The following is a 55,617-nucleotide window of genomic DNA, read 5'->3' as shown; positions in this document are numbered from 1 at the left end:
GTCGCCCGGGGTGCCGTAGACCTGGAACTCCCAGAGCGAGTAACCGTATCCGGTGGCGCGGACGGTGCCGTAGACCCGGACATAGCGCCCGGAAGCGGTGACGTTCAGGGTCTGGTTGCCGCCGGGGCCCGTGGTGGTGGAGTACGCATCGGTCCAGGTCGACGCGTTGTCGGAGACCTGGATCGTGAACGACTTGGCGTAGGCCGTTTCCCAGTTGAGGGTCACCTGGCTGAGGGTGGCGGTGGCGCCGAGGTCGACCTGCAGCCACTGGGGGTCGGCGGCGGCGCTGGACCAGCGGGTTCCGGCGTTGCCGTCGACCGCGGCCGATGCGGGCGTGCCCCCGTTCTCGGTCGAGGACGCGGTCGCCGTCTTGCCCTGGGACAGCAAGGTGCCGGCCGCGTGCGCGGAGTGCGAGGGCAGGAAGAGAAGCAGCGAGGCGATCAGTGCCGTGATGATCGCCGCTGCCGTCGTTCTCCGGTTCCCCGGCGCCGCGGATCTCAGCGGCGGTGGGCCGGTGGGGGGAGCGAGCATGAGCAACTCTCCTGGTTCCGCGTTCGGGGGCAGGGGTCAGTGATCGTCCGGCCGTGCGGTGGCCGGACGACGAGAAGCTGAACAGCGAGGAACGGGCGCGCCTCCTCTTGGCCGAGAGAGCGCTCTCCCACACACACGGCGATGGTTCTCCTTGTGTTTCATACATGTCAAGAGTTGTGCACGCGGTGCATCGGGGACGGTATGAAGCTCCGCCAATAACGGTAAATGGCCCGGAACTTCTGACAGATGTTGAACCGATGGCGATGACCAGCGTGTATCGCGGAAAGTGTCCACCGGACCGGTCTCCGGTCCCGGCGCCGCACCTGGAACGGCCGAGCGGGCTGCGTGGCGGGCGCGCGGCGCGTCTTCAGGTCATGAACGCTGCTCACGATTCACGCCCAGATCGGTGGCGACCTGCTCGATCGTCGTACCGGCCGGGTGGGTCGTTCCCCATGACGCTTCTTCAGCGGACGCCTCGGTCGGGCGTCCGCGAAACCCCATGCCGGAGACATGACAGTTCACGGGGTCCACGCAGGTCCGGCCGAGGGCGTCAGCGGGTGAGGAAGAGGAAATGGTGTTCGCCGTTGGCCCAGGCATGGCGGAGGTGGGACCCTGCGTGGTGGCTGAGACGGCGTGCCGTGATGACGCCTACGCGGGCCCACGCGAACGCGCTGCTGCAGCGCCCGTCGCGGTCTTACAGGCGAACCCGCAGCCCGTGTTCGTGCAGGTCATCGGCTTCGGTCTCCAGGAGCAGTCTGCCGCCGGGAGTCAGTAGCCGGCGGACTCGACGGAGTAGGGCGGATGGGTCGTCCCCGATACCGATGTTGCCGTCGGCCACGATGACGGTGCTCCAGTGGCCTTTCGGCGGGAAGCGGGTCGAAGACCGAGGCGTGCAGGACAGTGGCGCCGGCTGACAGGGCCAGGGCGACCGCTGCTGGGGCGATGTCCAGGCCGAGGGCGTGGATGCCGCGTCGGCGCGTGGACGGGGCATCCACCCACCGCTGATCGGAGCGTCTACTCTGCAGCTCGACGATCTCGACCTTGAACTCCGGCGTGAACGAGCGGCGAGACGACGCTTCTTCCTCCCCACGCTCACCATGAGCCTCCCAGGGCTGAACCCCTGATACAGAGCTGAGTCATGGTCCTCGACCTTGGTCGGTGAGTTCAGGTGGGGTGTGGTGACAGGCGGGACAGCGCCAGAGGGCGGCGATGAGTGCGAGTTGAAGGCAGGCCACGACCTGGTACAGGCTCAGGGCGTGGCCTGGTCTTTTGGGTTGAGGTGCTGTTCCAGACAGAACAGGTGGGCGGCGGAGACCAGGGTCGCGTGGTGATGGAGTCCGCGATAGGTTCGGCCTTCGTAGTCGCCGAGGCCCAGTGCCTGCTCCATCTCGTGGTAGGCCGTCTCGATGTTCCAGCGGCTGGTCGCGTGTCTGACCAGGAGAGACAGCGGGGTGTCGGTGGGCAGGTCGGTGATCCAGGAGCGGAACACCGTGCCGCCGTGCTTGTGCCGCCACTGGATCAGCGGCGTGCGTTGGGGCAGGAGCCGGTCTGCGAGAGGTGGCCGCGCTCGATGATCCCGGCGATGTGCACGGGGATCGCGACGAACCAGCCTGAGCGGGCCGGGTGGCTGGCTGTCTTGGGGCGGTGGACGAACCGGCCGGCGCGGTAGCGGTTGGCCTGGGCCAGGTTGTCGACCGCGATGACGGGACGTCGCTTCGCCCGGGCGGTGACTGGGACTTCGGTGGCGGGCAGTACCACGGTGTCGCCCTGGACGGCGAGCAGCCAGCGTATGCCTCGCGTGGTGAGTCCGAGGCGGAAGGCGACGTTGGTGCCGTAGTCGCGGCGATGACCAGGGGCGGGGACTGGCCCCACGCGATGAGTTCGTCGAGCAGGTCCAAGGCGATCTGTTGCTTGGTGCGGTGCCCGATGTCGGCGGGGATCCCCGCCTTCGCGCACCGCTGCGGGTCCTGCGCCCAGCTCTCGGGCAGGAACAGGCGCCAGTGCAACGGCGTCGACCCGCGTGTGGAGGTCGCATGGACGGACACCGCGACCTGGCACAGGTGTTGTTTGCGTTCGCCGCAGTGCTGCACCATCACGCCCGCGGTGTCGTGGCCGTAGCGCACGAACGGGTGGTCGTCGATCAGCCACGCCGTCGGCGCGAGCAGGGTGACCGCTCGCGTCGCGACTCTTCGCATGACCTCGGTGTAGTCCCAGGTGGACTGGGCGACGAAGTGGCCCAGGTTCTGGGGCGGGATGCCCAGGCGGGTCGCCATCGGCTCGACCGATTTGCGTTTGCCGTCGAGCATCAGCCCACGTAAGTACTGCTCGCCGTACCCACGCTGGCCCTGGTAGGCCAGGTACTTGAAGATGTCTCCGCTGAACTCAGCGAGGTCCGCATCCAACGCGAACATGGCATGTAGGTCCATACCCAGACCATCGCCCCCACCCCCATGGTCAATCAGCCACACCGCCGAACAGGTCAATGATCATGACTCAGCTCTGTATCGGGGGAAGGTCAGTGCGGCGGCCGCATCGAGGTCCAGCAGGACGAAGCCCTCGCCTGCTGGGAACTCGCCATGGGTGTCGCTGCCCCCGGATATGGTGGTCTTGGTAGGAGCAGAGAAGGGGCGTGGGCGTGACGGCAAGAGAAGAAGGCTTCGATCGCCTGGTCGAACCGTTCCGAACGGAGCTGCTGGCGTACTGCTACCGGATGCTCGGCTCGGCTCACGACGCCGAGGACTTGGTCCAGGACACATACCTGAGGGCGTGGCGGGCGCGGGAGCAGTACGATGCTACTCGCAGCTCACTGCGCACCTGGCTCTACCGGATCGCGACGAACGCCTGCCTGACCGCTTTGGAGGCGCGCGGCCGCCGACCGCTGCCGTCGGGGCTGGTGGCCGCGTCGGACCCGCTCGGGCCGTTGGTCCAGGGAGAGAACGCCGCCTGGCTCCAGCCCTTGCCGGACTCGTTGCTGGACGCGGGCGATCCGGCTGGGGCCGTGATCGACCGCAGCAGCCTGCGCTTGGCGTTCGCCGCCGCCTTGCAGCACCTGTCGGCGCGTCAGCGCGGTGCGCTCATCCTGCGTGACGTGCTCCGCTTCTCCGCGTCCGAGGCGGCGGAAATCCTCGGCACCACCGCCGTATCGGTGAACAGTTCCCTGCAGCGGGCGCGTACCCGGGTGAAGGAAGTCGGGGTCCGGCAGGAACGTCTCAGCGAGCCGTCCGCAGCCGAGCAGCGCGCCTGGGTCGATCGCTACATGAAGGCGTTCGAGCACGCCGACGTCGAGGGTCTCAAGCGGCTGCTCACCGAGGACGTGCTCATGGAGATGCCGCCGGTGCTCAACTGGTTCGTCGGCCGCAGCAACTACGGCCTGTTCATGGAATGGGTCTTCGGGGAGCTCGGAACGGACTGGCGTCTGAAGGCGGTCGCGGCCAACGGCCAGCCCGGGTTCGCCGCCTACCAGCGCGTCGGTGGCGGGTACCAGCTGCACACGCTCCAGATCTTCACCGTCACTGCCGAGGGCATCAGCCGGAATTCGGTGTTCCAGGGTTCCGAGGTCTTCGCGTCTTTCGGTCTGGCGGCCGGACTCGACGAGCAGGGACTTGTCAGCGCCGGGGGTTGTGTTTAGCCAGGTGAGGGGGATGACAGTTCGAGTAGCAGCAGGGCACGTCGGGGATCTCTGGCATCACGGCAGGTCTCTGTCCGGCACGCCTCAAACTGAGGGAGCGGCGGCCATTGCATCGAATGCACGACACCGCTGACCGATCAGTTGGATCGCCGTAAATCCATTGACCGGCCTGGCAGGTGGATGCGTATAGTCCCGCCCGATGACTACCATTTCTGTTGAGAATCTCGCACGCGCGTGCGAAGCCGTCGGCGACCTGATCGCCGAGATCCGCCCCGAGCAGTGGAAGGAGCGGACGCCCTGCACGGAATGGGACGTGCGAGAGGTGGTCACGCACCTGGTCGGCATGGACCTGGTGTTCGCGGCCATGATCGAGGGCGGTCCGATGCCCGAGCGCGGAGTGGACCGCCTCGGGGACGACCCGGTCGGCGCCTACCGGTCCTCCAGTGCCGCGCTGCAGGCGGCCTTCTCAGGTCCGGGGGTGCTTGAGCGGAGCTTCCACGGACCCCTGGGGAGTGCCACGGGCGCCGAGCGCCTGCAGATCCGCCTGTACGATCTGCTCGCCCACGGATGGGACCTCGCCCAGGCAACCGGAATCCCCGTCCGCCTGCCCGCGGAGGTCGGTGAGCAGAGCCTGGCGTTCGCTCGGGTCCAACTCGCCACCCAGAACCGCACGGGACGGTTCGCCGAGCCGCAGCCCGTCGACGAGACCGCTCCGGCCATCGATCGCCTGGTTGCGTTTCTCGGCCGAACGGTCGCGCCCCAGCAGTAGGACCTCACGGGTACCCGTTGGTGACTGGTACCCGTGAGTGAAAGTGACCGTCACTGGCTCGACATCTCTTGACCGCGGGCGCGATGAGTTCCGACCTCACCGCCGGTATGTATTGACGAGTTCGCCGGAAGACCCCGGGCGAACCGATCACAAGGGAGAATCCGATGTCAGACAGTCGTGCGGAAGACGAGGCCGCAATCAAGGCCGTGCTGGTTGACTCCTACAAGGCGTGGGACGCCGGCGACGCCGACGGCATGGTCGCCAACTACACCGCGGACGCGACCGCCATCATGACCGGCTCGCTCCGCGACAGCCGTGACGTGATCCGCCAGAACATGGCCCTGAGCTTCGAGGGGCCACTCAAGGGCAGCTCGACCTACAACAAGCAGCTCAGCATCCGCTTCCTCGGCAAGGACGGCGCGATCGTCGTCAGCGAATCCGGCATCCTGTTCGCCGGCGAGGCCGAGGTTCCGGACCCGCGTAAGGTGAACGCGACCTGGGTCCTTGAGAAGCGGGACGGCCAGTGGCTGATCGCCGCCTATCACAACAGCCCGCTGCTGGTGCCTGGGAACTGAGCCGCGGCTGCGCGGCGCGAAGACATGGGGTGCCTTCGTAAGTCCATCGGTAGGGCTTGGCGGTCTCGTTGTGCCCGATGACATTTGCCTCTGGTTTCTCGATCAGGTCCTCATGGCTGGCGAAGTCGCCATGCCGTACGACTCGGCGGGTCAGGGCGGAGAAGAACAGTTCGACCTGGTTGAGCCAGGAGGCATGCGGAGGGGTCCAGCGGACGTGCCGACGCGGATGGGCGGCCAGCCACGCCTTGGTGTGCCTGGCGGAGTGGGAGGAGCCGTTGTCGAGTACGACGTGGATCTCCCTGCCAGGAACGATCGCCCGGTCGAGCTGGTCCAGGAAGGCGGTGAATGTCGCCGCGTCGTTGCGGGCGATCACCTCGGTGAGGACCTCGCCGGTGCGCACGTCGAGAGCGGCGACGAGGGAGGCGGTGCCGTGGCGCCGGTACTCGAACTCTTGCCGGGCGGGTCCACCAGGGCGTACAGGACGGCCGGGATAGCGACGTGAACGGGCGGCGATCGCGGTCTTCTCGTCGGTCGAGAGCACCACCGCCCCCTCGGGCGGATCGAGGTAGAGGGCACACATCCCGGCAGCTCGCTGCCAGAAGTCGGGGGTGTCCCGGCGGGTGAGCCGGCCACGGACCTTGTGCGGCTTCAGGTCCAGGCCAGTGTGGCCCAGCACAGCGCCGACGAGCATCCTCTCGGCGCGAAAACAGAGCGCCGCTGGTGCATCCGACCAGTACGCACATCGCAAACCACTGCCAGGATCGCCCAAAGACTCCCGAACCGCCCTCTCGGATCGGCGGCCAGGAAGAGCAGGTAGCGCCCTTGAGGCGGTCACGGCGCCCCCACTTCTCCCTCCGCTTCGACCTCCCACTCATCGCCGCCGTACTGCTGAGCGTTCCGGCTGGGCCTCCTCCCGATGGTTCTCCGCTCCGGTCAGCTGCCGCTGGTGGGGCCGGGGATCGGGTTGTCCGGCGCGAACTCGGCGGCGATCTGCGAGGCGATCGCCTCGGCCGTTCGTTGATTGGTCGGCCTGGAGGGATGTCGGGGCCCTCGGTAGGTCCGGCCGGAGTGGGTTGCGTAGGCTGGTGCGGTCTTCGTGGGGTGGGTGCAAGGTCCGCGTGGCCCCTCTGCGCCCAGCTGACGAAGTGTCAGAGAAGTCGGCAATCGGTCAGCATGAGTCCTGGAAAACCTTGTGAAAGCTGCCCGAAGATGCGACTCGTGACCAGGTATGGAAACCGCCCTTGACCTGCAAAAATGTGGGCAGGGAGCCAAGATCCGGGAGTGCCGCCGTGTTGCGTACCATGTTCAAATCCAAGATCCACCGTGCCCGGGTCACCGAGGCCGATCTGCACTACGTGGGCTCGGTCACGGTCGACGCCGACCTCATGGAGGCAGCCGATCTGCTGCCGGGTGAGCTGGTTCACATCGTCGACATCGACAACGGCGCCCGGCTGGAGACGTACGTCATCGAGGGCGAGCGGGGCTCCGGTGTGATCGGTATCAACGGCGCCGCGGCGCATCTGATCCACCCCGGTGACCTGGTCATCCTGATCAGCTACGCCCAGGTCGACGACGCCGAGGCGCGCGCTCTGAAGCCGCGGATCGTGCATGTCGGCGAGGGCAACAAGATCGTCGCGCTGGGCGCCGACCCGTCCGAGCCGGTCCCCGGCAGCGCGACCGTACGCGGCCCGTACGCCCGGAGCGCCACCGTGTAGCGAGCTGGACGGGACCGCCCCGGCACGCCCCCCGCGGTCCGGTCGCGGTCTGCGGTGTAAGCGGTGCCGGTCGGTCGGCGCCCCTACGTATCAGCTCTGTGACATACCCGCATTCCGGGGGAGGGCGGCGCCGACTCCGGATAGTCTGCCCGATCATGACCGAACGTCCGTTTGAGGCTCTGGGGTTGAGCGCCGATGCGGACCGGGCCTACCACCTGCTGGTGGCCACGCGCGGTGTGGCGGCGGCCGGACTGGCCCGGGACCTCGGCCTGCCGCCGGCCCGGGCCGAGGCGGTCTGCGCGGAACTCGGAGCGCGGGGGCTGGTCCGTTCCGGCGCGGACGGGCGCTGGTATCCGGTGCCGCCCCGGGCCGGGTTACTGCCCCTCCTGTCGCGGACGCAGGAACAGCTGCGGCAGGGACGGGAGTTACTGGACCGGCTGGCGGTGGAGTACCAGCGCGTCCACGAGGGGTATCGCGCCGAGGAGATCGTCCAGGTCGTGGAGGGCTACGGCGCGGCCGGTCTGTGGGCCGATCAGCTGAGGCGTTCCGCGCGGACCGAGGTCGCCTCGTTCGTCCGCGGTCCCTTCCCTGCGGACGGGGAGGGCCGCGACCCGCTGGAGGCGGGGCCGGAGCGACTCGGCGAGGGCGTCCGGCACCGCGTGGTGCGCGACCGGTCGGCGCTGGAGACGCCCGGCGCGTTGGACGGCGCGTGCGGGGAGCGGGCGGCCTGCGAGGAGGTCCGGGTGGCGAAGAGCCTGCCGATGCGGCTCTGCATCGCCGACCGGGAACTGGCGCTGCTGCCCCTGGGTCCCGAGTCCGAAGTGCCGGGCCCTGCCCTGATGCTGGTGCGGCCGAGCGGTCTGCTGGACGCCCTCGTCGCGCTCTTCGACGCGGTGTGGGCGTCCAGTACGCCGCTGCGGGAACGGGGTTCCGGCGGGCGCAGCGCCGTCCAGTTGCGGATTCTCGCGATGCTGGTGAACGGCGGCACCGACCAGGCGATGGCCCGCGCGCTGGGTGTCGCGGTCCGTACCGTGCAGCGCCATCTCGCGGTGATGGAGCGTGCGGCGGGGGTGGAGAACCGCGTCCAACTGGTCTGGCACGCGGCGCGGCACGGCTGGCTCGACGAGGCGGACGGCGTGGGGAACGGGATCACGGGCGGAATGCCGGTCGTGCCGGTCGGATACACGGACTGAACGGCACGGGCGGAATGCCGGTCGTGCCGGTCGGATACACGGACCGAACGACCGACGGGATCGCGGACGGAATGCCAGGTGGAGCCGCAGACGGAGCCGCAGACGGAGGCGGAGGCGGAGCGGCGGCGTCCGATTGACAGGAACGCGACGCCGAATGCCGGGTCCATGAATGTCAGGTATCCGACAACCTTGTCACGTTCCGCTGATACGCGTGAGGCGTAGGTATACGCAAGCGGTCCGTAGGACACGCCGTCGGCCGGGTGACCCGTGTACCGGTCGGCTCCGGTCGGATTCCAGGAGTCCTGCTTTGCGTATACCCATACAGCGGCGGCCCGGAAGACGCAGAGGCGCCGCATCGGTGATCGCCGCTGCCGCATCTGCCACCGTCGCCCTGCTCGGCCTCCAACTGCCCGCCGCCGCGACGGCGGCGGCCGCCCCCTCCGCCCGGCCCGATGTCACGGCCCAGTGCGGCGCGGCCAAACCCGGTCATTTCAGCTGCTTCGCGCTGCGCCGCACCGATATCCCCGGCACCGTCGGCGTGCACGCCGCGACCCCCAACGGCTTCGGCCCGGGGGACCTGCAGAGCGCGTACGCCCTGCCCGCGGACGGCGGAGCGGGCCAGACCGTGGCCATCGTCGACGCCTACGACAACCCCAGCGCGGAAGCCGATCTCGCGATCTACCGGGCGCAGTACGGACTCCCGGCCTGCACCACCGCCAACGGCTGCTTCAAGAAGGTCAGTCAGCGCGGCGGCACCGACTATCCCGCCCCGAACACCGGCTGGGCGGGTGAGATAGCGCTGGACGTCGACATGGTGTCCGCCGCCGCCCCCAACGCCCACATCCTGCTGGTCGAGGCCGACGATCCCAGCTTCCAGAACCTGGGCGCCGCGGTGGACCAGGCGGTCACGCTGGGCGCCAAGTACGTCTCCAACTCCTATGGCACCGGCTACAACTCGACGCCCGGCAGCGGCGAGGACCCGTCGGAAGCCACCACCATGGACCCGTACTACAACCACCCGGGCGTGGCCATCGTGGCCTCCTCGGGGGACAGCGACTACGGCGTCAGCTATCCGGCGGCCTCTCCGTATGTGACCGCCGTCGGCGGTACGGCGCTGGCCAGGGACACCGCCGGCGGGCGCGGCTGGTCGGAGTCGGTGTGGCACAACTCGTACGGCGGCCCCGGTTCCGGCTGCTCGGCTTATGAGCCCAAGCCGGCCTTCCAGACGGACACGCCCTGCGGCAAGCGCGCGGTGGCCGACGTCTCGGCGGTCTCCGACCCCCTGACCGGTGTCGCGGTCTACCAGACCTACGGAGGCTCCGGCTGGGCGGTGTACGGCGGCACCAGCGCCGCCTCGCCGATCATCGCGGGCGTGTACGCCGCCGCCGGCACCCCCGGCGCGGGAACGTACCCGAACGCCTACCCGTACGCCAAGGCCGGTTCGCTCAACGACGTCACCACGGGCAACAACGGCACCTGCACGCCGGCGTACCTGTGCACCGCCGGAACCGGCTACGACGGCCCGACCGGTCTCGGTACCCCCAACGGCCTCGACGCCTTCCGCAGCGGCCCGCACGGCGTGATCTCCGGCACGGTCACCGACCACGCCACCGGCGCGCCACTGGCCGGAGCGCAGGTCAAGGCCGGTGACCACAGCGCCGTCAGCGATGCGGCCGGCGCCTACAAGCTCGATGTCCCGCCCGGCAGTTACGACGTGACGGCGAGCGCCTACGGCTACGCCACGAAGACCGCAGCCGGCGTCGTCCTCACCGACGGCGGCACCGTCACCCAGGCGTTCGCGCTGGACGCCGTGCCCCGGCAGACCGTCTCCGGCAAGGTCACCGATGGCTCCGGCCACGGCTGGCCGCTCTACGCGAAGATCACCGCGGACGGTGTCCCGGGCGGCCCGGTGTTCACCGACCCGGCCACCGGCGCCTACCATCTGACGCTTCCTCAGGGTGTGTCCTACACCCTGCACATCAGCGCGGCCTACACCGGCTACAAGTCCGTGGACAAGGTCGTCGCGGTCGGCACGGCCGACCAGACCGTGAACGTCGCCGTCCCGGTGGACGCGATCGCCGCGCAGGCTCCCGGCTACGCCGTTCACCTGTCAGGACCGACGGAGCCGTTCGACTCCACCACCTCCGCGCCCGCGGGCTGGAGCGTGACCAACGCCGACGGTACGACCGGCGGCTGGGGCTTCGACGACGCCGGCAAGCGCACCAACAAGACCGGCGGCACCGGCGGCTTCGCCATGATCGACAGCGACCACATCGGCAGCGGCAAGCACCAGGACAGCCGGCTGCTCTCCCCGTCGTTCGACCTGACGGGGAAGACCAGCCCGGTGGTCGGCTTCGACACCGAGTACAAGGGATACTCGAACTCGGCCGCCGACGTGGATGTGAGCGCCGACGGCGGGACCACCTGGACCACCCTGTGGCACCAGACGACGACCTCGCTCCTCGGTCCCCAGCACATCGACCTGCCGCTGACCGCCTACACGGGCAAGAGCGACGTCAGGCTGCGCTTCCACTACTCCGGCACCTGGGCCTACTGGTGGGAGCTGGACAACGTCTTCGTCGGCCAGCGTTCCTACGACCCGGTCCCCGGCGGCCTCGTGGTGGGCAACGTGACGGACGCCAACACCCACACCGGGGTCAACGGGGCGACGGTCTCCAGCGTCGACGCCCCCGCGGAGAAGACCACGACCGCGGCGACCCCGGACGACCCGGGTGTCGGTGACGGCTTCTACTGGGTCTTCTCGCACCTGACGGGCAAGCACCCGTTCGCCGCCGCGGCCGCCGGTTACAGCAAGGCCACCGCCACCGCGAACGTGCCGCCGGACGGTACCGTCCAGACCGACATCGCCCTCAACGCGGGGCGGCTCCAGGTCACTCCCGGCGCCATCAGCAAGACGGCGCCCTGGGCCGGAAGCGCCACCCAGAAGGTGACGGTGAAGAACACCGGCACCGCTCCGGCCACCCTGGACGTCGGTGAGACCGCGGGCGACTTCGTCATCGCGAAGTCCGGCGGCGCCCCGCTGAACCTGATCAAGGGCAGCTACTCCCCGCTCTCCCTCAAGCCGGCCAAGGCGCCGCGGGTCACCCCCGCGGCACAGGGCGCGGCCGGCACCGCCTGGCAGTCGGTCGCCGACCTGCCGGTGCCGGTGGGCGACAACGCGGTCGGGGTGTACAACGGCACCGTCTACTCCGGCTTCGGCTTCACCGGGGCCGCCGACACCAGTGATCTTTACGCCTACTCCACGAGCTCCGGCACCTGGACGAAGCAGGCCTCGGCCGCCGACACCCGTGAGGCACCCGCCCGCGGCATCATCGGCGGCAAGTTCTACATCGCGGGCGGGTGGGGAGCGTCCGGTGCGCCCGACGCCAAGCTGGAGATCTACGACACCGCGTCCAACTCCTGGTCCACCGGGGCCGCGACTCCCAAGCCGTACGCCGGCTCGGGCAGCGCCGTGGTGAACAACAAGCTGTACGCCGTCGGCGGCTGCACCGCGACCGCCTGCGGCAAGACCGATGTGTCCGTCTACAACCCGTCGTCCGACAGCTGGTCCGCCGCGGCCGCCTATCCCGAGGCCATCGCCTGGGAGGCGTGCGGCGCCATCAGCGGCAAGCTGTACTGCTCCGGCGGCACCAGCGACGCGGGCACCGTCAAGCACGGCTACGTGTACGACCCCGCCACCGATGCCTGGTCGCCGATCGCGGACCAGCCCACCGACCAGTGGGGCACGTCGTACACCTCCGCCAACGGTCTGCTGCTGATCGCCGGCGGCGCCATCAACAGCGGGGCGGCCATCACCAACCAGGCGTGGGCCTACAACCCGGCCGGCAACACCTGGAGCGCACTGCCCAACGCCAACGCCTCCGTCTACCGCGGCGGCGGAGGACCCGGGTTCTACGCGGTCGGCGGTCTGGCGGGCCAGACGCCCGTCAAGACGGCCGAACTGCTCCCGGGCTACGACCAGTTGGACAGCGCGGACGTCAGCTGGCTGAGCGAGAGCGCGACCAAGCTCACCGTGCAGCCCGGCGCGACGGTCAGCTTCACCGTCACGCTGGACGCCTCGGTTCCGGAGGTCACCCAGCCCGGCACCTTCCATGCCTCGCTGTCCCTGACCACTGACACCCCCTACCGGCTGGACCCGATAGGCGTCACCTTCACCGTCAAGCCCCCGGCCACCTGGGGGAAGATCACCGGCACGGTGACCGGCAGCAATGGAAGCGGCGGCACCGCGCCGCTGGCGGGCGCGACCGTCCAGATCAACACCTGGGCGACGCATTACACCCTCAAGACGGGCACGGACGGCACCTACGCCCTGTGGCTCGACGTCCGCAACAACCCGCTCACCCTGATCATCGCCAAGGACGGCTACCAGCCGACCTCGACGACCGTGAAGATCAAGAAGGGAGCGGTCACCACCAGCAACTTCAATCTCCTGAAGGATTGACGAAAGGTGAGCTGAACCGCTGAGATCCGTGGAGGGGACCGGACGAACCGGTCCCCTCCACGCGGGTGGCGGCAGCGCCTCCCCAAGGGAAGGCCGCTTCATGAACACCGCCTGGTCCGGACTGATCGACGACGCCGCGCTGTTCCCGCCCGGCGATGTGCCGCTGCCGCGAGCGCTGCCCGCGCACCTCGGCTACCGGACGGCGTGGTTCGCGGACCTCGTCGGCCCCTTCGTCTTCCCCGCCCCGCGGCTCGGCGAGCTCGCGGCGGCCCTGGCCGCGGTCCCGGACGGCCACGCCCTCGACATCAGCCTGACCGTGCCCGTCGGCGCCCCGGCCCTGCCGCCCGCGCTGGACGCGCTGGCGAAGCTGCCCGCCGTCCGGCTGGCGGCCGTGGAGATCGCCCTCCCCGACGGCCCCTCGGTCGGCGACACGCTCACCGTCCTCGACCGGGAACTGCCCCCGGAGGTCACCGCCCATGTGGAGGTTCCGCGCGGCGCCTTCGGCGCCGAGGTGGCCGACGCCATCGCGGCAAGCCGCCACCACGCCAAACTGCGCACCGGCGGCACGGTCGCCACGGCGTTTCCCGGCGAGCGCGAACTGGCCGCGGCACTCATCATCTGCGCCCGGCGCGGACTCGCCTTCAAGTGCACCGCGGGATTGCACCACGCCCTGCGGCACACCGATCCGGTGACCGGATTCGAGCACCACGGCTTCCTCAACGTCCTGCTGGCCACCGAAGCGGCCCTGGACGGCGCGGAGCGCGACGCGGTGGCCGCGCTGCTGGCCGAGCGGTCGGCCGGACCGGTCCGGGACCGCGTCGCCGCGCTGGGCGCGGACGGTGTCGCGCGGGTGCGCTCCACCTTCACCTCCGTCGGCTCCTGCAGCGTCCATGAGCCAGTGGACGATCTGACCACCCTGGGCCTGCTCACCGCCCCGGACGACGGAACGCCGGGGAATCGGGGCTGACAGCCCGGCTACTCCGGCGCGGAGGACAGCAGGCGCCCGCCCTGGGGCGTGCGCAGATACAGCACCTCGCGGCCCGCGCGGGTGCTGCTGACCAGACCGGCCCGGCGCAGGACCCCCAGGTGGTACGAGACGGTCGCCGGGCTGAGGAACCGGGTGGAGGCCAGCGCGGTGGTGGTCGACGGCCGGTCGAGCGAGGCGAGCAGATCGGCCCGGGTCGGTCCCAGCAGCCGCGCCAGTTCCGCGCTGGGAGGCGCCTCGGGCGCCGTCGGCGGCCGCGCCGGATACACCAGCGCCGGGGGTCGGCGGGGGCCGTCGCGGACCGGGTCGACGGACACGCCGACCGCGTAGGCCACCAGCGACGGAATGAGCAGCACCATCGGCACGGTGAGGTTCACCTCGAAGCGGCTCTCCAATTGGAGGGTGCCGCCGTCCCAGCGGATCGACGGGTGCAGGGAGTCGAAGAGGCGGGCGGCGCCGTAGCGTGCCAGGGTCAGCGCGCGCCGGTCGACCTCCGCCTCCAGGACCGCCCGGGCCTGCGGCCAGTGCGGTGCGAAGGCGCTGTCCCAGTAGCGGCCCAGTTCCTCCGCGGCGCGCTGCGCCAGGTACCGGCCGCCGCGCTCCAGCGCCGTGCGCACCACGTCCGGCAGTTCGCGTCCCTCCAGCCCGCTCTCCGGGCGGCCCGCGCGCAGCGCCGCCAGCTCGGCGGCGACCCGCTCGGGCGGCGTGGCCCGCACCTGCTCCAGCTCGTCCGCGATTTCGGGGGAGGGGGTGCGCGGATAGGGTGTGAGGAAGTCCGGCAGATATCCGGCCCGGTCCACCGCGAGCGCCGTCAGCAGCGGCAGGTCCTCCCGGCGCAGCACTCGCCGGGCCCGGGACACCCACAGATCCGCGCTGAGCGGCCCCCGCAGTCCCCACGGCATCAAGGTGCCGGCCGCTTCGTGCAGCGGGGAGACGGCGAACCGCGACCTGGCCAGCCCCGCGGCGTCCACTGCCAGTCGGATCATGGTCTCCCCCGGGGGGCCCGGCCCCCTCACCCTTTGAACCTGATCGAATCCTGGCACAAAACCTCGCGGTGCGGCGGTCCCCGGTACCAGCCTGTGATGTGTGGGAGCGCGCCGCCGGACTTGACGGGGGAGTCCGCCGGCGCGCCCCCGTTCAGCCGGGCAGCCACAGCCGGGTAACCACAACGGGGAATGGGGACGTTCATGGTCGCAGTACGGGTCCGCAGACGGGCGCTGACGGGGATGGTGGCCCTGGCCGCCGCCGGTGTGCTGACGGCGGGGGCGGCTCCCGCTCCCGCCGCCGGCCCGGCGGGTGCGCGGGACGCCGCGTCCCCTCACGCCGGCCGACTCACCGGGGCGGCGCCCTGTCCGGGGCAGGAGAGCTTCACCTGCGCCACGCTCAAGGTCCCGCTGGACCACGCCGGACGCACACCCGGCACCCTCGCGCTCAGCGTGGCCATGACCGGTAACACCCATGCGCCCAAGGGCGATCTGGTCTTCCTCACCGGAGGCCCCGGCCAGCCGGGCGTGCCCTTCATGACCAAGCTCGCGGGCAAACTGGCACCCGTACTCGGCCAGTACCGGATGGTCATGATCGACCAGCGGGGCACCGGCGCGGGCGCGCTCCAGTGCCCGGAACTACAGGCGGAGATGGGATCGTCCGATCTGACGCCGCCCACCCCGAAGGCCGTCACCGACTGCGCCGCCGCCATCGGCCCCGACCGGCGCTTCTACAGCACCGCCGCCACCGTCGGCGACCTCGACCTGCTGCGGCAGGCCCTCGGTGCCCGCAGGATCAGCCTGGACGGCGTCTCATACGGCACGTTCGTCGCCGAACGGTACGCGCTGGCGCACCCGGACCGGGTGAACCGGCTGGTCCTGGACTCCGTGGTGCCGCAGCAGGGCGACGACCTGCCGGACCTGACCACGCTCACGGCCACCGCCCGGGTGCTGCGCGGCGCCTGCGCGGCCACCGGCTGCGCCACCGACCCGGCCCGGGACCTCGCCCAGGTGGTGCGCACCTACCGCAACGGCCCCGCCGTCCTGGACATGCTCACCACCTACGAGTTCGTCGACGCCGACTACCGGGGCATCCCCGAGGCGCTGCACCTGGCGGCGGCCGGCCGTCCGCAGACCCTGCAGGGGTACATCGACGGCACCCGCCAGGGGTCGGGCGCCACGGCGGAGCAGCTCAGTCAGGGGCTGCACGCCAGCGCGCTGTGCGCCGACTGGCGTTATCCGTGGGGCACGTCCGACACCCCGGTGGCGGGCCGGGCCGCGGCTCTCGAACGGGCACGCCGCCATCTCACCGCCGGTTCGACCTGGCCCTTCGACCCGGCCACCGCCACCGGTCAAGGCACCATGCTCACCTGCCTGGACTGGCCGCGGGAGCCGGTGCCGCCGGCTCCGTCCCGCCGCCAGAAGCTGCCGCGGGTGCCGGTGCTGCTGCTCGGCGGCGACCGGGACCTGTCCACCCCGCTGGAATGGCTCCGCCAGGAGGCGCGGATGGCCCCGCTCGGCCAGGTCGTCATCGTGCCCGGCGCGGCGCACTCCGTGCAGAGCCGCGCCACCAGTGACGCCGGCCGCCAGGCGGTGTACGCCTTCCTGCTGCGCGGCTGACCCGCCGAGGGCCAGGCCCTGAGCGCGAGGCCCCTGCCGGTCCCTCCCCGGGCGCCGGACAGGGGCCTCGCTGTGCGCGTGCGCCGTCAGATGCCGCCGTCGACGTTGAGCGTCTCCCCGGTGAGGTACGACGACAGATCGCTGAGCAGGAAGAGCACCGGTCCCGCGAGTTCCGGGACGGTTCCCAGTCTGCCGAGCGAGGTCTTCTGCGAGTACATCTTCCGCATCCCGTCGGCCCGTTCCTGCGGCATCGCCGCGAAGGCCTCGGTCTCGATGATGCCGGGCGCCACGACGTTGACGCGGATGCCGCGCGGGCCCAGCTCGACGGCCAGGGACCGGGACAGCCCGATCATCGCGGCCTTGGCGGCCGTGTAGTGCGCCCGCAGCGGGATGCCCGCCGCGGCCCCGCGCGCGCCGATGTTGACCACGGACGCGCCTTCGCCGAACAGCGGCAGCGCCTGCTGGATCACCCGGTACGCGGCCGTCACATGCGAGTTGAGGACCCGGGACCACTCCTCGGCGGGGAGTTCCCCGAACGGGACGTGGCTGATGACACCGGCGTTGTTGACGACGCCGTCGAGCCTGCCGAAGCGCTCCTTGGCCTCGCCGACCAGCCGGTCGACCTCCGCGATCTCCCCCACGTCGGCGCGCACCACGTGGTGGTCGCCCCCGGTTTCGGCCAGTGCCTTGACGAGGGACTCGACCGCTTCCCCCTCCTGCCGGTAGCAGGTGAGCACATCGGCTCCGGCCGCCGCGGCGGCCAGCACGATGCCGCGGCCGATGCCCCGGGTGCCGCCGGTGACGAGAACTTTCCTGCCTGTCAGCGCGATTCCCACGTTCCCTGTCCCTCCGCAGTGCCGACGGGGCTCACACGCAGCCGTCGACGTGGATGTTCTGTCCCGTGATGTACGTCGAGAGGTCGCTCACCAGGAACAGCACGGCCCCGGCGATCTCCTCGACGGTGCCGAGCCGGCCGAGCGCGGTGAAGGAGGAGAACATCTTCCGCTGGAACGCGGCGACCTGCGGCGGGAGATCGTCCATCGCCTCGGTCTCGATCCGGCCGGGCGACAGGGTGTTGACCCGGATGCCCCGGGAGCCCAGCTCGCGGGCGAGGGAGCGGCCCATTCCCACCAGGGCGGCCTTGACGGCCGTGTAGTGCACCCCGCCGTCGATGCCGATGAACGCCACCGTGGAGCCGATGTTGACGATCGAGGCGCCGGGGGCCAGCAGGCCGAGCGAGCGGTGGATGACGAGATGCGCCGCGGTGAGGTTGCCGTCCACCGTGGCGGCCCACTGGGCCGCGTCCAGATCGGCGTACGGGGTGGGGACGTAGGTGCCGGCGTTGTTCACCACCGCGTCCAGGCCGCCGACGCGGGCCTCGACCGTATCGGCCAGCTCGGCGATGTCCGCCTCCTTGGTGGCGTCGGCGCGCACCACCAGGTGCTTGCCGCCGGTGGCCGCCAGCTCCGCCTCCAGCGTGGTGACCGCCTCACCGGGCTGCCGGTAGCAGGTGATGACCTGCGCTCCGGCCCGTGCGGCGGCCAGCACGATGCCGCGTCCGATGCCGCGCGATCCGCCGGTGACGAGGATGCGTTTGCCCCGCAGGTCCCAGCTGCTCGCCGGTCGCCCGGCCGTGTTCTCGTCCACCGTGTTGTCGTTGTCCAGGGTCATCTCAGCTCCCGATGCTCTGCGAATGCCGGAAGAAGTCGTCCGGGTCGTACTGCCGCTTCACCTCGAGCAGCCGGGGATGGTTCTCGCCGTAGTACGAGGTGCCCCAGTCGCCGGGCGTCCGCGAACTGGGGAAGTTGATGTACGAGCCGCTGGACAGCGGGGCGAGGGCCGCCGCGGCTCCGTCCGCCCAGGCGGTGATGTCCGCGACGGTCTCCGGCGCCGGGACCGGCTCGCGCACCGCCATTTGATAGCCCGTCAGGAACTGGGCGTCGCGGTGCACATAGGCCGTCTCGGTCCTGCCGACCTCGTTGGCCGCGCCGCCCAGGGCGATGCACAGCAGATACCGTTCGTTGTCCCGCCGGGGGTCCCAGGCGTCGAGCAGCCGGGCGGCCTCGGCCCGGGTGACCGGCCGGTCGGTGAGGGCGTAGCTCTGCCGGGTGAAGGGGTGGCGGTGGCCGACCGCCAGCGGGTTGTGGCCCGTGCGGTGGCACTCGGCGACCGACTTGTCGTCGCACAGCCGCTCGTGCATGACCTCGCTGTACGGCAGCGGGTCACCCACCGTCCGTTTGACCGGCTGGACGCCCACCCGCTCGGTGAACTCGTCCAGCGCGGCCTCCAGTTCGGCCTTCGGGCCGTGGTAGGCGCCCCAGACGTTGATGATCGGCGCGTCATGGGGGCTGAACATCTGCGGTAGCACGACGAGTGAGGACCCCAGGTCGTTCGGGGCGCTCACGCACCACTCCTGCCACGCGGTCAGGACGTCCGCGGCCTGGTCGAAGCCCCACATCGTGTCGTAGCCGACGAGCAGCGGAGCCTCGATCGGGCGGACGTCGAAGTCCACCACGATCCCGAAGTTGCCGCCCCCACCGCCGCGCACCGCCCAGTACAGGTCCGGGTCGTGGGTCTCGGAGCACCGGACGATCCGGCCGTCGGACAGCAGGACGCGCGCCGAGACGACGCGGTCGCTGCCGACGCCGAACTTGCGGGTCTGCCAGCCGAGCCCGCCGCCGGACAGGAATCCGCCCGCGCTCACGGTGGGGAAGGTGCCGGTGATGAGCTGGGTGCCCGTCGGCTTGAGCGTGTCGAGCGCGTCCACGGACTGGGTGCCGGCGCCGATCCGTACCGAGCCGTTGCAGACCAGGGTGTGGTTGATCCGGGACAGGTCGACGACCAGGCCGGGACCGGTGGACCAGCCGTTGAAGCTGTGCCCGCCGCTGCGCGTGTGCACCGGGAGATCGTTCTCCTGGGCGAAGCGCACACAGGCGCGCAGGTCGTACGGCGATTCGCAGTAGGCGACGGCCTGCGGATCGATGACGTCGTACTCCTTGTTCTGCAACTGCCGCGCGAGGTCGTAGCCCGTGTCGGAGGGAAGGACGACATCGCCCCGCAACAGGGACCGCAGCCCTTCCCAGTCGGCGGAGCCGGAGCCGGTGGCGGCGCGGAGCAGACTCTGTTCGGTGGCCAAGGTTCGTTCCTCCCGGGAACTGTTCAGGGAGACGGCGGACCGCTCGGCGCCGCGCGCGCCGGTGCTCGCCCGGACTGCGGGCTGTGTGTCGATGTGGCTACTTGTCGATGCCGAACTTCGTCGCGACGACCTTCGAACCGCCGTGGCCGCGCAGCCGCTTGCCCTCCGGGTCGTAGAACGACGCCCCGCCGAGCCCCTCCCAGCGCGTGTCGGAGACGAACTGGCCCTCGACGTTGATGTGCGCCTCGCCGACGAGCTTGCCCGCCTCGTCGGTCGCCAGGATGTGGAAGTTGTACTCGAAGGTGTCCTCGCCGGTGGCCACCCAGTTGCCCAGGCCGATGTTCTTGGTGTTCGTCTGGGTCGAGGTGACACCGCCGTCGGCGGAGAAGGAGGCCAGCCCGAAGGTGGGCTCGCCGTCGTTGTCGAGCTCGGTGGTCCACGTTCCGACCAGTCGGCTGCCTGCATCCTGCCCGGGCCCGCTCGCTTCGGTCATCGCAGCACTCCTCCATCTGTTCGGCTGTGCCCGGTCGGGGCTCCGCTCCACCCCCGCGGGCGGTCGGACAGGACGCTGACAGGGGGGTCTTGAGGAGCGGTCGAACCGTCGTGCAGCCCCACCCCCATGGGCAATTGACCGTGATTCGAGCCACTGGCCCGATGCTCGGCTCGAGCGCCACTCGCGGGACGCGCTGCACGAACACGCCGTTGACCTGACCACGAAAGCGGGTTGTCCCGGATGAAGACGGATCTGCGCGACAAGGTAGTGCTGGTGACCGGGGCCTCCTCGGGGATCGGACGCGCGACGGCGCGGGCCTTCGGCGCGGAAGGCGCGCGGGTGGCGATCACCTATTACTCGAACCTGGCGGGCGCCGAGGAGACGGCGGCCCAGGTCACCGAGGCGGGCGGCACCCCGCTGGTGGTCCGCTACGACCTCAACGAGGCGCAGGTGATCCGCGAGGCCGTCGACCAAGTCGTCTCCGCATGGGGCGGCATCGACGTACTGGTCAACAACGCCGTCGTGTGGGGCGAGGCCATTCCGCGCCCCGGCCGGCCCATGCCCGTCTTCGAGGACGTACCCGCGAAGCAGTGGCAGGAGGTGCTGCGGACCTCGGTCGACGCCGTCTTCCACACGCTGCAGGCCGCGCTTCCCGCGATGCGCGGCCGCGAATGGGGCCGGGTGGTGATGCTCGGCGCGGGCCTGGCCGAGGCCGGGATGGCCGGCGGCGGAGCGTACGGCGCGGCGAAGTCCGGGCTGTACGGGCTGCTCCGCAGCCTGGCCTGGGACCTGGGGCCGGAGAACATCCTGGTGAACATGGTCGTTCCGGGCCAGACCCTCACCGAGACCGTCCTGCTCAACGCCCCCGGTCCGATGCTGGAGGCGAAGGCGAAGACCCTCGCCTCCCAGCACCTGTCCACGCCGGAGGACGTCGCGAACGCGATCGTGTTCCTCGGTTCGGCCGCCAACGGGAACATCAACGGCCAGGCCATCAGGGTCACCGGCGGATCCTGACCCGCCCCGGAACAGCCGTCTCGAAAGAGCTGAAACGGAACAGCCGAAACGGAACAGCCGCCTCGGAGCAGCCGTCTCCGGCACCCGCCTCAGGGCCTCGCACTTCGACACACCGGCCACCAGGCCCCACACACAGGAGGTAGACCATGGCGGAAGCCGATACCCGGCAGATCGAGCCGGAGGCCCCCGCTTACCCGATGCAGCGCACCTGCCCCTATCAGCCGCCGGCGGGCTACGAGCAACTACGGGAGCAGGGGCCGCTGGCCCGTGTGACGTTGTTCGACGGGCGCACGGCCTGGGTCGTGGCGGGGAACGATGAGGGCCGCGCCCTGCTGCCCGACCCCCGGCTGTCCGTCGATGTCCGCAATCCCGACTTCCCGCTCATGGCGCCGCGCATCGAGGCGCAGCGCGAGCGGGCGACACCGCTGATCGGCGTGGACGACCCCGAGCACGCCCGGCAGCGGCGGATGTCCATCCCCGGTTTCGGCATCCGGCGGGTCAACGCCCTGCGGCCCGAGATCGAGAAGATCGCGGACACATTGATCGACAGGATGACCGAGAAAGGCTCGTCCGCCGACCTGGTGACCGATTTCGCGCTGCCGCTGCCCTCGGCGGCCATCTGCCTGCTGCTGGGCATCCCGTTCGAGGACCACGACTACTTCGCGGAGCGCTCGCGGCACGTGCTGTCCTCGTCGGGGGAGGAGCAGGCCGCGCAGGCTCAGCAGGCGTTCGGCGAGATCCTGACGTATCTGTACGACCTGATCGGGGAGCGGGAGGCCGATCCGCGCGACGGGCTGCTGGACGAGCTGATCAGCCAGCGGCTGCTCGAAGGCGCGGTGGACCGCAACGAACTGGCGATGATCGCCACGGTGCTGCTGGTGTCGGGCCACGAGACGACCGCGAACATGATCGGCATCAGTGTGCTCACGCTGCTCGAACACCCGCAGCAGCTGGCCGCGTTGCGGGCGGACCCGGCGCTGATGCCGGGCGCGGTCGACGAACTGTTCCGCTTCACCTCCATCGGCGACACGCTTCCCCGGGTGGCGACGGAGGACATCGAGGTCGGCGGGCAGCTCATCAAGGCCGGTGACGGCGTCATCGTCTCGAACATGCTGATGAACCGCGACCCGTCGGCGTTCGAGAACGCCGATCAGCTGGACATCCGCCGGGCGGCCGGCCGGCATGTCGCGTTCGGCTTCGGTATCCACCAGTGCATCGGGCAGAACCTGGCCCGTGCCGAGATGGAGATCGCCTTGGAGAGGCTCTTCACCCGGCTGCCGAACCTGCGGCTGGCGATTCCGGCGAGCGAGGTTCAGGGCAAGCCCGCTTTCGTCCTGCAAGGGGTGGAAGAACTTCCGGTGACCTGGTGAGGGAGGCATGTCATGCGTGTCAGCGTCGACAGTGAGCGGTGTGTGGGGGCCGCGTTGTGCACCATGACGGCCCCCGCCGTGTTCGAGCAGGATGACGAGGGGGTCAGCGGGGTCATCCCCGGCAGCGAGGACAGAGCCGGGGACGCGCGCGTGCACGAGGCGGTACGGGTCTGCCCCGTACAGGCCATCTCGGTCACCGCGGAGTGATCGCGACCGCCGAGCCGCAGTGATCGGGTGGGGTCCGGATTACCGGGCCCCACCTGGTCGTTCGAGCGGGACTCGATCAGAACGATGGCCGGTGCTGGGTAACTGTTTGCTATGGAAATCCGCAGCCTGGACGGGGACGACCCGGACACCATCGCCGCTCTCCTCCCCGGTTTCCGGGAGACGATGAGCGTGGAACTTCCCGATGATCCACCGGTGACCGAGGCGCTCCTCGCGCGACTTCTGCAGCGCAGACACGGCGCCGACCGGCTGGTGCTGGCCGCCTTCGACGGCGAGCGGATCGCCGGCTCCCTCAAACTCGGCCTGGATCTGGCCGAACCCGCCGACACCGGGCACGGTTCCCTCTGGGTCTTCCCAGGATTCCGCCGGCGCGGCGCTGGCCGGCTGCTCATCGCCGCCGCCCAGCGCGAGCTCGCGGAGCGCGATCGGCCCCGGCTGCTGCTGGACGCGCCGCACACCCCCGCCTCCGAGGGCTTCGCGGGTGCGGTCGGCGCGCGGCGCACGGTCACCAATCTGCGCAACCGGCTGCGGCTGAACGAAGCGGTCCGGGCGCGGCTGGACGGATGCGCCGAGCAGAAGGTGGCCGGCTATCACCTGGCGTACTGGCTCGGCCGGTGCCCCGACGACCTCGTCGACTCCTATGCGCTGGCCTGGCGTGAACTGGACGTCCAGGTGAACGGCCAGGCCCGGATCCAGGCGGCGACCGCGGCCGATGTGCGCGCCCGCGAGGACGAGGCGGTCCGTACGGGTCACCGCCAGTACACCGCTGCGGCCGTCGAGGACGGAACGGGAGCGGTGGTCGCCTACAGCACGCTCTACGTCCGGGACAGCCCGATGGCCGACGCCGGTGAGGTCCTGGTTCTGCCGGAACACCGCCGACGGGGCCTCGGCACGTGGACGAAGGCGTACGCGACCGCCTGGGCGGCGCATGAGAACGAGCAGCTCTTCCTGGTCCAGGCGTGGAACGAGACGGAGAACGACGCGATCGTCGCGCTCAACGGGAAACTCGGCTTCGCGGCCGATGCCTCCTGGTCCACCTACGAACTGAACACCTGAGTCCACCCATACGGTTCACCTCATCAGGGGGCGGAAGAGTCATGACGACCGGATACATCGTCGGCGCCACGCCGACACGAGTGGAGAACGCCGACGTAGTGCGGCAGCTGTTCGAGGAGGTCCTGGCCTCGCAGTTGTTCGACGAGGCCGCGGAGCGGATCCGTCCCGACCATGTCGAGCACGATCCGCTGATCAAGTCCCTGCCCGGTGGGCTGGTGGGCTTCTGGCGGATGATCGCGGCCGAGTTCGAGGGCCTGGCCGTGGCCGTGGAGCACCTGGTGCCGGACAACGACCGCGTCATGCTCTTCGTGAGCTGGCGGGGCCGCACCCGGGACGGTGCGGAGACGGCGCTGCACACCGCCGAACTCTTCCGTCTGCAGGACGGCAAGATCGCCGAGCACTGGGACGTGGTGGACCGCGCGGCGCTCGTACCGCTCGGCATCGAGCCGGTGGAGGGCGTCCAGCCGGCCGGTCCCCGTCTGGTGGGTCCGCACAGCGACCTCGAGGTGGCCAACGCGGAGCTGGTGCTGGGCGCGTACCGCGAGGTGTTGCGAGCACTGGCTGGAGGTCGCCGAGGAGTACTACCACCTCAACTACGCGCACCACAACATGAGGACGGAGGCCGTCCCGGACGGCCTCGACGCCTTCAAGGCGTTCTTCGCGGACGACATCGCCGCGTTCCCCGACCTGACGACCACGGTCGAGCACATCGTGGCGGACGGCGACCGCGTCATGGTCTTCGTGCTGTGGCGCGGGACGCTGACCGGCGCGTGGAGCGGCGGCGGCCCCTCGGAGCAGGAGCTGGTGATGCGCACCTGCGACCAGTTCCGCATCGCGGGCGGCAAGGTGGCGGAACACTGGGAGGTCGTCGACTATCTGGCCCTCCAGCAGGCCGGGTTGCCGACCCCGTGACACGGCCCGAAAGGGCCGCGCGGTGACTTCGGGCCGCGCGCGGAACCCGGACCGCCCGTCACCGGCAGACGGGCGGTCATCGGGACGGGGGGCGCAGGTCGGCGACGGCGTCCACGTACTTGATCAGCAGGCGGGCGAAGTCGAGCCGTTCATGGTCGGCCCAGTCGCGGGTGATGTGCTCGAACGCCTCGCGCTGGTGCTGCCGGAACCGGACGAGCATCGCGTCGCCCTCGGGGGTGAGTCGCAGGATCGTGCGCCGGCCGTCCAGTTGGGAGGCGGCGCGGATCAGGTAGCCGGACTTGATGCAGTCGGAGACCATCCGGCTGGCCACCGAGGGGTCCACCGCCAGGCGTTCGGCGACGATCCCGACGGTGATCTCCTGGTCGGGGTCGTCGGCCGGCTCCTCCACCAGGGCGAGCACCAGCGTCCTGGTCATGTCCTTGCGGGAGACCGGGTTCTCGACATCCAGCAGCGCGGTGCGCCGCAGCCGGGAGAACGCCGGACCCACGGCGTCCAGCAGCGCGCCGGCCTGCGCTTTCCTCGTCCCGCTCTCGGAAGTCATGCCGCCACTTTAGGCGCTCATGATGGCTGCGGACAGCATGTGCCCGCCCGAAGGTACGTGTGTGCGGCCACGCATGTGAGAGGCCCCCGGCGGCACCGCGGTCCAGGCCCGGTCCAGGTGAATTCAAGTCCGGGGTGGGACGGTCGGACGCGCGCGACCCGTGTGCGGCGATGGCGCGCGGTGGCCCCGGGGGAAGACGCCGGTACCGCCTCGCCGGCGCTTATGTAATGTAGACAGACATGCATGTGCATGAGAGCATTTAATTGTAAGTTTTCTGGGCGGAGTCGCCGGTAGACGCCCGTGACTCGTCAAGACTTCCTAGTTGGGAGAACACCATGCGAATCGTCCGCCACTACGAACACGGAGCCCCGAAGGTGCTGCGTGTCGAAGAGGCCGATAAGCCGCAGCCCGGCCCGGGAGAGGTGCTCATCCGCGCCGAGGCCATCGGCGTCACCTTCGCCGAGGTGCAGCGCCGCCAGGGTGTGCCCATCGGCGGCCACGCCGAGCTGCCCGGAGCACCCGGCGGCGACGTCGCCGGCACCGTCGAGGCGCTCGGCGAGGGCGTCACCAACGTGAAGATCGGCGACCGGGTGGTCGGCGACGTCGACACCGGCGCCTACGCCGACTTCTGCACCACCCGGGCCGACTGGCTCATCAAGATCCCCGACAGCCTGGACGCCGCCGAGGCGACGGCCCTGCCGAGCCCCGCCCAGACCGCGTACCACGCGCTCAAGGAGGCCGGCCAGCTCAAGCCCGGTGAGACCGTCCTGATCGACGCCGCGGCCGGCGGCGTGGGACACCTCGCGGTGCAGATCGCCAAGGCGATGGGCGCCGGCAAGGTGATCGCCACCGCCAGCAGCCAGGCCAAGTTGGACTTCGTCCGCGGTCTCGGCGCCGACGTCACGATCAACTACACCGACGACGACTGGGACGAGCAGGTCAAGGCCGCCACCGACGGCAAGGGCGCCGACGTCGTCATGGAGACCGTCGGCGGCGACATCCTCCTCAAGAGCGTCCGCCTGACCGCCACGTTCGGCCGGCTGGTCTTCTACGGATCGGCCGCAGGAAACGTCCCGGAGATCAACATCCTGGCGCTCAGTCGGATGAAGACCATCGCGGGCTTCGCCCTGTACGCGCTGCTCTACTACAAGCCCGAAATCATCGCCGCGGGCCAGCGCGACCTGCTCGAGATGATCAGCGCCGGCAAGGTCAAGCCGGTCATCCACGAGCGCCTCCCGCTCGAAGAGGCCGTCCGGGCGCACGAACTGATGGAAGCCCGGTCGCAGCTGGGCAAGGTGGTTCTCATCCCGTAACTCTCGTCCCCGCGCCACTCTTGAAGCTCCCCGACCCGTGCCCCGCGACAGCCCACGGCCACCGCGGCGGCACCGGGCCGGGAGAGTCCGGAGACCTGCCCGCCCTCCCCCGGGGAGGGCCGGCCTCCGGGGTCACGCCCCATGAAAGGGCACACCCGTGAACGTCACCGAGAACGAGTCCGGCACCCCGCCGACCGGTACCGCTGCCGGTCCGTCCCCCCGCACCGGTCTCATCATGTTCGGCTGTCTGACCGCGGTCTTCCTGGGCCTTCTGGACGCCCAGATCATGGCCACCGCACTGCCCCGCGTCGCCGGGGACCTCGGTGGTCTCAACGTCTTCGCCTGGGTGGCGACGGCGTACATCATCGCCAGCAGTGTCACCACACCCCTGTACGGCAAGCTCGGCGACCTGTTCGGCCGCAAGGGCGTCTTCCTCGCCGCGATCGGCATCTTCCTCGTGGGCTCCGCCGCCTGCGGCTGGGCCCAGTCGATCGAGCAACTGCTCGCCTTCCGCGTGGTGCAGGGCATCGGCGCCGGCGGCCTGTTCGTCTCCGTGCTCTCCGTCATCGGCGAACTCTTCAGCCCGCGCGAAGGGGCCCGCTACTACGGCTACTTCTCCATCGCGTTCGCCGGGGCCGCCCTCGCCGGCCCGCCCATCGGAGGCGTACTGACCGACGCGCTCGGCTGGCGCTGGGTCTTCTACATCAACCTGCCGGTCGGAGCCCTTGCCTTCGCCCTGGTGGCCGTCTTCCTCCGGCTGCCGGTCCGCCCCCGCCGCCCGCAGATCGACTACACCGGCTTCCTGCTGCTCAGCGCGGCCATCGTCGCCCTCACCCTGCTCACCAGCTGGGCCGGAGCGCGCTACGGATGGGCCTCCGCGACGATCCTCGGCCTGGCCGCGGTGATCGTCGTCGCCGTCGCCCTCTTCCTCGCCGTCGAGAAGCGCGCCGCGGAACCGGTCATCCCGCTCCATCTGTTCAAGGACTCGACCTTCACCATCTCCGCGGTGGTCAGCGTCGTCGCGGGCTTCGTCTTCGTCGGCTCGGTGAACTTCCTGGCCCTGTTCCTGCAGGTGGTCACCGGAGCCAGCGCCACCATGTCCGGCGTGATCCTGCTGCCCATGATGCTCGGTCTCGTCGCCTCCTCGATGATCAGCGCGCGGGTCATCTCCCACACCGGCAACTACAAGTGGTATCCGGCGGCCAGCATGGGCATCGGCATCATCTCCGCGCTGCTGCTCGCCACCATGGACGCGGGCACCTCCCGCGTCGCCGCCGCCGGCTACATGCTGCTGCTCGGCATCGCCGCCGGCCTGAACATGTCGGTGCTCACCATGGCCGCCCAGAACACCGCCCCGCGCGACGACATCGGAGCCGTCTCGGCGACCGTCTCCTTCGGCCGGATGCTCGGCGCCTCGCTCGGGATCTCCGTCTTCGCGGCGATCTTCTACAGCCGGCTCACCGACGAGCTCGCCCGGCGCGTCCCGGCGGGCGCCCTCGCCGGCACCGACCGCAACTCCCTGTCGGACGCGGCGGTCCTCGGCAAGCTCGGCGCCCCGGTACGGCTGGCGGTGGAGCAGGCGTACGCAGCCTCCCTCACCCCGGTCTTCCTGACCGCGGCCCCGGTGCTCGCGCTGGGCCTGGTGCTCTCCGTACTGCTCAAGAACACCCCCCTGCGCAGCTGGGACCGCAACGCGGCCCCCGAACAGCAGAAGGAGGACGCGGACCAGCGCTGAGCCCCCGAAGCGGGACCCGGCCCCCTGCTTCCCGCGTGCCGCACCACCCGACGTCATGGGTGGTGCGGCACTCGCGCGTCGCCGGAGGCGGCGCTCCGCTACAGCCCGCTGCGAGCGGCGCTCGAAACCGAGCGGTGATGGTGGTGCCCAGACCGAGGCGCCCAGTGCCAGGAACCGCCGAAGAGGGGAACCGCGTCGTGGATCGGACGGAATCGTCGACCAGCGTGATCGAGTTGTTCACTCCGGAGTTCTTCCAGGAGCCGCACACCGCGCTCGCCGACCTCCGCGGGCAGGCGCCCGCCCAGCCCGTAGCCACGCCCAATGGGCTGCGGACCTGGCTGGTCACCCGCTACGAGGACGCCAGGGCGCTGCTCGCCGACCCCCGGCTCAGCAAGGACATGCGCAAGGGGCAGGAGCTCATCCCGCGCAACTTCATCGATGAGGAGAAGCGCCAGGAGTTCCTCAAGGAGGCCGGTTCACGACGGCAGTTCGCCCGCGAGCTGAGCGAGCACATGCTCGACAGTGATCAGCCCGACCACACCCGGCTGCGCCGGCTGGTGGGCCGGGCCTTCACCACCCGCCGCGTCGAGGCGCTGACCCCCCGGATCGTCGAACTCGTCGATGAACTCCTCGACGCCATCGCGCTCCAGGAACGCACCGACCTCATGGACGCGCTCGCCTTCCCCGTCCCGTTCACCGTGATCTGCTGGCTGCTGGGAGTGCCGCCGGACGACCGCGCGGAATTCCGCCGCTGGTCCAATCTGCTGGTCTCGGGCGTCGGCACCGACGAGGTACGCGACGCCAGCGTGGCGATGGTCGACTACCTGCGGGCGCTGATCACCGAGAAGCGGGCCAACCCGGCCGACGACATGCTCACCGACCTGGTCAACGCCGGCGAGGGCGACGACCGGCTCAACGAGAACGAGCTGATGGCCATGGCATTCCTGCTGCTGGTCGCCGGCCATGAGACCACCGTCAACCTCATCGGCAACGGCACGTTCGCCCTGCTGACGCATCCCGGCCAACTCGCGAAGCTGGCCGCCGACAGCTCCCTGTGGCCGAACGCCGTCGAGGAACTGCTGCGGTTCGAGGGGCCGGTCACCAACGCGACCTGGCGCTACACCACTGAGCCGGTGGACGTCGGCGGAGTCGTCATCCCCGAGGGCGAGTTCGTGACGATCTCGATCGGCGCGGCCGGCCGTGACCCGTCGCACTACGCCGAGCCCGACGAGCTCGACATCACCCGCCGCGCCACCGCGGGCCTCGCCTTCGGCCATGGAATCCACCACTGCCTGGGGGCCCCGCTGGCCCGGCTCGAAGGGCACATCGTCCTGAGCAGGCTGTTCGCCCGCTTCCCCGGGCTGAGCCTCGCGGTCACGCCGGAGGAACTGCGCTGGCGGTTCAGCCTGATGATGCGCGGTCTCGAGGAACTGCCCGTGCTGCCCGTGCCGCCCGGCTGACCGATGCGGCAGCGGACACAGCGGACACAGCGGACACAGCACCGCACCGCACCGCACCGCACCGCACCGCACCGCACCGCACCGCACCGCACCGCACCGCACCGCACCGCACACAACGCTTCACCCGACAGACAACGCCCCGACACAACGGAAAGAGGAAGCGACGTGGAGCGACCGAGCTGGGCACCGGCCGACGTGGACATCGAGACGCCGAGTATCGCGCGGGTCTACGACTACTGGGTCGGCGGCACCCACAACTTCGAGGTCGACCGCGCTGTCGCCCGGCAGGTGGAGGAGGCCAACCCCGCACTCCCCAAGACCTTCCGGGCCAACAGGGCGTTCCTCCGCAGGGCGGGCCGGGAACTGGCGGGACTCGGCATCCGGCAGTTCCTGGACGTCGGATCCGGCATCCCCGCCGAGCACAACGTGCACGACGCCGTCTTCGCCGCCGCGCCCGACAGCAAGGTGGTCTACACCGACATCGACCCTGTCGCCGTCGCCCACGGCCGGGCGATCCTGGCCGACGAACCGCGGGCCGCGATCTTCCAGGGCGACCTGTACAAGCCGAACGACATCTTCGAGGCGCCCGACACCGCGCGCCTCATCGACTTCGACCGGCCCGTGGGGCTGATCCTCGGCGCCGTACTGCACTTCGTACCGGAGGAGAACGACCCGCTCGCGCTCATCCGGCAGTTCACCGACCGCCTGGTGCCCGGCAGTTACCTCGTGCTCTCGCACGCGGGCGCCGACGAGGTGCCGCAGGCCGCGCCGAACGTCGCCAAGTCCTACGGCGGCGCCGTCAGCGAGGTCATCTGGCGCAGCACCGCGCAGTTCACCGCGCTCTTCGAGGGCTTCGAGCTCATCGAGCCCGGCGTCACCCCGGTGACCGTGTGGCGGCCGGACGCGGACGCCGACATCGACGGGCTGGGCGCGGGCGCCCCCATGCTGGCCGGCGCCGCCCTCAAGCGCGCGGTCTGACAGCGTCGGCCCCGGGACCCGTGGCCTGCTCCGGGTCCCGGGGCCCGACGTCCAACCCGCGGCGCGGCAGGGGAGCACCGGCGGCTTCCGCCGTCCGGACGCGCTCCTCAGTTCGCTGCGACGGTCTGCTGGTACAGAGCGCTGATCGCGCTGCCGAAGGCCGGGCTGTACGAGACGTCCGGAGTGTCGCCGCCCTCCTCGTAGCCGCCGATCACCCCGATGACGGTCCCGGTGCCGGAGTCCTCGTCCAGGCCGGTGACCCAGGGGCTGCCGCTCGTCCCTCCGCTGTAGTCGGTGCAGTCGATACGCAGCTGGTCGGCGCTGTACGCCGTGGCGTCGTTGAAGCAGGTGAGCGGGGCGTCGGCGGTGGAGGGATAGCCGGTGATCCGGACCGTGGCGCTGGACGCGGCGCCGGAAGTCCCGCTGGTGCCGAGGCGGTAGGCGCCCACCACGTCCTGGATCTCCTGGCCGTTCACCGGCTGCACCACGGCGAAGGCCACGTCCAGATCCTCGTCCGAGCTGCTCGTCCAGCCAGGGGCGACCGTCACACTCTCCAGCGGCCATACCCCGTACGGCGCGGTTCCGTCGTGATAGCCGGGCACGAAGACCGTGTTACTGGTGTCCCCGCTGAGGCAGTGCGCCGCGGTCACCACGACGTTCTTGCCGGCGCTCTCCACGACGCTCGCCGTGCAGTAGTGGCCGCCGGACAGCCCGCCGTCGAAGAGCGCGCCGACCTGCTTCGTACTCCCCGTCGCGTGCACGGTGCTGGAAACCCCGGGCAGTCCGGCGAACACGCCGGGCCCGCTCACCGCCTCGGACGCCGCGGACGTCGACTGGCCGGTCGCGATGACCGTGCCGGTACCCACGGCCGTGACGATCAGCCAGGCCAATATCAGAACGCCGGTCCTGCCCAGACCACGGGACAGGGCGCGGACGGATCCAGTGCGGACGGATCCAGTGCGGACGGGCTGCGGACGCTTCTTCATACGGCAGGCCCTCTCTCGTCGCTCCGGTCCTGCTGATCATCGCGGGCGAGTGTGAGAGTCCTGTGAGAGAGCTGTGTGAGCGTTCTGAGAAGAATCCGGCGCCGGATTCCGGCCGGCTCAGGGCCGGATCGGGTGCTGGATCAGAGGCCGGATCAGGGACGGGTTCCAGGGCGGGTCCGGGCGCTCAGACCGTGTCCCGCGGGCCGCCGAGCAGCAGCGACGGCGCGCTGTCCCGGCCGCCGGCCGGGTGCTCCGCCAGCTGCCGGGCCCAGCCGCTCAGACCCGCGATGTCAATGCCGTACGGCGGCGCGTCCCGGTACGGGTCGATGCCGTCGGCCCCTCTGCGCAGCAGGGTCGCGGCGCCCTGCGCATTGCCGCGCAGCGCGTGGGTGAGGCCCACGGCGAGCTGCGCGAGGCCGCGCCACAGGGCCCGCTGGGGCTCGGCGGCGGCCTTCCAGGCGTCTTCCAGTACCTCGTGGGCGTGGAAGGGCATCCCGGCGTCTAGCAGCCGCTGGGCCTCGGCCAGTGACTGCCCCGGGGAGCGCGGCACTCCCTCGGGCTGCCGTTCGACGCCCGGCGCTCCGTACGGCAGTGGCCGGCCGAGTCCGTCGCGCGGCCGTGCGTTGCGAGCCCGCCCGGCCTGATCGCGGTCACGGTCGTCGGGCAGGGCGCTGTCGTACGGGGTTGTCTCGTCCACGGTTCGATTGTTCACCAGTTCCCGGTCCGGTGGTGCGAGGGACGGGACCGGACACATGGGACCGATGTGGGTCCGGGGGCCTCAACCGGGCCGGGACTTTGCGAGGATCGCTGCCCATGAGGCCCCTCACAGTGCCCGCAACGCGATCCAGCCACGGCCGGCACCGTGGCCGGCACCGGGTCCGTCGTCGCCGGCCGGGCCGGACGAGCGCCATGGCCGGAGCGACGACGGTGCTCTCACTGGCCGTGGCCGCGAGCTGGTTCGGGATCGGTGCGATCGGGCCGATCGGTCCGGTCACCGGGCCGGGCCAGCGGGAACGGGCCGCGGCACCGCCTTCGATCGATGCCGTCACCCGGCCGCTGGCGGGAACGGAGGACGCGTCCGGCGGCGCACCGGGCGGCGCAGCGGACAGCGCTCAGGACAACGCGCCCGGCGGACAGGAGACCGACCGGATCCCCGGTCTCGGCCCGGCCACCCTGGCGGCGATCCCCGCCGCTTCCGGCCAGGTACTGATGGCCTCCGGCACGGCGAAGGACTCCTCCGACTCCACGGTCACCCTGTGGACCCGCGCCTCGGACGGCAGGTGGCGGCCGGGGACCGCATGGCCCGCGCACAACGCTCTGCGCGGCTGGACCGGCACCCACTCCTCGGGCGATCTGCACAGCCCCGTCGGGGTGTTCACCCTCAGCGACGCGGGAGGCTTCAAGCCCGATCCGGGCAGCGGACTGCCGTATCACCGCTCCCAGGGCTTCACCGCGGGCGGCATCGGATTCCGCGGCGAGGCGCTCGGCGGGTCCTTCGACTACGTCATCGCCATCGACTACAACCGGGTGCCGGGCACGTCGCCCCTGGACGGGCGACAGCCGCTGGGCGCCCGCCGCGGTGGCGGCATCTGGATCCACGTCGATCACGGCGGCCCGACGCACGGCTGCGTCAGCCTCTCCGCACGGCACATGGTCGACCTGCTGCGGGCGCTCGACCCGCGGGCCCACCCGGTGATCGCGATGGGAGACGGGGCCGCGCTGGCGCTGTGACGGCTGCCTGCCGCCGGCGAATCAACTGCTGAACGGGGCGCATACGGGGAAAGGGCGCAGGCACGCGAATGCCGCTCCGACGCGGCGCGGCGAGGACCGGGATCAGCGGGGGACCGGCGGTGGATCGAACTGCTCCAGGAAGTGCGGGTCGCGGAGACCGGCGTACAGATCCTGCTGGTCGCTGCCGGCCCTGTGGCTGCGTCACCGGGCGCGCGGAATATCTGAGGCGGAGCCGTCCGGGGCATGGCTAAGTTCGGGCCGGCCCTGAGGTCCCTTGGGCTCAGGGCGGCAAGCGGGGAGAATCCTGGCCGCGACCTGTGGGGGCGCGGCCAGGAACCTCAGAGCTTCGTTACCTTCGAGTACGGCTTGATGATCCGTACCTGGCGGGATCCGAAGTCGGCAAGCACGGCGACCTCGTCCTCGACACCGATGATTCGGCCGAGTCCGTAGACGTCATGCGTAACCCGGTCACCCACGACGAAGTTCTCGACGGGAGGGGCGACCGGAATCCGGAAGGGGCTGGCGGGCAGGTGGCGGCGGGTCACGGCTGATTTCGTCATTACCCCCAGTATGGCCCCTCGCAGGCCCCTACGGTCCTCTCAGCCCGTTTGCTTTCCTTCCGGCGGCCGTCGTGGAGTACCGCCCGGTAGGCGGCTCGTAGTGCCCCGCCGGGCCATCTGCTCAGTTCATCGCGGCAGCCGTCACCGAGCGTCGATCACCGGTGACGCCTCCCGGCGCCCCGTCGGGTCTGCCGATTCCCGGCCGGGCGACATCTGTCCACCACCGGAACGCTCCTGTACGGCGACTCGTTGGCTACCTTCGGTGCCGGGCCGTCACCCTTGGTTAGCGGCCGGAGAGCCCGGCCCCCGCACCCCCATGAACCCGGCTACGCCGAAAGCACCCGCGCCCGGCATTCGGACGGCGTGCCCCACGCCGTGCGCAGGGCCGTGGCCTTGCCGATCCACAGGGAGAGGTCGTACTCGGCGGTGTAGCCGATCGCGCCGTGCAGTTGGAGCGCGGTACGGGCCGCTGCGTAGGCGGACTCGCCGCAGGCCACCTTGGCGGCCGCGATGTTCCGGCTCGCGTCGGGCGCGCCGGCGGCCAGGGCCACCGCGGCGCCGTAGAGCAGCGGGCGGCCGAACTCCAGGCCGATGACGGCGTCGGCCAGTTGGTGCTTGACCGCCTGGAACGCACCGATGGCGGTGCCGAATTGGGTGCGCTGCTTGGCGTAGGCCACGGTCCTCTCCGCCAGCGCCAGCCCCACGCCCAGGGCTTGGGCGGCGGTCGCGAAGGCGGCCCAGTCGGCCGCCTCGCGCACGGCGGGGCCGTGCGCGACCGACTCGCCGCCGGTGGGGCGGGCGAGCCGGCGGGCGGGGTCGAGGGAGGTGCGGACCGGGCCGTGGCCGTCCGCGAGGACGAGGTCGTCGTCCACGACGTGGAACACCGCGTCGGCCGCGTCGGCGTCCAGGGCGTAGGGGCCGGACAGCGCCAGTGTCACCATGGCGCGTCCCGAGGCGATGCGGGGCAGCCATTCCTTGGCCGGACCGCGGTCGCCGAGGCGCTGCAGCAGGACGGACACGGCGACGGTCTCGGCGAGCGGACCCGGCACCGCGTGCCGGCCCAATTCCACGAAGGCGGCGGCGAGTTCGACGGGCAGCGGTCCGAGTCCTTCGTACTCCTCGGACACCGCCAGGGCGAAGACACCGGTCGCGGCGAGGCGCTCCCACAGAGCGCGGCCCGGGCCGTGGTCGCCGGCGGACCAGGCGCGGACGGCGGCGGGGGTGTCGGCCGCGGTCAGCAGCCGGTCCAGGGTGCGGGTGAACTCGGTCTGTTCCGCGTCGAGGAGGAACCGCATCAGCGGCGTCCCTTCGGGAGGCCGAGCAGCCGCTCGGCGATGATGTCGCGCTGGATCTCGTTGGTGCCCGCGTAGATCGGCCCGGCGAGGGAGAAGACATATCCCTCCGACCAGCCGCTGTCACCGCTGCCGTCCCCGTCGCAGAGTTCGCCGTCGGGGCCGAGCAGGTCGAGGGCGGTCTCGTGCAGACGGATGTCCAGTTCCGACCAGAAGACCTTGTTGAGGCTGGACTCGGCGCCGATGTCGCCGCCCTCGGCGAACCGGGAGGCGTTGCCGAAGGTGAAGAGCCGGTAGGCGCGGGCACCGATCACCGCGTCGGCGACCCGGTCGCGCAGCGCGGTGTCCGACGGGTCCGCCCGCTCCCGCCACAGGGTGGTCAGCCGGTCGGCGGCGGCCAGGAAGCGGCCGGGGCTGCGCAGGGTGAGGCCGCGCTCGTTGCCCGCGGTGCTCATCGCGACCCGCCAGCCCTGGCCGGGCGCGCCGATGACGTCCTCGTTGGGTACGAAGACGCCGTCCAGGAAGAGTTCGGCGAAGGCGGGCTTGCCGTCGAGCCGTCCGATGGGCCGCACCGTCACGCCCGGTGCGTTCAGCGCGAACATCAGATACGTCAGCCCGCGGTGCGGCCGGTCCGCCTCCGGGTCGCTGCGGAACAGGCCGAACGCGCGGTCGGCGAAGGCGGCGCGGGACGACCAGGTCTTCTGGCCGGTCAGGAGCCATCCGCCGTCGGTGCGGGTGGCGGTGGACCGCAGGGAGGCCAGGTCGCTTCCCGCTTCCGGCTCCGACCAGGCCTGCGCCCAGATGGTCTCACCGCTCGCCATGGCGGGCAGCACGCGGGCGCGCTGCCCGTCGGTGCCGTGCTCGAAGAGAGTGGGGGCCAGCAGGCTGATGCCGTTCTGGCTGACGCGGCCGGGGGCGTTCGCCGCGTAGTACTCCTCCTCGAACACCAGCCAGCGCAGGATCGAGGCGCCCCGGCCGCCGTACTCCTCCGGCCAGGACACCACCGACCACCGGCTGCCCGACAGAGTGCGCTCCCACTCGCGGTGGGCGGCGAAGCCCTCGGCGGTCTCCAGTGAGGGCAGCGGAGTCGCGGGGACGTGCGCGGCGAGCCAGCCGCGGGCCTCGGCCCGGAAGGCGTCCTCGCCGGGCGTGAAGTCGAGGTCCATGCGGTTCCATCCTTCCCTAACAAGTGTTTGGTAGAATAACCTACGGCCCGTCAGCCGTCGACCCGTCAGCAGCCGTGGAGGAGTTCCGCGTATGACCGCGAACCTGGGCACTCCGCCCCCCTATCCGCAGGGCCACGACCTCCTGGCCGGGCGCACCGCCGTCGTCACGGCCGCGGCAGGCGCGGGCATCGGCGGCGCCACCGCGCGCCGGCTGCTGGAGGAGGGCGCGAGCATCGTGATGGGCGACGCGCACTCCCGCCGCGTCAAGGAGTCCGCAGAGGAGCTGGCCGGGGAGTTCGGCGCGGACCGGGTGGCGGGCATCGTCTGCGACGTCACCCGCGAAGAGGACGTGACCGCCCTGTTCGACCTCGCCGTGACCCGCCACGGACGGCTCGACATCCTCGTCAACAACGCGGGCCTCGGCGGCACCGCCGCCCTCGTCGACATGACGGACGAGCAGTGGTCGAAGGTCCTCGACGTCACCCTCGGCGGCACCTTCCGCTGCACCCGCGCCGCCCTGCGCCGGATGAAGGAGTCCGGCAGCGGCGGTGTCATCGTCAACAACGCCTCCGTGGCCGGCTGGCGCGCCCAGGCCGGACAGGCGCACTACGCCGCCGCCAAGGCGGGCGTCATGGCGCTCACCCGCTGCGCCGCCGTCGAGGCCGCCGCGTACGGTGTCCGGGTCAACGCGGTCTCTCCCAGCCTGGCCATGCACCCCCACCTGGCGAAGGTCACCACCCCCGGACTGCTCGCCGAACTGACCGAGCGGGAGGCGTACGGGCGGTACGCCGAGCCGTGGGAGATCGCCAATGTCATCGTCTTCCTGGCCAGCGGCTACTCCTCGTACCTGACCGGGGAGACCGTGTCGGCCAGCAGCCAGCGCGCGTGAGGCGAGAATGAACGGGTGCCGAAAAACAGCAAGAAGACGACGATGAGCCCCGCCCCCGAGCGCCGCGGCGAACTCCTGGCGACCGCGGCCGAGGTGTTCGCCGCACAGGGCTACAACGCCACCACCGTCCGGCGGATCGCGGACGAGGCGGGCATGCTCGCGGGCAGCCTCTACTACCATTTCGATTCCAAGGAATCGATGGTCGACGAGATCCTCTCGACCTTCCTCAATGAGCTGTGGGCCGGGTACGACGAGGTGCTGGCCGCCGGCCTCGGCCCCCGGGAGACCATCGAGGCCCTGGTCACGCAGTCCTTCAAGGAGATCGACCGGCACCGGGCGGCGGTGGCGATCTACCAGAAGGAAGCCAGGCATCTGGCCGCCCAGCCCCGTTTCGGCTACCTCGCCGACTCCCAGGTGAAGTTCGAACGCGCCTGGCTGGGCACGCTGGAACGCGGGGTGGCGGCCGGAGTCTTCCGCGCCGACCTCGACGTCCGGCTCACCTACCGATTCGTCCGCGACACCGTGTGGGTCGCGGCCTCCTGGTACCGGCCGGGCGGGCAGCACAGCCCGGAGGAGATCGCCCGGCAGTACCTGTCGATGGTCCTGGACGGCGTCGCCGTCCGGAGCTGACATGGATAAAGAGACCTTTCCGAAGGACACCGAGGAGCAGTCATGGCCGAGGCCTACATCGTCGAAGCGGTCCGCACACCGATCGGCCGGCGCAAGGGCGGACTGTCCGCCGTGCACCCCGCCGATCTCGGCGCGCATGTCCTCCAGGCGCTCATGGAGCGCTCCGGGGCCGACCCGGCGGCCGTCGAGGACGTGGTCTTCGGCTGCCTGGACACCGTCGGCCCGCAGGCCGGCGACATAGCCAGGACGTCCTGGCTGGCGGCCGGACTCCCCGAGGAGGTGCCCGGGGTGACCGTGGACCGGCAGTGCGGCTCCTCCCAGCAGGCCGTGCACTTCGCGGCCCAGGCGGTGCTGTCGGGCACCAGCGACCTGGTGGTGGCGGGCGGCACGCAGAACATGTCGATGATCCCCATCGCCTTCGCCAGCAGGCAGGCCGCCGACCCCCTCGGCCTGACCGAGGGCCCGTTCGCCGGCTCACTGGGCTGGCGGGCCCGCTACGGCGACCAGCCCGTCAACCAGTTCCACGGCGCCGAACTGATCGCTGACAAGTGGGGCATCACCCGTGAGGCGATGGAGGAACTGGCGCTCCGCTCCCACCAGAGGGCCCTGCGCGCCATCGACGAGGGACGGTTCGACCGTGAGCTCGTCGCGTACGGCGCGGTGACCACCGACGAGGGGCCGCGCCGGGACACCAGCCTGGAGAAGATGGCGGGGCTCGAACCGGTGGTCGAGGGCGGCCGGATCACCGCCGCCGTCTCGTCGCAGGTCTCCGACGGCGCCTCGGCGATGCTGATCGCCTCCGAGCGCGCGGTCGCCGAGCACGGCCTGACGCCCCGGGCCCGGATCCACCACCTGTCCTGCCGCGGTGAGGACCCGATCCGGATGCTGTCCGCGCCGATCCCGGCGACGGCGTACGCACTGAAGAAGACCGGCCTGTCGATGGACGACATCGACCTCGTCGAGATCAACGAGGCGTTCGCCCCGGTCGTGCTCGCCTGGCTCAAGGAGACCGGAACCGACCCGGACAAGGTCAACGTCAACGGCGGTGCCATCGCGCTCGGACACCCGCTCGGCGCCACCGGCACCAAGCTGATGACCACGCTGCTGCACGAGCTGGAGCGGACCGGCGGCCGGTACGGCCTGCAGACCATGTGCGAGGGCGGCGGACAGGCCAACGTCACCATCATCGAAAGGCTGTGACGCCGCGCGACCGGCTCGCGCGACCGGCTCGCGCGACCGGCTCGCGCGACCGGCTCGCGCGGACGCAATTCGTTCGACGCCTCCGGTACCCGGTGACAGGCTTCCCGGTATGACTCCGACGCGTGACGTGCGTCTGCTGCCCAAGGCCCATCTGCACGTCCATCTGGAAAGCGCCGTGCGGTGGCCGACCCTGGGGGAGACCGGCACCGCGAACGGCGTGGAGATCCCCGCGCGTCTGCTGGACGGCGGTCACGCCTTCACGGGCTTCGCGGACTTCTTCGCGCAGAACGCCCTGGTCAGATCGTGCCTGCGCCGGCCGGAGGACTTCCGGCGGATCGCCTACGAGTTCTGCGAGGACGAGGCGGCCAACGGCACCCGGTACGCGGAGGTCTCCTTCACCGCGGCGGCCCACGGAGAGCGGCTCGGCGATCTCGACATGCCCCTGGTGAGCGTGCTGGAGGGGCTCGCGGCGGGACGGGAAGCGTTCGGGACCGAGTGCCGGGTCCTGCTCGACCACTCCCGCCGCCGGTCGGTGGAGCGCGCCTGGCGCACCCTCGAACTCGCCGAGCGCTACGCCCGGGACGGGGTGGTGGGAATCGGTGTGGCGGGAGACGAGGCCCATCCCGTCGAACCGTTCGCCGAGGTCTTCGCGGCAGCCCGGAAGGCCGGGCTGCATACCGTGCACCACGCGGGAGAGGCCTGCGGGGCGGACAGCATCCGCGCGGCCCTGGACATCGGGGGAGCCGAGCGGATCGGACACGGCATCCGGATCCTGGACGACGACGAACTCGTCGCCGACGTGCGGGAGCGGCGGATCCCGCTGGAGGTGTGCCCGTCGTCGAACGTCGCTCTCGGCTTCGCCGCCTCCTTGCGCGTGCACCCGCTGGAGCGGCTCCGCGCGGCCGGTCTGGTCGTCACGCTCAGCACCGACATCCCGTCGATGATCAACGTGTCACTGGCGCGCGAGTACGCCCTCGTCCGTGACGCCTTCGGCTACGACGACGCGGTGCTGGCGGACTTCGCCCGTGCGGGCGTGGACGCCTCCTTCGCACCGGCCGGGACCAAGGCGCGGTTGCACACGGAGATCGACGGCTGGATCGCCTCCGGCAGCTGACCCGTCAGGGACATCGCCGCGAGGACCGCCGCCGCCTTCCCGCTGCCGTCAGCGCACCCGCTCGCGGGGCAGCGCCCCGAGCGCCGCCCACGCCTCCGCCATGACGCGGTCGATGAGTTCGGCGCAGGACGGCAGGTCCTCGATCAGGCCGGCGACCTGGCCTGAGGCCATCACCCCGAGGTCGGTGCGGCCTTCGACCATCGAGGCCTTGAGCATCATCGGGGTGTTGGCGGCGAGCAGCACCTGACTCCAGGTCAGCTCCTTCCCGTGCTTCATGGCCAGCCCGTCGCGGACCATCGCCCGCCAGCTGAGCCCGGAGCCCTCCTTGAAGGCCGCCGCGTGCCGCAGGGCGCGCAGCAGTGCGGCGGGCCTGCCCGAGCGCTCCAGAGCGTCGACCAGTTCCGAGCGCAGCATCCGGTGCGGCAGGCCGTCCACCTTCGTGGTGACGGTGACGTCCTTGACCGACGCCGCCAGATAGCGGGCCTTGACCGCGTCGGGGACGGTGCTGTCGGAGGTCAGCAGGAAGCGGGTGCCCATCGCGATGCCCGCGGCCCCGTACGCCAGGGCGGCGACGAGGCCGCGGCCATCGAAGAAGCCGCCGGCCGCGATGACGGGGATGCCGACGGCGTCCACGACCTGCGGGAGCAGCACGGTGGTGGCGACGTTTCCGGTGTGGCCGCCGCCCTCGCCGCCCTGCACGAGGACGGCGTCCGCACCCCAGGCCGCGACCTTCTCGGCATGGCGGCGGGCGCCGATGGACGGGATGACGATCACCCCGGCGTCCTTGAGGCGGGCGATCAGGTCCCGGGACGGCGCGAGGGCGAAGGACGCGACCCGTACGCCCTCCTCGATGAGGATGCCGACGCGTTCGAGGGCGTCGCCCGCGTCCGCCCGCAGATTCACGCCGAACGGCGCGTCCGTACGCGACCCGACCTCGCGCACGGCGGCGCGCAGCTGCTCCGGGGTCATGGTGGCGGAGGCGAGGATGCCCAGCGCCCCGGCGTTCGCGGTGGCCGACACGAGCCGGGGGCCGGCCACCCAGCCCATGCCGGTCTGCACGATCGGGTACCGCACCCCGACCAGCTCGGTCAGCGGGGTCCCGAACGGTGCCGGGCCCTTCTGCTGCGGCGGTTCCGGCATTCCGGGCGCCTCCGGTGCCGCGTCCGGTGGCCCGCTCATGCCCGTACCTCGCGGTCACGCAGACTCTTGGGGTCGATCACCTCGCGGATCAGCCGCAGTTCCGCGTCCGTCGGCTCGCGGGTGAACGGGACCCGGTCGGGGATCACGAGCGGGAACCCGGTGACCTCCTGCACCTGCCCGGCGGTCACCCCCGGGTGCAGGGAGCGGATCCGCATCGACCGGTCGGGGGTGTCGAAGTCGAAGACGGCGAGCTCGGAGATGACCCGGCGGATCTCGTGGAACCGGGTCGCGGTCTTCCCGGCGGCCGCCGCACGGTCGTAGCCGACCCCGCTGACCATGTCGACCCGCGCGACGAAGACCCGCGCCGAATGCCTGGGCACCCAGTAACTGGTCGGATTGTTGAGCGTGTTGACGGGGGCGCCCCTGACCCCCAGCAGCTGGCGCTTGGGCCGTTCCCAGTCGCCGATGCAGGAGATGTTCTGATTGCCGAACCGGTCCACCTGGCCGGCGCCCATCATCACGTGCCGTTTGCCGCCGGTCACCATCGCCAGATGCTGGCGGTAGGGCAGCCAGCCCTCGATCAGCCCCGCCTTCTCCCCGATCGCCGGGACATCACCGATCAGCAGCGCCTCGCCGTCGGTGAGCAGCAGGTCGGGCGAGAAGGTGAGCTTCGCGAGCCGGGCGCCGATCGCGGGCACGGTGCCCATCGGGCTGGCGAGGATCTCGCCGTCCCCGCGCCACGCCTCGGCGCACGCGACCACGCAGTACTCGGCCCGGGTCACGTCCCGCCCGTCCCGCCCGTCCCGCCCGTCCTGCGCGTCCTTCGTGCCCGGCACGTCGTGCGCGTTCATGAGCCCTCCCTCGCGAACGCCCCCACGGCGGCCTGGTAGGTGTCCTCGTCGCCGGACAGGAAGCGCGCGGTGAACTCCCGCCATGCCGCCGGGTCGGCGGCGGCCTTGGCGTACGCGCCCTGGAACGCCTCGTCGCGGTCGTAGTCCGGGACGCAGGAGGTGAAGTGCGCGCCGTTCGGCGTCTCGACGACTCCGGCCACCGAATGGCGCTTGACCAGCAGCGTCTGCGGCGCGCCCGCCTCGAGCAGCTCCGCGCTGCCGACGATGCGCTCGCAGCTGATGTACGCGGCGTCGGCGGCCTCGCAGAACAGGTCGTCGAAGTACGGGTCGGGGCCCAGATACTGGCCGTTGCCGTGCGCATCGGCCCGGTTGAGGTGCACGAACGCGGCGTCGAGCCTGAGCGCGGGCACGGCCACCAGCTCCTCGCCGTCCTCGTACGGGGAGACGACCGTCCGCAGTGCGGGGTTGACCCGCATCAGGTCAGAACCGAGCCCGGCCCTGATCGGCATGAAGGGCAGCCGGTGCACGGCGGCGGTCAGACCCCACATGAACATCGCCTCGTCCAGCTCCGTCATCTCGAAGGCGGCGCTCTCGCGGGCGGCCCGGAAATGCGGTTCCAGCGGGATCGAGTCGAGGGTGGTGAAGGCGGCGACCAGTCTGCGGATCTTCCCTGCGGCGGCCAGCAGCCCGACATCCGGGCCGCCGTAGGAGACGACGGTCAGGTCGGTGATCTCCGAGCGCAGCAGGGCCCGGACCAGTGCCATCGGCTTGCGGCGCGATCCCCAGCCGCCGATGCCGAGCGTCATCCCGCTCTCCAGCCGCCCGATGATCTGCTCGGCGGTCATGGTCTTGTCCGTACTCACCGTTCCTCCTTCACCGGCTGTGTGGCAGACGCCGATTTCGTCGATACGAACGCGTCCCGGTGCCGGTCGGCGAGCCCGCTGAGGTTGGCCTCGAAGGTGAAGCCCTGCTCGAAGCGGTAGCTGCGGCGGACGTCCACCGGGTCGATGCCGTTGATCGCGGCCTTGGCCAGCCGCAGCAACACGCCGTCCTTGGCGGCCATTTCGGCGGCCAGCGCGAGCGCGGCGTCCAGCAGCTTCTCGCGCGGCACGACCTCCCACACCGAGCCGTGGTGGTGCAGCTCCTGGGCGGTGGCGGTGCGGGAGGTGAAGTACAGGGTGCGCATGAGGTGCTGGGGGACGAGCCGGGCCAGATGGGTGGCCGCTCCGAGTGCCCCGCGGTCCAGTTCCGGCAGTCCGAACGTCGCGTCGTCGCTGGCCACGATGGCGTCGGCGTTGCCGACCAGGCCGATGCCGCCGCCGAGGCAGAAGCCGTGCACGGCGGCGATGACCGGTACTTCGCAGTCGTAGACCGCGCCGAACGCCTCGGCGCAGCCGTGGTTGGCGCCGATCAGCGCCTGGTGTCCCGGCGTGCGCTGCATCTCCTTGATGTCGACGCCCGCGTTGAAGCCGCGGCCCGCGGCGGTCAGCACGACGCAGCGGACGCCCGGATCGGCGCCGGCCGTCCGCAGCGCGTGGGCCAGGTCGAACCACCCTTGTACGGGAAGGGCGTTGACGGGCGGGAAGTCGACGGTGATGACGGCGATTCCGTCTTGCGGGGCCGAGGTGGAGACACCCATGATGAGGATCAGCTACCTTTCCACCAAACATTTGTTAGGTAAGAAGGTAGCAGCGGATCGTGCGCTGCGGGAGGTGCCAATTGACGGTCACCGTCGATCTGTCCGGACGCGTCGCCGTCGTCACCGGCGGCACGAGAGGCGTCGGCGCGGGGATCGCCCGCGCCTTCCTGGAGGCGGGCTCCGAGGTGGTGGTCTGTGCGCGCCGCCCCCCGGACGAGCCGGTCACGGCGGGCGGCCGCACCGCGCGCTTCCTCCCCCTCGACCTGCGGGACCCCGCAGCCGTCGACGCGTTCTTCGCACGGGTCGGGGACGACTGCGGCCGGCTCGACACCCTGGTCAACAACGCCGGGGGGACGCCCTTCCGGCTGCTCGCCGACGGCGGCGCCGCCCGCCATGCCAGGGTCGTCGAACTCAATCTCACCACCCCGCTGACCGCGTCACTGGCCGCCTACGAGGTGATGCGCCACCAGGAGACCGGCGGATCGATCCTCATGATCGGCAGCGTCAGCGGCGGCCGCCCCTCGCCCGGCACCGCCGCCTACGGCGCCGCCAAGGCGGGCCTGGACAGCCTCGCGCGCTCCATGGCCGTGGAATGGGCATCCGCCGTGCGCGTCAACACCCTGGTCCTCGGCATGGTCCGCACCGAACTGTCCCATCTGCACTACGGCGACGAGGCCGGTATCGCGGCCGTCGGCCGGACGGTGCCCGCCGGCCGGCTCGCCGAGCCCGCCGAGGTCGGCGACGCCTGCGTCTTCCTCGCCTCGGACCGCGCCGCGTACATCACCGGCGCGAGCCTGCATGTGCACGGCGGCGGCGAGCGCCCCGCCTTCCTCGACGCCGCCACCGTCAACCATCAACACGTCGACCAGGAGAAGTGACATGACCGGAACCGGAACCGGAATCTGCGCGGGCCGCGTCGCGGTCGTCACCGGTGCGGGCCGTGGTCTCGGCCGCGCCCATGCGCTCGCCTTCGCCGCCGAGGGCGCGAAAGTCGTCGTCAACGACCTCGGCGTCGGCCTCGACGGCGCCGGGGGCTCGGCGGGACCGGCGCAGCAAGTGGTGGACGAGATCCGCGCGCTGGGCGGGGAAGCGGTCGCCAACGGCGACGACATCGCCACCGCGGCCGGGGCCGCCGCGCTGGTCGCCACCGCGCTCGACGCCTTCGGCCGGCTCGACACCCTCGTCAACAACGCCGGCTTCCTGCGTGACCGGATGCTCGTCAACCTCGACGAGGACGACTGGGACGCCGTGATGCGCGTCCATCTCAAGGGCCACTTCCTGCCGCTCAAGCACGCCGCCGCGCACTGGCGCGCCGAGGCCAAGGCCGGGCGCACCCCCGACGCCCGGGTGGTCAACACCAGTTCGGGAGCCGGGCTGTTGGGCAGCGTCGGGCAGGGCAACTACTCCGCGGCCAAGGCCGGAATCATCGGTCTGACCCTCGTGGCGTCCGCCGAGATGGCCCGGTACGGCGTACGGGTCAACGCCATCGCGCCCGCCGCGCGCACCCGGATGACCGAGCGGACCTTCGCCGAGACCATGGCCGCCCCCGGCGACGACGCCTTCGACGCCATGGCCCCGGACAACGTCTCCCCACTGGTCGTCTGGCTCGGCTCCGCGACCTCCGCCGCCGTCACCGGCCGCGTCTTCGAGACGGAGGCGGGCCGCATCACCGTGATGGAGGGCTGGCGCCCGGGACCGACCGCCGACAAGGGCGCCCGCTGGACCCCGGCGGAAGCGGGCGAGACCGCCCTCGCGCTGCTGGCCGACGCCGAACTCCCGCAGCCGGTCTACGGGGCGTGACCGCGCGGCCCTCCCGGCCGGGACATCCGGCGCCGGTCCGCGACATCGGGGGGCCGCTGATCCATGCCGTCAGGGGACCCGGCATAGTAGAGGCGCCCCGGATGGGGGCATGACAAAAGACGTACAAAAAGCACGTACATGGGGGAACAAACTCAATGCCATTCATACGACGGTCCGCCCGAGCCGCAGCGGCGGTGGCCGCGCTCCTCGCGCTCACCGCCACCGCGTGTGGTCCGGACGGCAGCGACGCGGCAGCGCAGCCGTCCGCCGCACCCAGCACGTCCGCCAAGGGCGACGCCAAGCTTCCGGCCGGTCTGCCCACCAGCATCAAGGACCTGGAGAAGTGGAAGCAGGGCGACTGGAAGAACTGGGACAAGTGGGCCCGTGAGGCGGCCGACTTCGCCAACCCGGTCATCAAGGACCTGTGGAAGCCGGCCCGGATGTCCGACGCGAAGGAGAACCAGAACACCGTTCAGTCGAACTTCGGCTCGGACCAGGGCACCACCGACGCCGCGCCGCGCCCGGTGGCGGCCCAGGAGGTCGCCCACCCGTACCACCAGCACGCGGCGCCGGTCGGCAAGGTCTTCTTCGACAGTCCCGAGGGCCCCATGGTCTGCTCCGGCACCGTCGTCGACGACCCGGCGCACCCGGGCAAGTCGAACCTGGTGTGGACCGCGGGCCACTGCGTCCACAACGGCGCCAAGGGCGGCTGGTTCCGCAACATCGTCTTCGTCCCGTCGTACAACGACAACGGACTTCCCGCCTCGCAGGTCAACAACTCCCCGCAGCGCAACGTCACCCCGTACGGCGCCTGGTGGGCCGACTGGGCCCAGACCTCCTCGCAGTGGATGGCCACCGGGACCCACACCGGGGGCGGCGGCTCGCCGTACGACTTCGCGGTGCTGCACGTGCAGCCGGAGAACGGCGGGGGCAAGTCCCTGCAGGAGACCGTCGGCGCCTCCCTGCCGGTGTGGTTCGGCGCTCCGTCGCCGACGCTGTTCAGCGGCATCGGCGCTTGGGGCTACCCGGCCGCGCCGCCGTACGACGGTGCCCGGATGCTCGACTGCATCGGCAAGCCCGCCCGGCTGTCGATGGGCGCCTCGATGCCGACCGAGTACCGGGTCGGCTGCACGATGACCGGTGGTTCCTCGGGCGGCGGCTGGTTCGCCACCATGCCGAACGGCAAGACCGCCCTGGTGTCCGACACCTCGATCGGCCCGCCCGACCACACCTGGCTGGCCGGCCCGCACCTGGGCCCCGAGGCGCAGGGCGTCTACAACGCGATCAGTAGCAAGTTCAGGTAACACGAGTTGGTCGTTGAACGCCGGACGGGCTGCATGCAGCCCGTCCGGCGTTTTTCATGACCGCGCGGCCCAAGGACGCGTAACCCGGTGAACCCTGCCGGTCACGGCGTCAGCTCAGGTCGATGCCCGGGTAGAGCGGGAAGCCGGCCAGCAGGTCGGCGGAGCGCTGGGCGACCTGCTCCGCGACCGAGGCGTCGAGCAAGTGGTGGGCCTTGGAGACAGCGCCGCTCGGGCTCGTGCCGGGGCGGGTGTTGGCCAGCACGGTGTCCATGAGACCGGCGATCTCGTCCATCTCCGTCACCCCGAGTCCGCGGGTGGTGAGCGCCGGGGTGCCGATGCGGATGCCGGAGGTGTACCAGGCGCCGTTCGGGTCGTGCGGGACGGAGTTGCGGTTGGTGACGATGCCGGCGTCCAGGAGCGCGGCCTCGGCCTGGCGGCCGGTGAGGCCGTACCCGGAGACGTCGGCGAGGACCAGGTGGTTGTCGGTGCCGCCGGTCACCAGGGAGACACCGCGCCGCAACAGGCCCTCGGCCAGCGCGCCGGCGTTGTCGACGATGCGCTGGGCGTAATCGCGGAAGTCGGGCCTGCGGGCCTCGGCGAGGGCCACCGCCTTGGCGGCCATCACGTGCGGCAGGGGTCCGCCGAGTACCATGGGGCAGCCGCGGTCGACGTGTTCGGCCAGTTCGGCGTCGCACAGCACCATGCCGCCGCGCGGCCCGCGCAGCGACTTGTGGGTGGTGGTCGTGACGATGTTGGCGTGCGGCACCGGGTCGAAGTCGCCGGTGAGGACCTTGCCCGCGACCAGGCCCGCGAAGTGCGCCATGTCGACCATGAGGGTCGCGCCGACCTCATCGGCGATCTCCCGCATGATGCGGAAGTTGACCAGCCGCGGATAGGCGGAGTAGCCCGCGACCAGGATGAGCGGGCGGAACTCGCGGGCGGTCTCGCGCAGCGCGGCGTAGTCCAGCAGACCGGTCTTCGGGTCGGTGCCGTAGCTGCGCTGGTCGAACATCTTGCCCGAGATGTTGGGCCGGAAGCCGTGGGTGAGGTGACCGCCCGCGTCGAGTGCCATGCCGAGCATCCGCTGGTCCCCGAGCTCGCGGCGCAGCGCCGCCCACTCCTGCTCGCTGAGGTCGTTGACATGGCGGACCTGGGCACGCTCGAGCGCCGGGCTCTCCACCCGCTGGGCGAGGATGGACCAGAAAGCCACCAGGTTGGCGTCGATGCCGGAGTGCGGCTGTACGTAGGCGTGCGTCGCGCCGAACAGCTCGCGGGCGTGCTCGGCGGCGAGCGCCTCGACGGTGTCGACATTGCGGCAGCCGGCGTAGAAGCGGCGGCCGATGGTGCCCTCGGCGTATTTGTCGCTGAACCAGTTGCCCATGGCCAGAAGGACGGCCGGGGAGGCGTAGTTCTCGCTGGCGATGAGCTTGAGGGACTCGCGCTGGTCCTTGAGCTCGGCGCCGATGGCGTCCGCGACCCGCGGCTCGACGGCGCGGATGACGTCCAGCGCGCTGCGGAAGGCGGTGGATTCGGTACTGAACGACGGTTCTGCGGCCATGGCGGGCCTCCTGGACGAGAAAGGGGACGGCCCAGGCGCGCGGCATCACATCGTCGGAAGACGGAGCCGCTCCCCGATGGTCGATCCCATCCAAGCGCCAGTCACGGCTCACGTCGACCCTAGCAGCGCGACCGCCGCCCCGCTCCCTACCGCAGGGCAGGTCGTTAGTCCGGCCGGTTGCCGAGATAGCCGCGCAGCACCCGTTTGCACTCGGCGATCAGGGCCGGATCGCCGTCCGGGTCGGTGCGGAAGGCCAGCCGCAGGACGGCGTCGGCGCATTCCAGGGCGACGCGGCCGGCCAGCCGGGAGGCGGCGGGGTCGAGGAGCCCGCCGGTCAGGGCCCACAGCCGGTCGGCGACGGCCGTGTTGTTGTCGATCTCGGTGTCGAGCAGATGCATGGCGGCGGGCTCCTCGCGGCCGACCGCGCCGAAGTCGACGACGCCGAACCCCGGCACGGCCCGCCGCATCGCGACGAACTCCTCGACGGCCAGGTCCACCAGGGCGGCGATGTCGCGCGGGGACTCGGCCGCCATCCGCCGGGTCAGCCGGTCGGTGTACCGCTCCAGATTGCGGGCGGCGAGCGCACCGAGCAGGCCGTCCTTGCCGGGGAAGAACTGGTACAGGGTGCCGATCGGCACTCCGGCCCGGCGGGCCACCTCCTTGGTGGTGAGCGCGGTGTACCCCACCTCGTCCAGCAGGACGGCGCACGCGCCCAGGATGCGCTCGACGCGTTCGGCGCTGCGCCGCTGCACGGGGCTGCGGCGGACGGTGGAGGCGGCGGTGGCGGCCCGGGTCTGTTCCTGCTGTTCTTGCGTGGGCTGTTCCTGCATGCGCCCACTCTGCCGGATCCGCCCTGCGGTTGGCGAGCCGCTATGGTGAGCCATGCTCATGTTCAATCTCTCTGTCCCGCCAAGGAGTGAGCCCGTGCCGGACCCGTCGACACCGCAGCGCCCGCAGCTTCCCGACTCCTTCCTCTGGGGCGTGTCCACCGCCGCCTACCAGATCGAGGGAGCCGTCACCGAGGACGGCAGAGGGCCCTCCGTCTGGGACACCTTCACCGCGCGACCCGGCACGGTCCGCGACGGGCACACCGGGGCGGAGGCCTGCGACCACTACCATCGCTATCCGCAGGACATCGCCCTGATGAAGGGCCTCGGACTGGACGCGTACCGCTTCTCCGTCGCCTGGCCGCGCGTCCAGCCGCTCGGCAGGGGTCCGGCGAACGCGGCGGGACTGGACTTCTACGACCGTCTCGTCGACGCGCTGCTCGCCGCCGGCATCGCGCCCACCCCCACCCTCTTCCACTGGGACCTGCCGCAGGCCCTGGAGGACGAGGGCGGCTGGCTCAACCGCGCCACCGCCGAGCGCTTCGCCGAGTACGCCGGCCTGGTGGCCGACCGGCTCGGCGACCGGGTACGGCGCTGGATCACCCTCAACGAGCCCTTCGTGCACATGGTGTTCGGCTACGCCCTGGGCATCCACGCGCCCGGCCGGGCCCTGATGCTGGACGCCCTCCCGGCTGCCCACCACCAACTGCTGGGCCACGGGCTGGCGGTCGCCGCGCTGCGCGAGCGCGGCGCCGCCGAGGTGCTCATCGCCAACAACTGCACCCCGGTGCGCGTGGCGGGCGGTTCCGGCGCGGACCGGGCCGCCGCCACGGCGTACGACGCGCTGCACAACGGGCTCTTCAACGACCCGCTGTTCCTGGGCCGCTACCCGGACCTCTCGGCCTATGGAGTCGGTCCCGGCCTGGGCGGCGCGGTCCGGGACGGCGACCTGGACGTCATCGCCGCCCCGCTCGACGGCCTCGGCGTCAACTACTACAACCCCACCTGGATCCAGGCGCCCGGCGAGGACCCCGCCCTGCCCTTCGCGGAGGCCCGCGTGGAGGGCTACGAGCGCACCGCCTTCGACTGGCCGGTGGTACCGGACGGCCTCACCGAGCTGCTCACCGGGCTGAAGGAGCGCTACGGCGCCGCGCTGCCGCCGGTGTACATCACCGAGAACGGCTGCTCCCAGCCCGATGACGTGGTGGACGGCCGGGTCGCGGACCCCGCGCGGATCGCGTACCTGGACGGGCACATCACGGCGGTGGCCGAGGCGGTGGCGCGGGGCGTGGACGTCCGCGGGTACTTCACCTGGACGCTGACCGACAACTTCGAGTGGGCCGAGGGCTATCACCAGCGGTTCGGGCTGGTGCACGTGGACCACGGGACGCAGGTCCGCACTCCCAAGGACTCCTACGGCTGGTACCGGGACCTGATCGCCGCCCACCGGACCGCACCGGCGCACCGGACCACCGGGTGAGAACCCTTGGCGGGGCCCGGTGGCGTGGCGCTACACTCGCGCTAACATGAGCAGAACTCATGTTCGTGTGAACTGAGGAGAGCTCATGCGCGCCGTGACCGAAGGCCCACCGGCCGCGCTCGACGAGCCGGCCGCCCGGGTCCGGGCCGGCTGGACCGCCGCTCTCAGCCTGGCCAACCTCGCGGTGTTCATGGCGTTCTTCACCCCGATCCAGATCCTGCTGCCCCTGCAGCTGGAGCACCTCGACGAAGCCCACAAGGCGGCTGACCTCGCCTGGGTCACCGGGGCCGGCGCCCTGGTCGCCGTCGTCGTCAACCCGCTGGCCGGCGCGCTGTCGGACCGTACGGCCGGGCGCTTCGGGCGCCGCCGCCCCTGGATCGTCGGTGGCGCACTCGCGGGCGCCGCCGGCCTGGTGATCACCTCGGCGCAGCACACGCTGCCCGGCATCGTCGTCGGCTGGTGCCTGGCGCAGAGCGGTCTGAACGCGATGCTCGCCGGGGTCACGGCGCCGGTGGCCGACCAGGTGCCGGTCGGACAGCGGGCCTCGGTCTCCGGCTGGACGGGGATCATGCAGTCCCTGGGCCTGGTGCTGGGCGCGCTGCTGGTGACCATGGCCGTATCCGGCGTCGGCCCCGGGTATCTGCTCACGGCGCTGCTGACCATCGCCCTGGCCCTGCCGTACGCGCTCTGTTTCCGGGAACCGGTCCTGCCGAGCGCGCTGCGCCCCGCCTTCCGCAGGCGCGCGCCGCTGACCGGACTGTGGACCGCGCTGTGGGCCGGCCCGCGCTCCCACCCGGACTTCGGCTGGGCCTGGCTCACCCGCTTCCTGATCAACCTCGGCAACGCGCTCGGCACGCTCTATCTGCTCTTCTATCTCACCGACGAGGTGCACCGCCCGGACCCGGACACCGGAGTGCTCGTCCTGACCGTCATCTACACCGTCTCCGCGACCCTGACCGCGATCCCCGCGGGCATCGCCTCCGACCGGGTCGGCAAGCGCAAGGTGTTCGTGGTGGCGTGCAGCGTGATCATGGCCGTGGCCGCACTGCTGCTGGCCGCCGCCCACACCTGGACGGCCGTGATGATCGCCGCCGCCGTACTCGGCGCCGGATTCGGCATCTACCTCGCCGTCGACCAGGCCCTGATCACCCAGGTGCTGCCGAGCGCCGCGGACCGGGCCAGGGACCTCGGCGTCATCAACATCGCCAACTCGGGCCCGCAGGTGCTGGCCCCCGCGCTGGCCGCGCCGATCGTCGCCCACCTCGGCGGCTATCCGGGCCTGTACGTGGCCACCGCCCTGGTGACGCTGCTCGGCGGTGTGCTGGTGCTGCGTATTGTCGGGGTGGACTGAGGATCACCGGAAACCCCACGGAGCACCATGTACCTCCCCGTGCAGACGCACGTCGTCAACGGCACCGGCGTCATCGCCCTGGACCGGCCCGAGGCGCTCAACGCGCTCGATCTCACCATGGTCCGGGCCATGACCGCGGCCCTGGAAGCGTGGTGTGACGACGACGGCGTCCGGTCGGTCGTCGTACGCAGCACCTCGCCGAAGGCGTTCTGCGCGGGCGGCGACATCCGGACGATCCGGGAGGCGAGCCTGCGCGGCGACCACGACGCCGTCCGGGAGTACTTCGCCGCGGAGTACGGGCTCAACGCGCTGATCGCGGCCTATCCGAAGCCGTACACCGCGCTCATCGACGGCTTCGCCCTCGGCGGGGGCCTCGGGATCTCCGTGCACGGCACGGCGCGCGTGGTGACGGAACGGGCGGCGCTGGCGATGCCCGAGACCGCCATCGGCTTCTTCCCCGACATCGGGGCGAGCCACTTCCTGCCCCGGCTGCCGGGGTCCGTCGGCTGGTACCTGGGCCTGACGGGTACCCGGATCTCGGGCGCGGCGGCGGTCGGCTGCTCGCTCGCCACCCACTATGTGCACGCCGGCGAACTTCCCGCGCTGGAGGAGGCGCTGACCGGCGCGGACAGCGACCCGGCCGCGGTACTCGACCGGTTCGCGGCGGCCGCGCCCGCCTCCGAACTCACCGCGCACCTCGACACCGTCGAACGCTGCTTCTCCGCCCCGGACCTGGCGGAGGTCCTCGATCGACTGGCGGCCGAAGGCGGTGACTGGGCCGGCGAGACGCTCGCGCTGCTGCGGCGGATGTCTCCGACCAGCCTGTATGTGACCTTCGAACTGCTGCGGCGCGGCGCCGGATCGGACCTCGGCGCGTGCCTGGAACGGGAATTCCTGCTGGCCTGCCGGACGGCCCGGGCCCCTGACTTCGCCGAGGGCGTGCGGGCCGCGCTGGTCGACAAGGACCGCAGCCCCCGCTGGTCGCCCGACCCGCTCACGGCCGCGGACCGCGCCGGTCTGCTGGCCTGGTTCGACGCATAGGGCCTGTCCGGGGCCGCTCCCCGGATCCCAGGTCCGGGGAGCGGCGTCCGGGTCAGCGATATCGCTGATCGGGTCGGCGGTGCTTCATGCCGGCGGTGCCGCGGTCAGGGGCGCAGAGCGGCCGGCTTGGGCAGGGTGCACCCCGGCAGGTTCAGGTCGATCTTGTTGCCCGCGGCGACGCACTGGGTGATCAGATACGTCTCCTCGGCGTAGTTGATGCCCTGGTGCACGGTGACGTTGCCGTTCTGGTCGACCTCGCACGGGTTGTTGATGGTGCAGCGCTCGCCGTTCTCGTTGCCCGTGTTGTTGATGGCGACCACCTTGCCGCCGGCGACGTCGACCACCGGAGACCCCGAGGTGCCGCCGATGGTGTTGCACGACGAGGTGTAGCGGACCGAGTCCTTCCAGATCCAGCTGTCCTCGTGCAGGCGGTACACGAAGGCGTCGATGTTGCAGCTGTAGATCCGCTTCCAGTAGCCGGACACCACCTTGATCGCGTTCCCGGCGACGGGGTGGGTCGCGGACAGTTCCAGCGGCTTGATGCCGTAGTTTGACTGGATCCGCGCGTAGGTCGTGTTCAGCTGGTAGAGCGAGATGTCGGTGTCGGTCATGGTCGCGTATGCGATCTTGGTGGCCCGCAGGGTGGCGACCCTGCTCCCGGCCGAATTGAGCAGGCCGAACGAACGGCTGGACGCCACGTTGACGATCGACTCGCCCGGATTCAGGAAGCCGCCGGACAGGCAGTGACCGTTCGACATGACGATCGCGGGGTCGGTCGCCGCCGAGGTCGGCATCTTGATGAGCGATCCCGAACAGTTGCTGAGTGACACAGTGCCGGCGAAGTCGACCGTGACGGCCGGCGTCGCGCTGTGTGCGGTCGCCGCATCCCGGCTTGTGGCCGATGCGGAGGCCGCGCCGGCGCCTGTGAGTGCCGCGCCGCTGAGCAGCACGCCGATCAAGGCACCGATGAGAGGTCTTTTCATGTGGGGGGTCCTCTCCAGACCGAAGTTCTTTCGGTGTTGTCATGCGCATTGTCGGGACTGGGTGCTGGGCGGGGCAATAGGGCCTCGCGTCACGGCCGTTCGCCGCGCGCCGGGTACGTCATGATCGGTTCATGGACAGGACGCTGCGGGATGTCGCGGAGGTGGGGCCGTTCTTCGCCGTCCGCACCGGAGGCGGCGGGGACGGCGGGCCTCGCGCTCACGGATACCGGCCGCTCGCCGAGCTGTACGCCCCGGGCCCGGTACGCGAGCGGGCGGCGGACGTCGCCGCGCGGCTGGGCACGCCGGAACTCCGGGTGGGAGCCTCCCTCGCCTTTCAGGGGCTGGCCGCGCGGCTGTGGTCCGTGGCTCTCGGCGCGGCGGTACTGGCGGGCCGGGTCCCCGACCTGGACGCGAACCGGTTGTGGTGGAACCCCGCGTGCGGTGCCCCGCACGATCTGTGGCTGCCGCGCCCGGCGGCCCTACCGGCTTCGGACGACGTCGCGGGGCAGGTGTCCGGGACGGTCCTGGCCGGCCATCTGGTGCCACTGCACCGCGCGACCCGGGAAGCCTGCCCGGTCTCGGGCGGACTGCTGTGGGGGAACGCCGGTTCCGCACTGGCCGGTTCCGTGCGGGTGCTGCACACCTGGTGCGTCGCGTGGGGCCGCCCGCAGGAGGCGCGAACCGCCCTGGACCTCACCGTTCGGCTCTTCAGCGATCCCCTGCTGAGCGGCACCGGAACCCTGGACACCCGGGACACCGGCTTCGTCCGGCGCAGCTGCTGTCTCTACTACCGGATCCCGGGCGGCGGTCTGTGCGGTGACTGCGTGCTGCGGAGCAACCCGGGGCGTACCGAAAGCGGTTAGCGCGACCCGCGCTGCCCAAGAGGGAGCCGACGCGCGGCGCGGTCTATCGTGACAGCTCGGTGAAGGTGGAGTATCGCTCACGGAACCGGGCGTACTGACGACGGACACCTTTGAACTGACGACGGAACGCCGGACACCCTGAGCAGAGGCGGACGCCATGCCGAACGGGGCACAGACCCTGATCCGCACCCTCGTCGAGCGTGGAGTCGAGGTGTGCTTCGCCAATCCCGGCACCTCCGAGATGCACTTCGTCGCCGCGCTGGACGACGTGCCGGAGATGCGCGCCGTGCTGTGCCTCTTCGAGGGCGTGGCCACGGGTGCGGCGGACGGCTACGCGCGGATGACCGGGCGACCGGCCTGCACCCTGCTGCACCTCGGTCCCGGGCTCGCCAACGGCCTGGCCAATCTGCACAACGCGCGCCGGGCCGGCACCCCGATCGTCAACATCGTCGGCGACCACGCGCTGCACCACAAACCGCTGGACGCCCCGCTGGAGT

General features: G+C 71.2%; 52 protein-coding genes, 3 pseudogenes and 1 riboswitch (2 of these 56 running past the window's edge). Of the genes and pseudogenes, 32 read left to right on the top strand and 23 right to left on the bottom strand.

Translation table 11 applies throughout. The features are described 5' to 3' along the window. The 4 genes and pseudogenes from QMK24_RS10190 to QMK24_RS41780 all read right to left on the bottom strand — a co-directional run. Positions 1–531, bottom strand: the 5' end (the start) of a protein-coding gene (locus tag QMK24_RS10190) for a discoidin domain-containing protein (protein ID WP_283465068.1). Its footprint begins 2,073 nt before the window's first position; the window shows 531 of its 2,604 coding nt (coding positions 1–531); the start codon lies at positions 529–531; its stop codon lies beyond the left edge, outside the window. A gap of 1,249 nt (positions 532–1,780) precedes the next feature. Next, positions 1,781–2,020 (bottom strand): hypothetical protein, encoded by a 240-nt coding sequence (locus QMK24_RS10185; protein ID WP_283465067.1) that lies wholly within the window; start codon positions 2,018–2,020, stop codon positions 1,781–1,783. A gap of 29 nt (positions 2,021–2,049) precedes the next feature. Beyond that, positions 2,050–2,403, bottom strand: coding sequence for a hypothetical protein (locus tag QMK24_RS10180; RefSeq protein ID WP_283465066.1), 354 nt, complete (start codon positions 2,401–2,403; stop codon positions 2,050–2,052). Positions 2,404–2,423: 20 nt separating this feature from the next. Further along, a pseudogene (locus QMK24_RS41780) lies at positions 2,424–2,942 on the bottom strand (IS701 family transposase); the annotation flags it as partial. Positions 2,943–3,166: 224 nt separating this feature from the next. Here QMK24_RS41780 and QMK24_RS10170 point away from each other — a divergent pair. The 3 genes from QMK24_RS10170 (at position 3,167) to QMK24_RS10160 (ending at position 5,503) form a co-directional block, all read left to right on the top strand. Then, on the top strand, positions 3,167–4,159 hold the full coding sequence (locus QMK24_RS10170; RefSeq protein ID WP_283465064.1) for a sigma-70 family RNA polymerase sigma factor: 993 nt from the start codon (positions 3,167–3,169) through the stop codon (positions 4,157–4,159). A 199-nt stretch (positions 4,160–4,358) separates the two neighbouring features. After that, positions 4,359–4,928: a TIGR03086 family metal-binding protein gene (locus QMK24_RS10165; RefSeq protein ID WP_283465063.1), complete on the top strand. Its 570-nt coding sequence runs from the start codon at positions 4,359–4,361 to the stop codon at positions 4,926–4,928. A gap of 164 nt (positions 4,929–5,092) precedes the next feature. Next, complete coding sequence (locus tag QMK24_RS10160) at positions 5,093–5,503, top strand: SgcJ/EcaC family oxidoreductase (RefSeq protein ID WP_283465062.1); 411 nt, start codon at positions 5,093–5,095, stop codon at positions 5,501–5,503. 157 nt (positions 5,504–5,660) lie between these two features. Here the strand turns inward: QMK24_RS10160 and QMK24_RS41775 are convergent. Next, positions 5,661–6,194, bottom strand: a pseudogene (locus tag QMK24_RS41775) (IS630 family transposase); the annotation flags it as partial. 598 nt (positions 6,195–6,792) lie between these two features. On the opposite strand from QMK24_RS41775, the gene panD reads away from it, so the two are divergent. From panD to QMK24_RS10135, 4 genes are all read left to right on the top strand, one after another. After that, positions 6,793–7,218: an aspartate 1-decarboxylase gene (gene panD / locus QMK24_RS10150; protein ID WP_283465060.1), complete on the top strand. Its 426-nt coding sequence runs from the start codon at positions 6,793–6,795 to the stop codon at positions 7,216–7,218. A 155-nt stretch (positions 7,219–7,373) separates the two neighbouring features. Next, positions 7,374–8,411, top strand: a complete 1,038-nt coding sequence (locus QMK24_RS10145; RefSeq protein ID WP_283465059.1) for a helix-turn-helix transcriptional regulator — start codon at positions 7,374–7,376, stop codon at positions 8,409–8,411. 358 nt (positions 8,412–8,769) lie between these two features. Beyond that, positions 8,770–12,873, top strand: a complete 4,104-nt coding sequence (locus QMK24_RS10140; protein ID WP_283465058.1) for a carboxypeptidase regulatory-like domain-containing protein — start codon at positions 8,770–8,772, stop codon at positions 12,871–12,873. 100 nt (positions 12,874–12,973) lie between these two features. After that, positions 12,974–13,840 (top strand): hypothetical protein, encoded by an 867-nt coding sequence (locus QMK24_RS10135; RefSeq protein WP_283465057.1) that lies wholly within the window; start codon positions 12,974–12,976, stop codon positions 13,838–13,840. 8 nt (positions 13,841–13,848) lie between these two features. Here QMK24_RS10135 and QMK24_RS10130 read toward each other — a convergent pair whose 3' ends face one another. Next, positions 13,849–14,844: an ArsR/SmtB family transcription factor gene (locus QMK24_RS10130; protein ID WP_283465055.1), complete on the bottom strand. Its 996-nt coding sequence runs from the start codon at positions 14,842–14,844 to the stop codon at positions 13,849–13,851. Positions 14,845–15,045: 201 nt separating this feature from the next. Between QMK24_RS10130 and QMK24_RS10125 the strand changes: the two genes are divergently transcribed. After that, positions 15,046–16,461: an alpha/beta fold hydrolase gene (locus QMK24_RS10125; protein WP_283465053.1), complete on the top strand. Its 1,416-nt coding sequence runs from the start codon at positions 15,046–15,048 to the stop codon at positions 16,459–16,461. An 86-nt stretch (positions 16,462–16,547) separates the two neighbouring features. Here the strand turns inward: QMK24_RS10125 and QMK24_RS10120 are convergent, their stop codons facing one another. The 4 genes from QMK24_RS10120 to QMK24_RS10105 form a co-directional block, all read right to left on the bottom strand. Beyond that, complete coding sequence (locus tag QMK24_RS10120; RefSeq protein WP_283465052.1) at positions 16,548–17,297, bottom strand: SDR family NAD(P)-dependent oxidoreductase; 750 nt, start codon at positions 17,295–17,297, stop codon at positions 16,548–16,550. A 31-nt stretch (positions 17,298–17,328) separates the two neighbouring features. Beyond that, positions 17,329–18,132: an SDR family NAD(P)-dependent oxidoreductase gene (locus QMK24_RS10115; protein ID WP_283465051.1), complete on the bottom strand. Its 804-nt coding sequence runs from the start codon at positions 18,130–18,132 to the stop codon at positions 17,329–17,331. Between the two features lies 1 nt (position 18,133). Then, positions 18,134–19,597 carry an FAD-binding oxidoreductase gene (locus QMK24_RS10110; RefSeq protein ID WP_283465050.1) on the bottom strand — a complete coding sequence of 488 codons (1,464 nt, stop codon included), beginning with the start codon at positions 19,595–19,597 and terminating at the stop codon, positions 18,134–18,136. Positions 19,598–19,694: 97 nt separating this feature from the next. After that, the gene (locus QMK24_RS10105) at positions 19,695–20,090 is read right to left on the bottom strand and encodes a hypothetical protein (RefSeq protein ID WP_283465049.1); all 396 of its coding nucleotides are present in this window, start codon (positions 20,088–20,090) and stop codon (positions 19,695–19,697) included. Positions 20,091–20,330: 240 nt separating this feature from the next. Between QMK24_RS10105 and QMK24_RS10100 the strand changes: the two genes are divergently transcribed. The 6 genes and pseudogenes from QMK24_RS10100 (at position 20,331) to QMK24_RS41765 (ending at position 24,667) form a co-directional block, all read left to right on the top strand. Further along, on the top strand, positions 20,331–21,104 hold the full coding sequence (locus QMK24_RS10100) for an SDR family NAD(P)-dependent oxidoreductase (protein WP_283465048.1): 774 nt from the start codon (positions 20,331–20,333) through the stop codon (positions 21,102–21,104). Positions 21,105–21,250: 146 nt separating this feature from the next. Further along, the gene (locus QMK24_RS10095; protein WP_283465047.1) at positions 21,251–22,474 is read left to right on the top strand and encodes a cytochrome P450; all 1,224 of its coding nucleotides are present in this window, start codon (positions 21,251–21,253) and stop codon (positions 22,472–22,474) included. Between the two features lie 12 nt (positions 22,475–22,486). Continuing rightward, complete coding sequence (locus tag QMK24_RS10090; protein WP_283465046.1) at positions 22,487–22,681, top strand: ferredoxin; 195 nt, start codon at positions 22,487–22,489, stop codon at positions 22,679–22,681. Positions 22,682–22,792: 111 nt separating this feature from the next. Beyond that, positions 22,793–23,755, top strand: coding sequence for a GNAT family N-acetyltransferase (locus QMK24_RS10085; RefSeq protein WP_283465045.1), 963 nt, complete (start codon positions 22,793–22,795; stop codon positions 23,753–23,755). A gap of 41 nt (positions 23,756–23,796) precedes the next feature. Further along, positions 23,797–24,123 (top strand): annotated as a pseudogene (locus QMK24_RS41770) (ester cyclase); the annotation flags it as partial. Continuing rightward, a complete protein-coding gene (locus tag QMK24_RS41765; protein WP_502962501.1) occupies positions 24,092–24,667 on the top strand; it encodes an ester cyclase in 576 nt (191 codons plus the stop codon). The pseudogene QMK24_RS41770 and the gene QMK24_RS41765, both read left to right, overlap by 32 nt. A 76-nt stretch (positions 24,668–24,743) precedes the next feature. Here QMK24_RS41765 and QMK24_RS10070 read toward each other — a convergent pair whose 3' ends face one another. Continuing rightward, positions 24,744–25,229: a MarR family winged helix-turn-helix transcriptional regulator gene (locus QMK24_RS10070; RefSeq protein ID WP_283465044.1), complete on the bottom strand. Its 486-nt coding sequence runs from the start codon at positions 25,227–25,229 to the stop codon at positions 24,744–24,746. Positions 25,230–25,564: 335 nt separating this feature from the next. On the opposite strand from QMK24_RS10070, the gene QMK24_RS10065 reads away from it, so the two are divergent. The 4 genes from QMK24_RS10065 to QMK24_RS10050 all read left to right on the top strand — a co-directional run bounded on the left by QMK24_RS10065 (position 25,565) and on the right by QMK24_RS10050 (position 30,715). After that, positions 25,565–26,542, top strand: a complete 978-nt coding sequence (locus QMK24_RS10065; protein WP_283465043.1) for a quinone oxidoreductase family protein — start codon at positions 25,565–25,567, stop codon at positions 26,540–26,542. A gap of 157 nt (positions 26,543–26,699) precedes the next feature. Beyond that, entirely contained in the window at positions 26,700–28,277 is a 1,578-nt protein-coding gene (locus QMK24_RS10060) for an MDR family MFS transporter (RefSeq protein ID WP_283465042.1), read from the top strand. A gap of 197 nt (positions 28,278–28,474) precedes the next feature. Continuing rightward, the gene (locus tag QMK24_RS10055; RefSeq protein ID WP_283465041.1) at positions 28,475–29,737 is read left to right on the top strand and encodes a cytochrome P450 family protein; all 1,263 of its coding nucleotides are present in this window, start codon (positions 28,475–28,477) and stop codon (positions 29,735–29,737) included. 165 nt (positions 29,738–29,902) lie between these two features. Next, the gene (locus tag QMK24_RS10050; RefSeq protein ID WP_283465040.1) at positions 29,903–30,715 is read left to right on the top strand and encodes an SAM-dependent methyltransferase; all 813 of its coding nucleotides are present in this window, start codon (positions 29,903–29,905) and stop codon (positions 30,713–30,715) included. Between the two features lie 107 nt (positions 30,716–30,822). On the opposite strand, the gene QMK24_RS10045 is transcribed toward QMK24_RS10050, so the two are convergent. Together QMK24_RS10045 and QMK24_RS10040 are read right to left on the bottom strand one after the other, a co-directional pair. Beyond that, positions 30,823–31,701, bottom strand: coding sequence for a trypsin-like serine peptidase (locus QMK24_RS10045; protein WP_283465039.1), 879 nt, complete (start codon positions 31,699–31,701; stop codon positions 30,823–30,825). A 184-nt stretch (positions 31,702–31,885) separates the two neighbouring features. Next, the gene (locus QMK24_RS10040) at positions 31,886–32,398 is read right to left on the bottom strand and encodes a DUF309 domain-containing protein (protein WP_283465038.1); all 513 of its coding nucleotides are present in this window, start codon (positions 32,396–32,398) and stop codon (positions 31,886–31,888) included. A gap of 212 nt (positions 32,399–32,610) precedes the next feature. Here QMK24_RS10040 and QMK24_RS10035 point away from each other — a divergent pair, with 212 nt between their 5' ends. Together QMK24_RS10035 and QMK24_RS41760 are read left to right on the top strand one after the other, a co-directional pair. Then, the gene (locus QMK24_RS10035) at positions 32,611–33,432 is read left to right on the top strand and encodes a L,D-transpeptidase family protein (protein ID WP_283465037.1); all 822 of its coding nucleotides are present in this window, start codon (positions 32,611–32,613) and stop codon (positions 33,430–33,432) included. Between the two features lie 3 nt (positions 33,433–33,435). Next, on the top strand, positions 33,436–33,657 hold the full coding sequence (locus QMK24_RS41760; protein WP_502962504.1) for a DUF6328 family protein: 222 nt from the start codon (positions 33,436–33,438) through the stop codon (positions 33,655–33,657). A 113-nt stretch (positions 33,658–33,770) separates the two neighbouring features. Here the strand turns inward: QMK24_RS41760 and QMK24_RS10030 are convergent, their stop codons facing one another. The 3 genes from QMK24_RS10030 to QMK24_RS10020 form a co-directional block, all read right to left on the bottom strand. Then, positions 33,771–33,992 carry a hypothetical protein gene (locus tag QMK24_RS10030; protein WP_283465036.1) on the bottom strand — a complete coding sequence of 74 codons (222 nt, stop codon included), beginning with the start codon at positions 33,990–33,992 and terminating at the stop codon, positions 33,771–33,773. 326 nt (positions 33,993–34,318) lie between these two features. After that, the gene (locus QMK24_RS10025; protein WP_283465035.1) at positions 34,319–35,287 is read right to left on the bottom strand and encodes an acyl-CoA dehydrogenase family protein; all 969 of its coding nucleotides are present in this window, start codon (positions 35,285–35,287) and stop codon (positions 34,319–34,321) included. Next, complete coding sequence (locus QMK24_RS10020) at positions 35,287–36,450, bottom strand: acyl-CoA dehydrogenase family protein (RefSeq protein ID WP_283465033.1); 1,164 nt, start codon at positions 36,448–36,450, stop codon at positions 35,287–35,289. The genes QMK24_RS10025 and QMK24_RS10020 overlap by 1 nt, the downstream gene beginning before the upstream one ends. 91 nt (positions 36,451–36,541) lie before the next feature. Between QMK24_RS10020 and QMK24_RS10015 the strand changes: the two genes are divergently transcribed. The 4 genes from QMK24_RS10015 to add all read left to right on the top strand — a co-directional run bounded on the left by QMK24_RS10015 (position 36,542) and on the right by add (position 40,283). Further along, positions 36,542–37,339, top strand: coding sequence for an SDR family oxidoreductase (locus tag QMK24_RS10015; protein ID WP_283465032.1), 798 nt, complete (start codon positions 36,542–36,544; stop codon positions 37,337–37,339). A gap of 42 nt (positions 37,340–37,381) precedes the next feature. Next, the gene (locus QMK24_RS10010; protein ID WP_283465096.1) at positions 37,382–37,969 is read left to right on the top strand and encodes a TetR/AcrR family transcriptional regulator; all 588 of its coding nucleotides are present in this window, start codon (positions 37,382–37,384) and stop codon (positions 37,967–37,969) included. A gap of 42 nt (positions 37,970–38,011) precedes the next feature. Next, positions 38,012–39,169, top strand: coding sequence for an acetyl-CoA C-acetyltransferase (locus QMK24_RS10005; RefSeq protein ID WP_283465031.1), 1,158 nt, complete (start codon positions 38,012–38,014; stop codon positions 39,167–39,169). A gap of 109 nt (positions 39,170–39,278) precedes the next feature. Next, entirely contained in the window at positions 39,279–40,283 is a 1,005-nt protein-coding gene (add, locus tag QMK24_RS10000; protein ID WP_283465030.1) for an adenosine deaminase, read from the top strand. A gap of 48 nt (positions 40,284–40,331) precedes the next feature. Here the strand turns inward: add and QMK24_RS09995 are convergent, their stop codons facing one another. From QMK24_RS09995 to QMK24_RS09980, 4 genes are read right to left on the bottom strand one after another with little or no spacing between them, the layout of a single operon-like run. Further along, a complete protein-coding gene (locus QMK24_RS09995; RefSeq protein ID WP_283465095.1) occupies positions 40,332–41,423 on the bottom strand; it encodes an NAD(P)H-dependent flavin oxidoreductase in 1,092 nt (363 codons plus the stop codon). Between the two features lie 35 nt (positions 41,424–41,458). Continuing rightward, positions 41,459–42,274, bottom strand: coding sequence for a CoA-transferase subunit beta (locus tag QMK24_RS09990; protein WP_283465029.1), 816 nt, complete (start codon positions 42,272–42,274; stop codon positions 41,459–41,461). Further along, the gene (locus tag QMK24_RS09985) at positions 42,271–43,119 is read right to left on the bottom strand and encodes a CoA transferase subunit A (RefSeq protein WP_283465094.1); all 849 of its coding nucleotides are present in this window, start codon (positions 43,117–43,119) and stop codon (positions 42,271–42,273) included. The genes QMK24_RS09990 and QMK24_RS09985 overlap by 4 nt, the downstream gene beginning before the upstream one ends. Before the next feature lie 14 nt (positions 43,120–43,133). Then, complete coding sequence (locus QMK24_RS09980; protein ID WP_283465027.1) at positions 43,134–43,913, bottom strand: enoyl-CoA hydratase family protein; 780 nt, start codon at positions 43,911–43,913, stop codon at positions 43,134–43,136. 80 nt (positions 43,914–43,993) lie between these two features. On the opposite strand from QMK24_RS09980, the gene QMK24_RS09975 reads away from it, so the two are divergent. The 3 genes from QMK24_RS09975 (at position 43,994) to QMK24_RS09965 (ending at position 47,017) form a co-directional block, all read left to right on the top strand. Further along, positions 43,994–44,791, top strand: a complete 798-nt coding sequence (locus QMK24_RS09975) for an SDR family oxidoreductase (protein ID WP_283465025.1) — start codon at positions 43,994–43,996, stop codon at positions 44,789–44,791. Position 44,792: 1 nt separating this feature from the next. Next, the gene (locus tag QMK24_RS09970; RefSeq protein WP_283465024.1) at positions 44,793–45,713 is read left to right on the top strand and encodes an SDR family oxidoreductase; all 921 of its coding nucleotides are present in this window, start codon (positions 44,793–44,795) and stop codon (positions 45,711–45,713) included. Positions 45,714–45,868: 155 nt separating this feature from the next. Then, the gene (locus QMK24_RS09965) at positions 45,869–47,017 is read left to right on the top strand and encodes a trypsin-like serine peptidase (protein ID WP_283465023.1); all 1,149 of its coding nucleotides are present in this window, start codon (positions 45,869–45,871) and stop codon (positions 47,015–47,017) included. Positions 47,018–47,126: 109 nt separating this feature from the next. Here the strand turns inward: QMK24_RS09965 and QMK24_RS09960 are convergent, their stop codons facing one another. Both QMK24_RS09960 and QMK24_RS09955 read right to left on the bottom strand, forming a co-directional pair. Beyond that, positions 47,127–48,575, bottom strand: a complete 1,449-nt coding sequence (locus QMK24_RS09960; protein ID WP_283465021.1) for a glycine hydroxymethyltransferase — start codon at positions 48,573–48,575, stop codon at positions 47,127–47,129. 22 nt (positions 48,576–48,597) lie between these two features. Then, positions 48,598–48,690, bottom strand: a riboswitch (ZMP/ZTP riboswitch). A gap of 49 nt (positions 48,691–48,739) precedes the next feature. Next, entirely contained in the window at positions 48,740–49,405 is a 666-nt protein-coding gene (locus QMK24_RS09955; RefSeq protein WP_283465020.1) for a TetR/AcrR family transcriptional regulator, read from the bottom strand. Positions 49,406–49,463: 58 nt separating this feature from the next. Between QMK24_RS09955 and QMK24_RS09950 the strand changes: the two genes are divergently transcribed. The 3 genes from QMK24_RS09950 to QMK24_RS09940 all read left to right on the top strand — a co-directional run bounded on the left by QMK24_RS09950 (position 49,464) and on the right by QMK24_RS09940 (position 53,274). Beyond that, a complete protein-coding gene (locus QMK24_RS09950; RefSeq protein ID WP_502962502.1) occupies positions 49,464–50,882 on the top strand; it encodes a GH1 family beta-glucosidase in 1,419 nt (472 codons plus the stop codon). An 85-nt stretch (positions 50,883–50,967) separates the two neighbouring features. Beyond that, positions 50,968–52,233 carry an MFS transporter gene (locus tag QMK24_RS09945; RefSeq protein WP_283465018.1) on the top strand — a complete coding sequence of 422 codons (1,266 nt, stop codon included), beginning with the start codon at positions 50,968–50,970 and terminating at the stop codon, positions 52,231–52,233. 27 nt (positions 52,234–52,260) lie between these two features. Further along, positions 52,261–53,274, top strand: coding sequence for an enoyl-CoA hydratase/isomerase family protein (locus QMK24_RS09940; protein ID WP_283465017.1), 1,014 nt, complete (start codon positions 52,261–52,263; stop codon positions 53,272–53,274). A 104-nt stretch (positions 53,275–53,378) separates the two neighbouring features. Here the strand turns inward: QMK24_RS09940 and QMK24_RS09935 are convergent, their stop codons facing one another. Further along, complete coding sequence (locus QMK24_RS09935) at positions 53,379–54,257, bottom strand: S1 family peptidase (protein ID WP_283465016.1); 879 nt, start codon at positions 54,255–54,257, stop codon at positions 53,379–53,381. A 131-nt stretch (positions 54,258–54,388) separates the two neighbouring features. On the opposite strand from QMK24_RS09935, the gene QMK24_RS09930 reads away from it, so the two are divergent. Both QMK24_RS09930 and QMK24_RS09925 read left to right on the top strand, forming a co-directional pair. Further along, positions 54,389–55,120, top strand: coding sequence for a (2Fe-2S)-binding protein (locus QMK24_RS09930; protein ID WP_283465014.1), 732 nt, complete (start codon positions 54,389–54,391; stop codon positions 55,118–55,120). A 157-nt stretch (positions 55,121–55,277) separates the two neighbouring features. Further along, positions 55,278–55,617, top strand: partial view of an acetolactate synthase large subunit gene (locus QMK24_RS09925; protein ID WP_283465013.1) — the 5' end (the start) only. 1,274 nt of this gene lie beyond the right edge of the window; only the first 340 of its 1,614 coding nucleotides appear in the window; it begins with the start codon at positions 55,278–55,280; the stop codon falls past the right edge of the window.

This window comes from Streptomyces sp. PH10-H1 (assembly GCF_030063355.1).
Taxonomy (GTDB): domain Bacteria; phylum Actinomycetota; class Actinomycetes; order Streptomycetales; family Streptomycetaceae; genus Actinacidiphila.
This window is presented reverse-complemented; position numbering and strand designations above follow the sequence as displayed.

What these genes read in the sequence shown, in the direction of transcription:
- QMK24_RS10065 (WP_283465043.1), top strand. Translation starts at nt 25,565, where the DNA reads ATGCGAATCGTCCGCCACTACGAACACGGAGCCCCGAAGGTGCTGCGT.
- QMK24_RS10130 (WP_283465055.1), bottom strand. Translation starts at nt 14,844, where the DNA reads ATGATCCGACTGGCAGTGGACGCCGCGGGGCTGGCCAGGTCGCGGTTC.
- QMK24_RS10095 (WP_283465047.1), top strand. Translation starts at nt 21,251, where the DNA reads ATGGCGGAAGCCGATACCCGGCAGATCGAGCCGGAGGCCCCCGCTTAC.
- add (WP_283465030.1), top strand. Translation starts at nt 39,279, where the DNA reads ATGACTCCGACGCGTGACGTGCGTCTGCTGCCCAAGGCCCATCTGCAC.
- QMK24_RS10005 (WP_283465031.1), top strand. Translation starts at nt 38,012, where the DNA reads ATGGCCGAGGCCTACATCGTCGAAGCGGTCCGCACACCGATCGGCCGG.
- QMK24_RS10090 (WP_283465046.1), top strand. Translation starts at nt 22,487, where the DNA reads ATGCGTGTCAGCGTCGACAGTGAGCGGTGTGTGGGGGCCGCGTTGTGC.
- QMK24_RS09970 (WP_283465024.1), top strand. Translation starts at nt 44,793, where the DNA reads ATGACCGGAACCGGAACCGGAATCTGCGCGGGCCGCGTCGCGGTCGTC.
- QMK24_RS10015 (WP_283465032.1), top strand. Translation starts at nt 36,542, where the DNA reads ATGACCGCGAACCTGGGCACTCCGCCCCCCTATCCGCAGGGCCACGAC.
- QMK24_RS09935 (WP_283465016.1), bottom strand. Translation starts at nt 54,257, where the DNA reads ATGAAAAGACCTCTCATCGGTGCCTTGATCGGCGTGCTGCTCAGCGGC.
- QMK24_RS10145 (WP_283465059.1), top strand. Translation starts at nt 7,374, where the DNA reads ATGACCGAACGTCCGTTTGAGGCTCTGGGGTTGAGCGCCGATGCGGAC.
- QMK24_RS09995 (WP_283465095.1), bottom strand. Translation starts at nt 41,423, where the DNA reads ATGCCGGAACCGCCGCAGCAGAAGGGCCCGGCACCGTTCGGGACCCCG.
- QMK24_RS10115 (WP_283465051.1), bottom strand. Translation starts at nt 18,132, where the DNA reads ATGACCCTGGACAACGACAACACGGTGGACGAGAACACGGCCGGGCGA.
- QMK24_RS09965 (WP_283465023.1), top strand. Translation starts at nt 45,869, where the DNA reads ATGCCATTCATACGACGGTCCGCCCGAGCCGCAGCGGCGGTGGCCGCG.
- QMK24_RS09955 (WP_283465020.1), bottom strand. Translation starts at nt 49,405, where the DNA reads ATGCAGGAACAGCCCACGCAAGAACAGCAGGAACAGACCCGGGCCGCC.
- QMK24_RS10105 (WP_283465049.1), bottom strand. Translation starts at nt 20,090, where the DNA reads ATGACCGAAGCGAGCGGGCCCGGGCAGGATGCAGGCAGCCGACTGGTC.
- QMK24_RS10165 (WP_283465063.1), top strand. Translation starts at nt 4,359, where the DNA reads ATGACTACCATTTCTGTTGAGAATCTCGCACGCGCGTGCGAAGCCGTC.
- QMK24_RS09940 (WP_283465017.1), top strand. Translation starts at nt 52,261, where the DNA reads ATGTACCTCCCCGTGCAGACGCACGTCGTCAACGGCACCGGCGTCATC.
- QMK24_RS10100 (WP_283465048.1), top strand. Translation starts at nt 20,331, where the DNA reads ATGAAGACGGATCTGCGCGACAAGGTAGTGCTGGTGACCGGGGCCTCC.
- QMK24_RS09990 (WP_283465029.1), bottom strand. Translation starts at nt 42,274, where the DNA reads ATGAACGCGCACGACGTGCCGGGCACGAAGGACGCGCAGGACGGGCGG.
- QMK24_RS10135 (WP_283465057.1), top strand. Translation starts at nt 12,974, where the DNA reads ATGAACACCGCCTGGTCCGGACTGATCGACGACGCCGCGCTGTTCCCG.
- QMK24_RS10010 (WP_283465096.1), top strand. Translation starts at nt 37,382, where the DNA reads ATGAGCCCCGCCCCCGAGCGCCGCGGCGAACTCCTGGCGACCGCGGCC.
- QMK24_RS09950 (WP_502962502.1), top strand. Translation starts at nt 49,464, where the DNA reads ATGTTCAATCTCTCTGTCCCGCCAAGGAGTGAGCCCGTGCCGGACCCG.
- QMK24_RS09945 (WP_283465018.1), top strand. Translation starts at nt 50,968, where the DNA reads ATGCGCGCCGTGACCGAAGGCCCACCGGCCGCGCTCGACGAGCCGGCC.
- QMK24_RS10085 (WP_283465045.1), top strand. Translation starts at nt 22,793, where the DNA reads ATGGAAATCCGCAGCCTGGACGGGGACGACCCGGACACCATCGCCGCT.
- QMK24_RS10035 (WP_283465037.1), top strand. Translation starts at nt 32,611, where the DNA reads ATGGCCGGAGCGACGACGGTGCTCTCACTGGCCGTGGCCGCGAGCTGG.
- QMK24_RS09985 (WP_283465094.1), bottom strand. Translation starts at nt 43,119, where the DNA reads ATGACCGCCGAGCAGATCATCGGGCGGCTGGAGAGCGGGATGACGCTC.
- QMK24_RS09930 (WP_283465014.1), top strand. Translation starts at nt 54,389, where the DNA reads ATGGACAGGACGCTGCGGGATGTCGCGGAGGTGGGGCCGTTCTTCGCC.
- QMK24_RS09960 (WP_283465021.1), bottom strand. Translation starts at nt 48,575, where the DNA reads ATGGCCGCAGAACCGTCGTTCAGTACCGAATCCACCGCCTTCCGCAGC.
- QMK24_RS10030 (WP_283465036.1), bottom strand. Translation starts at nt 33,992, where the DNA reads ATGACGAAATCAGCCGTGACCCGCCGCCACCTGCCCGCCAGCCCCTTC.
- QMK24_RS10125 (WP_283465053.1), top strand. Translation starts at nt 15,046, where the DNA reads ATGGTCGCAGTACGGGTCCGCAGACGGGCGCTGACGGGGATGGTGGCC.
- QMK24_RS09980 (WP_283465027.1), bottom strand. Translation starts at nt 43,913, where the DNA reads ATGGGTGTCTCCACCTCGGCCCCGCAAGACGGAATCGCCGTCATCACC.
- QMK24_RS10070 (WP_283465044.1), bottom strand. Translation starts at nt 25,229, where the DNA reads ATGACTTCCGAGAGCGGGACGAGGAAAGCGCAGGCCGGCGCGCTGCTG.
- QMK24_RS10020 (WP_283465033.1), bottom strand. Translation starts at nt 36,450, where the DNA reads ATGGACCTCGACTTCACGCCCGGCGAGGACGCCTTCCGGGCCGAGGCC.
- QMK24_RS10045 (WP_283465039.1), bottom strand. Translation starts at nt 31,701, where the DNA reads ATGAAGAAGCGTCCGCAGCCCGTCCGCACTGGATCCGTCCGCACTGGA.
- QMK24_RS10025 (WP_283465035.1), bottom strand. Translation starts at nt 35,287, where the DNA reads ATGCGGTTCCTCCTCGACGCGGAACAGACCGAGTTCACCCGCACCCTG.
- QMK24_RS10160 (WP_283465062.1), top strand. Translation starts at nt 5,093, where the DNA reads ATGTCAGACAGTCGTGCGGAAGACGAGGCCGCAATCAAGGCCGTGCTG.